General features: G+C 52.7%; 45 protein-coding genes and 1 pseudogene. 30 read left to right on the top strand and 16 right to left on the bottom strand.

Features of this window, described 5'->3' with window-relative positions; translation table 11 throughout:
• Positions 1–95: 95 nt before the first annotated feature.
• Positions 96–1,376, bottom strand: coding sequence for a glutamate-1-semialdehyde 2,1-aminomutase (hemL, locus tag FDX01_RS09715; RefSeq protein ID WP_137399696.1), 1,281 nt, complete (start codon positions 1,374–1,376; stop codon positions 96–98).
• Between the two features lie 168 nt (positions 1,377–1,544).
• On the opposite strand from hemL, the gene clcA reads away from it, so the two are divergent.
• The 3 genes and pseudogenes from clcA (at position 1,545) to erpA (ending at position 3,392) form a co-directional block, all read left to right on the top strand.
• Positions 1,545–2,966, top strand: a complete 1,422-nt coding sequence (clcA, locus tag FDX01_RS09710) for a H(+)/Cl(-) exchange transporter ClcA (RefSeq protein WP_135912566.1) — start codon at positions 1,545–1,547, stop codon at positions 2,964–2,966.
• 23 nt (positions 2,967–2,989) lie between these two features.
• A pseudogene (gene yadW, locus FDX01_RS23185) lies at positions 2,990–3,055 on the top strand (small protein YadW).
• Positions 3,048–3,392 carry an iron-sulfur cluster insertion protein ErpA gene (gene erpA / locus FDX01_RS09705; RefSeq protein WP_003018581.1) on the top strand — a complete coding sequence of 115 codons (345 nt, stop codon included), beginning with the start codon at positions 3,048–3,050 and terminating at the stop codon, positions 3,390–3,392. The pseudogene yadW and the gene erpA overlap by 8 nt, the downstream one beginning before the upstream one ends.
• Before the next feature lie 119 nt (positions 3,393–3,511).
• Here erpA and FDX01_RS09700 read toward each other — a convergent pair whose 3' ends face one another.
• Genes FDX01_RS09700 through mtnN form a run of 3 tightly spaced genes read right to left on the bottom strand, consistent with a single transcriptional unit; the run spans position 3,512 to position 5,665 of the window.
• The gene (locus FDX01_RS09700) at positions 3,512–4,135 is read right to left on the bottom strand and encodes a TRIC cation channel family protein (protein WP_135912565.1); all 624 of its coding nucleotides are present in this window, start codon (positions 4,133–4,135) and stop codon (positions 3,512–3,514) included.
• A 38-nt stretch (positions 4,136–4,173) separates the two neighbouring features.
• Complete coding sequence (btuF, locus tag FDX01_RS09695) at positions 4,174–4,974, bottom strand: vitamin B12 ABC transporter substrate-binding protein BtuF (protein WP_117342287.1); 801 nt, start codon at positions 4,972–4,974, stop codon at positions 4,174–4,176.
• A complete protein-coding gene (gene mtnN / locus FDX01_RS09690) occupies positions 4,967–5,665 on the bottom strand; it encodes a 5'-methylthioadenosine/S-adenosylhomocysteine nucleosidase (RefSeq protein WP_115259412.1) in 699 nt (232 codons plus the stop codon). The genes btuF and mtnN overlap by 8 nt, the downstream gene beginning before the upstream one ends.
• A gap of 83 nt (positions 5,666–5,748) precedes the next feature.
• On the opposite strand from mtnN, the gene dgt reads away from it, so the two are divergent.
• The 3 genes from dgt to cdaR all read left to right on the top strand — a co-directional run bounded on the left by dgt (position 5,749) and on the right by cdaR (position 10,137).
• Complete coding sequence (gene dgt / locus FDX01_RS09685; protein WP_137399695.1) at positions 5,749–7,266, top strand: dGTPase; 1,518 nt, start codon at positions 5,749–5,751, stop codon at positions 7,264–7,266.
• Positions 7,267–7,395: 129 nt separating this feature from the next.
• Positions 7,396–8,829, top strand: coding sequence for a serine endoprotease DegP (gene degP / locus FDX01_RS09680; protein WP_115259410.1), 1,434 nt, complete (start codon positions 7,396–7,398; stop codon positions 8,827–8,829).
• Between the two features lie 150 nt (positions 8,830–8,979).
• A complete protein-coding gene (cdaR, locus tag FDX01_RS09675; RefSeq protein ID WP_137399694.1) occupies positions 8,980–10,137 on the top strand; it encodes a DNA-binding transcriptional regulator CdaR in 1,158 nt (385 codons plus the stop codon).
• Between the two features lie 87 nt (positions 10,138–10,224).
• Here the strand turns inward: cdaR and FDX01_RS09670 are convergent, their stop codons facing one another.
• From FDX01_RS09670 to map, 4 genes are all read right to left on the bottom strand, one after another.
• A complete protein-coding gene (locus tag FDX01_RS09670; RefSeq protein ID WP_096758245.1) occupies positions 10,225–10,611 on the bottom strand; it encodes a DUF3461 family protein in 387 nt (128 codons plus the stop codon).
• A 109-nt stretch (positions 10,612–10,720) separates the two neighbouring features.
• Positions 10,721–11,545, bottom strand: coding sequence for a 2,3,4,5-tetrahydropyridine-2,6-dicarboxylate N-succinyltransferase (gene dapD, locus FDX01_RS09665; RefSeq protein WP_115259408.1), 825 nt, complete (start codon positions 11,543–11,545; stop codon positions 10,721–10,723).
• Positions 11,546–11,576: 31 nt separating this feature from the next.
• Complete coding sequence (gene glnD, locus FDX01_RS09660) at positions 11,577–14,249, bottom strand: bifunctional uridylyltransferase/uridylyl-removing protein GlnD (protein WP_137399693.1); 2,673 nt, start codon at positions 14,247–14,249, stop codon at positions 11,577–11,579.
• Positions 14,250–14,352: 103 nt separating this feature from the next.
• Entirely contained in the window at positions 14,353–15,147 is a 795-nt protein-coding gene (gene map / locus FDX01_RS09655; protein ID WP_096758242.1) for a type I methionyl aminopeptidase, read from the bottom strand.
• 324 nt (positions 15,148–15,471) lie between these two features.
• Between map and rpsB the strand changes: the two genes are divergently transcribed.
• The 20 genes from rpsB (at position 15,472) to tilS (ending at position 38,949) form a co-directional block, all read left to right on the top strand.
• Positions 15,472–16,197 (top strand): 30S ribosomal protein S2, encoded by a 726-nt coding sequence (rpsB, locus tag FDX01_RS09650; RefSeq protein ID WP_016151758.1) that lies wholly within the window; start codon positions 15,472–15,474, stop codon positions 16,195–16,197.
• 134 nt (positions 16,198–16,331) lie between these two features.
• Complete coding sequence (gene tsf / locus FDX01_RS09645) at positions 16,332–17,183, top strand: translation elongation factor Ts (protein WP_096758241.1); 852 nt, start codon at positions 16,332–16,334, stop codon at positions 17,181–17,183.
• A 146-nt stretch (positions 17,184–17,329) separates the two neighbouring features.
• Positions 17,330–18,055, top strand: coding sequence for a UMP kinase (pyrH, locus tag FDX01_RS09640; RefSeq protein ID WP_096758240.1), 726 nt, complete (start codon positions 17,330–17,332; stop codon positions 18,053–18,055).
• A 139-nt stretch (positions 18,056–18,194) separates the two neighbouring features.
• On the top strand, positions 18,195–18,752 hold the full coding sequence (gene frr / locus FDX01_RS09635; RefSeq protein WP_115259405.1) for a ribosome recycling factor: 558 nt from the start codon (positions 18,195–18,197) through the stop codon (positions 18,750–18,752).
• Positions 18,753–18,860: 108 nt separating this feature from the next.
• Positions 18,861–20,057: a 1-deoxy-D-xylulose-5-phosphate reductoisomerase gene (ispC, locus tag FDX01_RS09630; RefSeq protein WP_137399692.1), complete on the top strand. Its 1,197-nt coding sequence runs from the start codon at positions 18,861–18,863 to the stop codon at positions 20,055–20,057.
• A gap of 188 nt (positions 20,058–20,245) precedes the next feature.
• Complete coding sequence (ispU, locus tag FDX01_RS09625; RefSeq protein ID WP_115259402.1) at positions 20,246–21,004, top strand: (2E,6E)-farnesyl-diphosphate-specific ditrans,polycis-undecaprenyl-diphosphate synthase; 759 nt, start codon at positions 20,246–20,248, stop codon at positions 21,002–21,004.
• 12 nt (positions 21,005–21,016) lie between these two features.
• Positions 21,017–21,874 (top strand): phosphatidate cytidylyltransferase, encoded by an 858-nt coding sequence (cdsA, locus tag FDX01_RS09620; RefSeq protein WP_115259400.1) that lies wholly within the window; start codon positions 21,017–21,019, stop codon positions 21,872–21,874.
• An 11-nt stretch (positions 21,875–21,885) separates the two neighbouring features.
• The gene (rseP, locus tag FDX01_RS09615; RefSeq protein ID WP_096758235.1) at positions 21,886–23,238 is read left to right on the top strand and encodes a sigma E protease regulator RseP; all 1,353 of its coding nucleotides are present in this window, start codon (positions 21,886–21,888) and stop codon (positions 23,236–23,238) included.
• Positions 23,239–23,267: 29 nt separating this feature from the next.
• On the top strand, positions 23,268–25,682 hold the full coding sequence (bamA, locus tag FDX01_RS09610; RefSeq protein ID WP_137399691.1) for an outer membrane protein assembly factor BamA: 2,415 nt from the start codon (positions 23,268–23,270) through the stop codon (positions 25,680–25,682).
• Between the two features lie 122 nt (positions 25,683–25,804).
• Positions 25,805–26,290, top strand: coding sequence for a molecular chaperone Skp (gene skp, locus FDX01_RS09605; protein ID WP_115259395.1), 486 nt, complete (start codon positions 25,805–25,807; stop codon positions 26,288–26,290).
• Positions 26,291–26,293: 3 nt separating this feature from the next.
• Positions 26,294–27,319 (top strand): UDP-3-O-(3-hydroxymyristoyl)glucosamine N-acyltransferase, encoded by a 1,026-nt coding sequence (gene lpxD, locus FDX01_RS09600; RefSeq protein WP_115259393.1) that lies wholly within the window; start codon positions 26,294–26,296, stop codon positions 27,317–27,319.
• 103 nt (positions 27,320–27,422) lie between these two features.
• Positions 27,423–27,878: a 3-hydroxyacyl-ACP dehydratase FabZ gene (fabZ, locus tag FDX01_RS09595; protein ID WP_000210739.1), complete on the top strand. Its 456-nt coding sequence runs from the start codon at positions 27,423–27,425 to the stop codon at positions 27,876–27,878.
• A 3-nt stretch (positions 27,879–27,881) separates the two neighbouring features.
• The gene (lpxA, locus tag FDX01_RS09590; RefSeq protein ID WP_096758231.1) at positions 27,882–28,670 is read left to right on the top strand and encodes an acyl-ACP--UDP-N-acetylglucosamine O-acyltransferase; all 789 of its coding nucleotides are present in this window, start codon (positions 27,882–27,884) and stop codon (positions 28,668–28,670) included.
• The gene (lpxB, locus tag FDX01_RS09585) at positions 28,670–29,818 is read left to right on the top strand and encodes a lipid-A-disaccharide synthase (RefSeq protein ID WP_096758230.1); all 1,149 of its coding nucleotides are present in this window, start codon (positions 28,670–28,672) and stop codon (positions 29,816–29,818) included. The genes lpxA and lpxB overlap by 1 nt, the downstream gene beginning before the upstream one ends.
• On the top strand, positions 29,815–30,411 hold the full coding sequence (gene rnhB, locus FDX01_RS09580; protein WP_115259391.1) for a ribonuclease HII: 597 nt from the start codon (positions 29,815–29,817) through the stop codon (positions 30,409–30,411). Before lpxB ends, rnhB begins: the two co-directional genes overlap by 4 nt.
• Before the next feature lie 36 nt (positions 30,412–30,447).
• Positions 30,448–33,930 (top strand): DNA polymerase III subunit alpha, encoded by a 3,483-nt coding sequence (gene dnaE / locus FDX01_RS09575; RefSeq protein ID WP_096758228.1) that lies wholly within the window; start codon positions 30,448–30,450, stop codon positions 33,928–33,930.
• A gap of 12 nt (positions 33,931–33,942) precedes the next feature.
• Positions 33,943–34,902, top strand: coding sequence for an acetyl-CoA carboxylase carboxyl transferase subunit alpha (gene accA / locus FDX01_RS09570; protein ID WP_096758227.1), 960 nt, complete (start codon positions 33,943–33,945; stop codon positions 34,900–34,902).
• A 99-nt stretch (positions 34,903–35,001) separates the two neighbouring features.
• Positions 35,002–37,152 (top strand): lysine decarboxylase LdcC, encoded by a 2,151-nt coding sequence (ldcC, locus tag FDX01_RS09565; protein ID WP_137361973.1) that lies wholly within the window; start codon positions 35,002–35,004, stop codon positions 37,150–37,152.
• Between the two features lie 53 nt (positions 37,153–37,205).
• Complete coding sequence (locus FDX01_RS09560) at positions 37,206–37,595, top strand: VOC family protein (protein WP_137399690.1); 390 nt, start codon at positions 37,206–37,208, stop codon at positions 37,593–37,595.
• Between the two features lie 61 nt (positions 37,596–37,656).
• On the top strand, positions 37,657–38,949 hold the full coding sequence (gene tilS, locus FDX01_RS09555; RefSeq protein WP_137399689.1) for a tRNA lysidine(34) synthetase TilS: 1,293 nt from the start codon (positions 37,657–37,659) through the stop codon (positions 38,947–38,949).
• Between the two features lie 83 nt (positions 38,950–39,032).
• Here tilS and rof read toward each other — a convergent pair whose 3' ends face one another.
• Positions 39,033–39,293, bottom strand: a complete 261-nt coding sequence (gene rof, locus FDX01_RS09545) for a Rho-binding antiterminator (protein ID WP_096758223.1) — start codon at positions 39,291–39,293, stop codon at positions 39,033–39,035.
• Complete coding sequence (locus FDX01_RS09540; protein ID WP_096758222.1) at positions 39,280–39,480, bottom strand: YaeP family protein; 201 nt, start codon at positions 39,478–39,480, stop codon at positions 39,280–39,282. Before FDX01_RS09540 ends, rof begins: the two co-directional genes overlap by 14 nt.
• 188 nt (positions 39,481–39,668) lie before the next feature.
• Between FDX01_RS09540 and FDX01_RS09535 the strand changes: the two genes are divergently transcribed.
• Genes FDX01_RS09535 through nlpE form a run of 3 tightly spaced genes read left to right on the top strand, consistent with a single transcriptional unit; the run spans position 39,669 to position 41,363 of the window.
• Entirely contained in the window at positions 39,669–40,211 is a 543-nt protein-coding gene (locus FDX01_RS09535; RefSeq protein ID WP_137399688.1) for a YaeQ family protein, read from the top strand.
• Positions 40,211–40,633: an alternative ribosome rescue aminoacyl-tRNA hydrolase ArfB gene (gene arfB, locus FDX01_RS09530; RefSeq protein ID WP_096758220.1), complete on the top strand. Its 423-nt coding sequence runs from the start codon at positions 40,211–40,213 to the stop codon at positions 40,631–40,633. The genes FDX01_RS09535 and arfB overlap by 1 nt, the downstream gene beginning before the upstream one ends.
• Positions 40,634–40,664: 31 nt before the next feature.
• Entirely contained in the window at positions 40,665–41,363 is a 699-nt protein-coding gene (gene nlpE, locus FDX01_RS09525) for an envelope stress response activation lipoprotein NlpE (RefSeq protein WP_115259383.1), read from the top strand.
• Positions 41,364–41,404: 41 nt separating this feature from the next.
• Here the strand turns inward: nlpE and proS are convergent, their stop codons facing one another.
• The 6 genes from proS to metN all read right to left on the bottom strand — a co-directional run bounded on the left by proS (position 41,405) and on the right by metN (position 46,997).
• Positions 41,405–43,123: a proline--tRNA ligase gene (proS, locus tag FDX01_RS09520; protein WP_137399687.1), complete on the bottom strand. Its 1,719-nt coding sequence runs from the start codon at positions 43,121–43,123 to the stop codon at positions 41,405–41,407.
• A gap of 110 nt (positions 43,124–43,233) precedes the next feature.
• Positions 43,234–43,941, bottom strand: coding sequence for a tRNA (N6-threonylcarbamoyladenosine(37)-N6)-methyltransferase TrmO (gene tsaA / locus FDX01_RS09515; RefSeq protein WP_137399686.1), 708 nt, complete (start codon positions 43,939–43,941; stop codon positions 43,234–43,236).
• A complete protein-coding gene (rcsF, locus tag FDX01_RS09510; protein WP_096758216.1) occupies positions 43,938–44,342 on the bottom strand; it encodes an Rcs stress response system protein RcsF in 405 nt (134 codons plus the stop codon). The genes tsaA and rcsF overlap by 4 nt, the downstream gene beginning before the upstream one ends.
• Before the next feature lie 116 nt (positions 44,343–44,458).
• The gene (gene metQ, locus FDX01_RS09505; protein WP_096758215.1) at positions 44,459–45,274 is read right to left on the bottom strand and encodes a methionine ABC transporter substrate-binding lipoprotein MetQ; all 816 of its coding nucleotides are present in this window, start codon (positions 45,272–45,274) and stop codon (positions 44,459–44,461) included.
• Between the two features lie 45 nt (positions 45,275–45,319).
• Positions 45,320–45,973 (bottom strand): methionine ABC transporter permease MetI, encoded by a 654-nt coding sequence (locus tag FDX01_RS09500; RefSeq protein ID WP_003018471.1) that lies wholly within the window; start codon positions 45,971–45,973, stop codon positions 45,320–45,322.
• Positions 45,966–46,997 (bottom strand): methionine ABC transporter ATP-binding protein MetN, encoded by a 1,032-nt coding sequence (gene metN, locus FDX01_RS09495; protein ID WP_096758214.1) that lies wholly within the window; start codon positions 46,995–46,997, stop codon positions 45,966–45,968. The genes FDX01_RS09500 and metN overlap by 8 nt, the downstream gene beginning before the upstream one ends.
• Positions 46,998–47,186: 189 nt before the next feature.
• On the opposite strand from metN, the gene gmhB reads away from it, so the two are divergent.
• Positions 47,187–47,753 carry a D-glycero-beta-D-manno-heptose 1,7-bisphosphate 7-phosphatase gene (gene gmhB / locus FDX01_RS09490; protein WP_115259377.1) on the top strand — a complete coding sequence of 189 codons (567 nt, stop codon included), beginning with the start codon at positions 47,187–47,189 and terminating at the stop codon, positions 47,751–47,753.
• Positions 47,754–47,852 lie beyond the last annotated feature (99 nt).

Here is a 47,852-nt window from a genome sequence, read left to right as displayed (position 1 = left end):
GGCCGGATAAGACGCTTTGCGTCGCCATCCGGCAATAAAAAAGCCGGGTGGCGGCTTCGCCTTACCCGGCCTACGTTGTTTCTGGACGTTCTCTTTTACAGCTTCGCAAACACCCGGCGCGCGGCGTCGACAGTGTTATTGATATCTTCCATGCTGTGCGCTACGGACATAAAGCCCGCTTCAAACGCGGACGGTGCCAGATAAACACCTTCATCCAGCATCATGTGGAAGAAGCGCTTGAAGCGCTCAACGTCACATGCCATCACGTCCTGATAGCAGGTCACGGTTTCGGCATTGGTGAAGAAAATCCCGAACATCCCGCCCACATGGTTCACCACCAGCGGAATATTGGCTTCCTGAGCGGCTTCCAGCAGACCTTCTGCCAGACGCGTGGTGAGGTCATCTAAGGTCTCATGAATTCCCGGCTGAGCAACTTCGTTCAGACAGGCGAATCCTGCTGCCATGGCTATCGGGTTACCGGACAGCGTTCCCGCCTGGTAAACCGGGCCGGTAGGTGCCAGTGCGTCCATCACATCACGACGACCGCCGAATGCGCCAACAGGCATGCCACCACCGATGATTTTGCCCAGACAGGTCAGGTCAGGCACTACGCCGTAGTAATCCTGCGCGCCAGCCAGCGCGACGCGGAAACCGGTCATCACTTCGTCGATGATAAACAGCGCACCGAACTCGTCGCACAGTGCGCGCAGGCCAGGCAGGAATTCCGGCAGCGGCGGGATGCAGTTCATGTTGCCCGCGACCGGCTCGACGATGATGCAGGCAATGTCCTGTGGATACTGCTCGAATGCCGCCCGCACCGAGGAGAGATCGTTATAGGTACAGGTCAGGGTGTGCTTGGCAAAATCTGCCGGAACGCCCGGTGAGTTCGGCTGGCCCAGCGTCAGCGCACCGGAACCTGCTTTTACCAGCAAGCAGTCGGCATGACCGTGATAGCAGCCTTCAAATTTGATGATTTTATCGCGCCCGGTGAAGCCACGCGCCAAACGGATGGCGCTCATCGTCGCTTCGGTACCGGAGTTGACCATACGCACCATGTCCATGGTGGGTACAAGCTCGGTAACCAGCGCCGCCATTTTGACTTCCATCTCGGTCGGTGCACCAAAGCTCAGACCGCGCTCGGCGGCTTCGATCACCGCATTGCGGATCGCCGGGTGGTTATGACCCAGCACCATCGGGCCCCAGGATCCGACGTAATCGATGTAGGCTTTACCATCGACGTCATACAGATACGCGCCATCTGCTTTTTCGATAAACAGCGGAGTACCACCCACGCCGGTAAAGGCGCGAACAGGGGAGTTAACGCCGCCGGGGATCAGTTCGCGTGCTGCGCTGTAGAGGTTCTCAGACTTACTCATGGATGGGGTCCTGGTTCGTAGAAAAAGTGAATGCGGGCTATTCTAGTTATTCAGTGAAGGTTATGAAAGTTTTGTGCATTGGAAACAATACGATTTGCAGGGGATTTTCACAAAATGAGCGAGTAGAATGCCGACTCCGTATTTGTATTACCAATTAATGATCATCCGATGAAAACAGACTCTCCCTCTTTTGAAGCACAGCAAATTGTGCGGTTACGGCGCAGGGATCAGATCCGTCGACTCCTTGATCGGGACAAGACACCGCTCGCGATCCTCTTTATGGCGGCCGTGGTTGGCACCGTGACCGGGCTGGTGGGCGTGGCGTTTGAGAAATCTGTCACCTGGGTACAGAACCTGCGCATTGGCGCACTGGTACAGGTTGCCGATCATGCCATTCTGGTATGGCCGCTGGCCTTTATTCTCTCGGCGCTGCTGGCCATGGTGGGCTATTTTCTGGTGCGTAAATTTGCACCCGAGGCCGGTGGTTCGGGGATCCCTGAAATTGAAGGTGCGCTGGAAGAGCTGCGCCCGGTGCGCTGGTGGCGCGTATTGCCGGTAAAATTTATCGGCGGCATGGGGACGTTGGGGGCCGGTATGGTGCTCGGTCGTGAAGGGCCGACGGTGCAAATTGGCGGTAACATCGGGCGCATGGTGCTGGATGTCTTTCGTATGCGCAGCGCTGAAGCGCGGCATACCCTGCTGGCAACCGGTGCGGCTGCCGGTCTTTCGGCGGCGTTTAATGCGCCGCTGGCCGGCATCCTGTTCATTCTGGAAGAGATGCGTCCGCAGTTTCGCTATAACCTTGTGTCGATCAAAGCCGTGTTTACCGGCGTTATCATGTCGAGCATTGTGTTTCGTATTTTCAACGGCGAGGCCCCGATTATTGAAGTTGGGAAGCTCTCCAATGCGCCGGTGAATACCCTGTGGCTGTATCTGATCCTTGGGATTATTTTTGGCTGTGTCGGACCGTTGTTCAATACCCTGGTGTTACGCACTCAGGATATGTTTCAGCGGTTCCACGGTGGTGACATTAAAAAATGGGTGCTGATGGGTGGGGCGATCGGCGGCCTGTGTGGGATCCTGGGCTTAATTAAACCGGAAGCCGCAGGCGGTGGGTTCAACCTGATCCCAATCGCCGCCGCGGGCAATTTCAGCGTCGGTATCCTGCTGTTTATTTTTATTGCCCGGGTTATCACCACGCTGCTGTGCTTCTCATCCGGTGCGCCGGGCGGGATTTTTGCCCCGATGCTGGCGCTGGGGACACTGCTCGGTACCGCGTTCGGCATGGCGGCCGCGGCCTCATTTCCGCAGTATCATCTGGAGGCTGGGACGTTTGCCATTGCCGGAATGGGGGCGTTGTTGGCGGCGTCGGTACGTGCGCCACTCACCGGCATCGTGCTGGTGCTGGAGATGACCGATAACTATCAGCTCATTTTGCCAATGATTATTACCTGTCTTGGCGCAACACTATTAGCCCAATTTATGGGCGGAAAGCCGCTATACTCGACTATCCTTGCCCGTACGCTGGCAAAACAGGAAGCGGAGCAGGCGGCGAAAAGCCAGAGTACAGCCGCTGGCGAGAATACTTGAACGAAATACCAGGGTATTAGATAATGGCCTTAACTATTGGGTTATAATTTGCCCAATTGCCAATGTCGTTTGGAGCAAAATATGAGTGATGATGTAGCGCTGCCACTGCAATTTACTGAAGCAGCAGCCAATAAAGTAAAAAGCCTGATCGCTGACGAAGATAACCCGAATCTGAAATTGCGCGTATATATCACCGGCGGTGGTTGCAGCGGTTTCCAGTATGGTTTCACCTTTGATGATCAGGTGAATGATGGCGATATGACTATTGAGAAACAGGGTGTTGGCCTGGTGGTTGACCCGATGAGCCTGCAGTATCTGGTGGGCGGCGCGGTTGACTATACCGAAGGTCTGGAAGGTTCCCGCTTCGTGGTGACTAACCCTAACGCCAAAAGCACCTGCGGGTGTGGTTCTTCTTTCAGCATCTGATTGCTGTCTGCAATACCGATGGTCTGATGGTGTAGGCCCGGTAAGCGTAGCGCCACCGGGCAATGTGCCGGATGGCGGCGTAAACGCCTTATCCGGCCTACATGTTCTGCATCGTTACATCAACGTCCGTTATCATCCAGCGCAAATGTCGGTAGCTTTAAGTGCCAGCGAATAGCGGCCAGTCGAATAACCAGCGTGACAACCATCCCCATCATACTGGCGTTTTCCAGCGGTATTGCGAAAGTATAAAACGCGGTTGCGTGAACAATGCCGCCGATAATGCAGGCCGTGGCATAAATTTCTGTACGTAATATCATCGGCACTTCACGGGCCAACACGTCGCGTATGATCCCACCGCCGACGCCGGTAATGACCCCCATACAAATCGCCACTAGCGGACCGGTTCCGGCGAGAAACGCCTTATTGACGCCAATGCCGACGAACACCGCCAGACCCACGGCGTCCAGCACCGGAAGGATCCATTTAGGCAAACGTCTGGGCTGGCGTACCAATACGATCGTTAGCATACTGGTGATCATGGCAACCACCAGATCGGTAGGATCTTTAACCCAGAATACCGGCCCATGATCCAGGGCCATATCGCGGATCGTGCCGCCACCGACTGCGGTAACCACCCCGAGGACCAGAACGCCGAACGGATCCATACGTAATTTCCCGGCCAGTAATACGCCAGAGATAGCAAATACCGCGGTACCGACAATATCCAGCCAATAGACGAGCATGCTTAAATCCTCACAACACACCTGGTGGGGGGCCGACGCTAATTTATCTGTGAAAGCGCATTACAGAGTTGTTTTGCGGCGAGGATAATACGCGGGCTCGCGCGTTCAAACCAGTCACTATTAAGGATAATAACCGGGATTTTTAACTGTTCTCCCCAGTATTGCTCAATTTTAAGATTTTCGCCCGAACCACCGGTGGCGACGATTGCCTGGGGGGCTCTTGCCAGTACTTGTTCACGGCTGACCTGTGGCCAGGGAACCCGGCTGCCAGCAAAGATGTTTTCTCCCCCGCATACCTCAAGAACCTGGTGTTGAAGGGAGCCTTTTCCACTGGTAAACAGAGGATTTGCACCAAACTGGAGAAACACCCGTTTTTTCGGTTTATTGGCATACTGAGATTTTAGTAAAGCATACTCATCAAGCAATGTTTGCGCGGCCTGTTTTGCTTGCTCAGGCTTGGGGCTCCACGGTGCCAATTGGCGCAGTGCGTCGGCAACTTGCTCGATGGTGACGGCATCCACCCAGATAACCTTAATCCCCAATGCGGTTAGCTGATTCACCTGCCGCTCGGCATTGCCTCCGCGCCAGGCGATGACCAGATCCGGTTTGAGCGCCACGATGCGTTCCAGATTCATGCCTTGCCAGGTGGAGACCTCTTCAATATTTTCGGCCTCGGGCGGATAATTTGAGTAGCTGCTGACGCCAACGGGCGTAATGCCGGCGGCAAAGGCAAGTTCGGTGTTAGCAGGGGAGAGGGAAACCACACGCGGAGCGGCATAAAGCCACGCCGGAAGCGTAAAAAGCAGGGCGACCAGCGCCCTGGAGATGAATTTAGCCATGCGCCAGTTTCTGTACCAGCGCTTCGACCATCAGGCTTGACTGCTTCGCGGCAACCACCAGGAATTCGTCAAAGCTCAGATGGGACTGCTGATCGGCAACGTCGGAGATGGCACGAACCACCACGAACGGAACGTTAAAGTTATGGCAAACATGTGCAATCGCGGTGGCTTCCATTTCTACGGCAATCGCCTGCGGGAAGTTATGCTGAATTTTTGCCAGGCCAACAGAGCCGTTAATGAAGGCGTCGCCGCTAACGATAAGACCACGAACGGCGTTAAGGTTCAGTTCTGCAATGCAGGATTCCGCCGCGGCGATAAGCGCAGGGTCGGCTTTAAAACCTGCCGGGCAGCCCGGTAACTGACCGAATTCATAGCCAAATGCAGTGACGTCAGCGTCGTGATAACGCGCTTCGTCAGAGACCACGATATCGCCGACTTTCAGCGTAGAAGCCAGGCCGCCCGCAGAACCCGTATTAATGATGGCATCCGGTTTGCAGCGTTCCAGCAGCAGCGTGGCGCCCAGCGCCGCAGCCACTTTACCGATGCCCGATTTCAGTAGCGCAACCTCAGTCCCGTTCAGTTGGCCGGTGTAAATTTCACAACCGCCAAGGGTGATAGTCTGACGGTTTTCGATTTTGTCACGCAGCAGCGTAACTTCTTCTTCCATTGCACCAATGATGCCGATTTTCATAGATTTACTCGCGATAAGCCAGATTTGAGGGCATAGTCTATCATGCGCTTAAGGGGTAGCGCATTTCTCAGGCGGGAGAGGACATGGCACAGATCGATTTTCGAAAAAAAATAAACTGGCATCGTCGTTACCGTTCGCCGCAGGGCGCAAAATCTGAGCATGAGATCCTGCGAATTTTCGAAAGCGATCGTGGACGTATTATCAATTCTCCGGCTATCCGCCGACTGCAGCAAAAAACCCAGGTCTTTCCGCTGGAGCGCAACGCCGCAGTGCGGACACGTCTGACGCACTCGATGGAAGTTCAGCAGGTAGGGCGCTACATCGCCAAAGAGATCCTCAGCCGACTGAAAGAGCTAAAACTGTTAGAGCAGTACGGCCTGGATGAATTAACCGGTCCTTTTGAAAGCGTGGTCGAAATGTCCTGCCTGATGCATGACATCGGCAATCCACCGTTTGGTCACTTTGGTGAAGCGGCGATTAACGACTGGTTTCGCCAGCGCCTTTTCCCCGCCGATGCGGAAAGCCAGCCTCTCAGCGACGATCGCTGCCTGATCGCGGCGCTACGTTTGCGTGAAGGTGAAGAGTCGCTCAATGACATTCGCCGCAAGGTGCGTCAGGATCTGTGCCAATTTGAAGGAAATGCGCAGAGTATTCGTCTTGTGCACACTTTGATGCGAATGAATCTAACGTGGGCGCAGGTCGGCGGTATTTTAAAATATACTCGTCCGGCGTGGTGGCGTGGAGAGACGCCAGCAACGCATAACTATTTAATGAAGAAACCGGGCTATTACCTTTCCGAGGAACCGTATATTGAGCGGTTACGTAAAGAGTTATCATTAGCACCTTACAGTCGTTTTCCATTAACCTGGATTATGGAAGCCGCTGACGATATCTCTTATTGCGTGGCCGATCTTGAAGATGCCGTGGAGAAAAGAATCTTCAGTGTCGAGCAACTGTATCATCATCTGTATGAGGCCTGGGGACAACATGAAAAAGGCTCCCTGTTTAGTCAGGTCGTGGAGAACGCGTGGGAAAAATCGCGCTCAAATACATTAAGTCGTAGTACAGAAGATCAGTTCTTTATGTATTTGCGGGTCAACACGCTAAATAAACTTGTGCCCTACGCCGCGCAGCGTTTTATTGATAATTTACCGCAGATTTTTGAGGGTAGCTTTAATCACGCCCTGTTAGAAGACGCCAGCAGCTTCAGCCAATTGCTGGGAGTCTATAAAAATGTGGCGATGAAACATGTATTTAGCCATCCTGATGTCGAGCAACTGGAATTACAGGGGTATCGGGTGATCAGTGGCCTGCTGGAGATTTATCAGCCGTTATTAAAGATGGCGCTTGCCGATTTTTCTACACTTGTTCAAAACGAAAGATTAAAACAGTTCCCCATTGAGTCACGATTATTTCAAAAGCTCTCTACGCGCCATCGACTTGCTTATGTCGAAGTGGTCAGTAAAATATCACCGATGTCTGCCGAGTACCCGGTACTGGAATATTATTATCGCTGCCGCCTGATCCAGGATTATATCAGCGGGATGACCGATTTGTATGCCTGGGATGAATATCGACGGTTGATGGCGGTAGAACAATAAACATCCATTTGTAAAGACGGACAATAAAATTTTACTTTTTCCTTAAAGTTTATTCTGGAACTTAGCGCGATAAAACGACTCTGACGTATACAGCAATTTTGCGTTATCAGTTAATCGAGAATGAAACACATGAAAAAAACCACATTAGCAATGAGTGCACTGGCTCTGAGTTTAGGTTTGGCGTTGTCCCCTCTGTCTGCAACGGCGGCTGAGACTGCGTCTTCAGCAACCACGGCTCAACAGATGCCAAGTCTGGCCCCGATGCTCGAAAAAGTGATGCCATCGGTGGTGAGTATTAATGTCGAGGGGAGCACGACGGTGAATACGCCGCGTATGCCGCGTAATTTCCAGCAGTTCTTTGGGGATAACTCCCCGTTCTGCCAGGACGGTTCTCCGTTCCAGAGTTCCCCATTCTGTCAGGAAGGCGCACCGGGCGCGGGTAATGGCGGCGGTCAGCAGCAGAAATTTATGGCGCTGGGTTCCGGCGTGATTATCGATGCTGCAAAAGGTTATGTTGTGACTAACAACCACGTGGTGGATAACGCCACAGTGATTAAAGTCCAATTGAGCGACGGGCGTAAATTTGACGCGAAGATGGTCGGCAAAGACCCGCGTTCTGACATTGCGCTGATTCAGATTCAGGATCCGAAGAACCTGACTGCAATCAAGTTGGCAGACTCCGATGCGCTGCGCGTGGGTGATTATACCGTGGCGATTGGTAACCCGTTTGGACTCGGTGAAACGGTGACCTCCGGTATTGTTTCTGCACTGGGTCGTAGCGGCCTGAACGCAGAAAACTATGAAAACTTTATCCAGACCGATGCGGCGATCAACCGTGGTAACTCCGGTGGCGCACTGGTCAACCTGAACGGTGAACTGATCGGTATTAACACCGCGATCCTCGCGCCGGACGGTGGCAATATCGGTATCGGTTTTGCTATCCCAAGCAACATGGTGAAAAACCTGACCTCGCAGATGGTTGAGTTCGGTCAGGTGAAACGCGGTGAGCTGGGAATTATGGGGACAGAGCTGAGCTCTGAGCTGGCGAAAGCGATGAAAGTGGATGCCCAGCGTGGGGCATTCGTCAGCCAGGTGATGCCGAACTCTTCCGCAGCGAAGGCGGGTATTAAAGCCGGTGACGTGATTACCTCGCTGAACGGTAAGCCGATCAGCAGCTTCGCCGCGCTGCGTGCGCAGGTGGGTACGATGCCGGTAGGCAGCAAAATCAGCCTTGGCCTGCTGCGTGACGGTAAACCTGTGACGGTGAATCTGGAACTACAGCAGAGCAGCCAGACTCAGGTTGATTCCAGCTCCATCTTCAAAGGTATTGAAGGGGCGGATATGAGCAACAAAGGCCAGGACAAAGGTGTCGTGGTCAGCGATGTAAAACCAAAAACGCCGGCAGCGATGATTGGCCTGAAGAAAGGGGATGTAATTATCGGAGCTAACCAGCAGCCGGTGAAAAACATTGCCGAACTGCGCAAAATCCTCGACAGCAAACCGGCTGTTCTGGCGCTGAATATTCAGCGTGGTGACAGCTCCATCTATCTGTTGATGCAGTAAGCCTCTCTAAACCCCTTCCCGGCAGCGGGGAGGGGTTTCTTTTTGTGAACCCTCCCACAACTCCATACTTCTCTCCTTCAGTTTGTGCATCTGCACAATGCCGCCGATTATTATCTTCCTTATGCTGAGCATTGCTCACAGGAGGGGTTTATGGCTGGCTGGCATCTTGATACCAAAATGGCGCAGGATATTGTGGCGCGCACGATGCGCATCATCGATACCAATATCAACGTAATGGATGCCCGTGGGCGGATCATTGGTAGCGGCGATCGCGAGCGTATTGGTGAATTGCACGAAGGTGCACTGCTGGTGCTTTCACAGGGCCGGGTGGTAGACATTGACGATGCAGTCGCGAAGCATTTGCACGGTGTACGACAGGGGATAAACCTGCCGCTACGACTCGAAGGTGAAATTGTTGGCGTCATTGGCTTAACCGGCGAGCCGAAGCATCTGCGCAAATACGGCGAGCTGGTGTGTATGACCGCCGAAATGATGCTGGAGCAGTCGCGTCTGATGCACCTGCTGGCGCAGGACAGCCGTCTGCGTGAAGAGCTGGTCATGAACCTGATTCAGGCGGAGGAAAATACGCCCGCGCTGATGGAATGGGCACAGCGTTTAGGCATTGATTTGAACCAGCCGCGCGTGGTAGCGGTGCTGGAAGTCGATAGCGGCCAACTGGGCGTTGACAGCGCGATGGCAGAACTGCAGCAGCTACAGAATGCATTGACCACGCCAGAGCGTAACAACCTGATTGCGATTGTGTCACTGACCGAGATGGTGGTGCTGAAACCCGCTCTTAATCAGTTTGGCCGTTGGGACGCGGAAGATCACCGCAAGCGTGTAGAGCAGCTTATCGCTCGCATGAAAGAGAACGGACAGCTGCGTTTTCGCGTGTCGCTGGGTAATTTCTTTACTGGACCAGGTAGCATTGCCCGTTCTTACCGCACGGCGCGGACGACGATGATGGTCGGTAAGCAGCGTATGCCGGAAAACCGCAGCTATTTCTATCAGGATTTGATGCTGCCGGTGTTACTGGACAGCCTGCGCGGCGGCTGGCAGGCCAACGAGCTGGCGCGTCCGCTGGTACGGCTAAAAGCAATGGATAACAATGGGTTACTGCGTCGGACGTTAGCGGCATGGTTTCGCCATAACGTGCAGCCGCTGGCGACGTCAAAAGCGTTGTTTATCCACCGCAATACGCTGGAATATCGTCTGAATCGTATCTCTGAGCTTACCGGGTTGGATTTGGGAAATTTCGACGACAGGTTATTGCTGTATGTGGCGTTACAGCTGGATGAACAGCATTGATTGATTGCCTGATGGCGCTACGCTTATCAGGCAAAATGCCGGGTGGCGGCTTCGCCTTACCCGGCCTACGAATACATCCACCCACGGTTATTTACGCGTCAGTTTTTCCAGATCGGATTCAATTTCGCTGATCTTGTTGGTGACGACGCTTTCCAGATGTCGTAAGTCATCGAGGATCTTGCGTTTGAGATCGACTTCACTGCGATCGCGCTGGCAGATCTGATCCAGTTCATCAATCACATAGCGCAGGTTCGGGCTGATTTCCTGCACCTCTTTGTAACCCTGGCCGATACCATCGGCAACCACGGTTTTACGCTGACGGGGATACTTAAACTTAACGCTCTTGGCAAAAAACTCGCCTTTATCCTTCTGGAAATAGATTTTCAGGATATCGTTGTTGGCTTCTTGCCGCAGGCTGTAACGATCGATCTCTTCAGGATTGGTAATGCCCAGACTTTTCAGATTGTCATACATAGCGGTACCCTTAAGCTCACTATAACCATTGAATAATTAACGAAAAGCCTTGTTTATGCCACTCGCCGATGTAAAAAAAGCGGGCTAAGCCCGCTTTTTCAAATTGCCGTTAGTCGATGGTACGCAATAGCTCGTTAATTCCGACTTTGCCACGCGTTTTGGCGTCGACTTTCTTGACGATTACCGCGCAGTACAGGCTGTACTTACCGTCTTTCGACGGCAGATTTCCCGATACCACAACCGAACCCGCCGGAACGCGGCCATAGAAAACTTCGCCGGTTTCGCGGTCGTAGATTTTGGTGCTCTGGCCCAGGTATACGCCCATGGAGATAACGGAGCCTTCTTCGACGATCACGCCTTCTACCACTTCAGAACGCGCACCAATGAAGCAGTTGTCTTCGATGATGGTTGGGTTCGCCTGTAACGGTTCCAGCACGCCACCGATACCAACGCCACCGGACAGGTGAACGTTTTTACCGATTTGTGCACATGAGCCGACGGTTGCCCAGGTATCCACCATGGAGCCTTCATCAACGTAAGCACCGATGTTGACGTAAGACGGCATCAGGACGGTGTTACGTGCGATATAGGCACCCTGGCGCACGGCAGCAGGGGGAACTACGCGGAAGCCTTCTTTCTGGAAGCGCGCTTCGTCGTAGTTGGCGAATTTCATCGGGACTTTATCGAAATAGCGGCTTTCTGCGCCATCGATAACCTGGTTGTCGTTAATACGAAAAGAGAGCAGTACCGCTTTCTTCAGCCACTGATGTGTGACCCACTGACCCTCAATCTTTTCTGCAACACGCAGCGCACCGGAATCCAGCAGAGAAATAACCTGATTTACCGCTTCACGGGTTACGGTATCTACATTTGCCGGAGTAATTTCGGCGCGGCGCTCGAAAGCGGACTCAATAACGTTCTGTAACTGCTGCATTGTTAAACTCTTTCCATAATAAATAAACACATCACCCTTTATCGTTTGGATTGAGGGCCTCTGTCAACCGTTGATGTACTTCCTGCTGCAGCGCATTATTAAGGGCGCGCCGGTCGGCCGTTGCGATTATGAATAAATCTTCTACTCGCTCGCCAATGGTTGTAATTCGGGCGCCATGCAGCGAAATTCCCAGATCGGCAAAAATCTGTCCGACCCGCGCCAGCAGGCCGGGCTGGTCGAGCGCGATAAGCTCGAGGAATGATTTTCGGTCGGTATGAGTCGGTAGAAAAGTCACCTCGGTCTCGACGGTAAAGTGACGTAGTTTTGCTGGTTGGCGGCGCGGTTGTGGTGGCTGCCAACTTCGTTGGGTGATCGCCTGCTCCAGCCCTGAACGGATGGCGTCGTGGCGGTCCGACGACAGCGGACTGCCGTCCGGCTCCAGCACGATAAATGTATCCATCGCCATGTTATCGCGAGTGGTGAAAATTTGCGCATCGTGGACGCTAAGATTTCGCCGATCCAGTTCGGCACAAACCGCGGCAAACAGATAGGGACGGTCCGGACTCCAGATGAAAATCTCCGTTCCGCCGCGCGTGGCCTGTGGGCTGAGTAAGATCAGCGGCTTGCTCATGTCGTGCTGCAGTAGATGGCGCGCATGCCAGGCCAGCTGGTTTGGGCTGTGGCGCACGAAATAGTTGGCGCGGCAGCGCGACCAGATATGGTGCAGCGCTTCTTCATCAATGTTGTCCATGCGCAGCAGCGCCAGCGCCTGCAGCTGGTGATGACGCACGCGTTCGCGCATATCCGGCGTGTTTTGCATGCCGCGACGTAGCTGTTTTTCGGTAGCGAAGTACAGCTCGCGCAACAGGCTTTGTTTCCAGCTGTTCCACAGCGTTTCGTTGGTGGCGCAAATGTCCGCCACCGTCAGGCACACCAGGAAGCGCAGGCGGTGTTCCGTTTGCACTTCTTCGGCGAACTGCTTGATGACTTCGGGGTCCTGAATATCGCGGCGCTGGGCGGTAACCGACATCAGCAGATGCTGGCGGACCAGCCAGGCGACCAACTGTGTTTCGCGGGAATTCAGCCCGTGCAGTTCGGCAAACTTGAGGACATCCTGAGCACCGAGAACCGAGTGGTCGCCGCCGCGACCTTTGGCGATATCGTGGAACAGCGCGGCAATCAGAATCAGCTCCGGCTGGCGCAGACGCGGCCAGAGATCGACACACAGCGGGTGATGCTGACGGGTCTCTTCTTTGGCAAAGCTTTCCAGCTTTAGCATCACGCGAATCGTGTGTTCATCCACCGTATAGGCATGAAACAGGTCAAACTGCATTTGGCCGACAATGTGCGACCACTGCGGCATATAGGCCCACAGCACACTGTGACGATGCATAGGCAGCAGGCCACGGCTCACCGCCCCCGGATGGCGTAACATGCTGAGAAACAGTGAACGCGCCTCCGGGATGTAGCACAGCGGTTGTGTCAGATGGCGGCGGGCATGGCGCAAATGGCGCAGCGTAGTGGAGTAAATCCCGGTGATCGCGCTATTGCGCACCATGGTGTAAAACATCCGCAGAATGGCTTCCGGTTCGCGGATAAACAGATCGTCGTTACGCAAATCAATTAACGTGCCGCGTAGCTGAAAGTCGTCATCGATCGGGCGCGGCTTTTCATCTGCGGATAGAGCGAGGATGGCCTCATCAAACAGCTGAAGTAGCATGTGGTTCAGCTCACTGACCCTGCGCGTGACGCGAAAATAGTCTTTCATCATCCGTTCGATAGGCTCGTTGCCTTCACCGCCGTAGTGTAGCCGTTGCGCGACGCTAAGCTGACGGTCAAACAGTAGACGGTTATCGTAACGCGTGACTTCCAGATGCAGTGCGAAGCGAATGCGCCAGAGGATGTGCAGACACTCATTCAGTTCAGCACGTTCTGCCAGCGTCAAGAAGCCGAATCCAACCATCTCATCCAGCGACGTGGCGCCAAAGTGGCGGCGGGCTACCCACTGGAGGGTGTGGATATCGCGCAGGCCGCCGGGGCTACTTTTGATATCCGGTTCCAGATTGTAGCTGGTGCCGTGATAGCGCTGGTGGCGCAGGTTCTGCTCTTCCACTTTGGCGGCGTAAAATTTATCGGAGGGCCAGAAGCCTTCGCTAAAAATATGTTTTTGTAGCTCAAGAAACAGCGCCACGTCGCCAATCAGCAGGCGTGTTTCAATCAGGTTAGTGGCGACGGTTAAATCGGACAGGCCTTCCAGCAGACACTCTTCCAGCGTACGCACGCTGTGCCCCACCTCCAGTCTCACATCCCACAACAGGGTTAGCAGTTCGCCGACTTTCTCGGCCTGCGCATCAGGCAGTTTTTTACGACTCAGAATCAGCAGGTCGATATCGGAAAGCGGGTGCAGTTCGCCACGCCCATAGCCGCCGACGGCGACCAGCGCCAGATCGGCTATTTGACCGAAACCGGCTTCAATCCACAGGCGTTGCAGCAGTTGGTCAATAAACTCGGTGCGCGCTTCGATCAACTGCTCTGCGGAAATACCACTGTCAAAGGCTTCACCTAACCAGTTCTGAAACGAATCGATATGCGTTTTAATGCCGCTACAGTTGAGATCGTGCTGAGGCCAGGTTCCCGGGTTTTGCGGTTGGCCCGGCAGGGTGGGGAGGGCAGTATTTGCGTGTTGTTCAGGAAGAGTATTCATTGTGCGCCACCCATAAAAAAGCCGGATGACGCTTACGCTTATCCGGCCTACGGGAGAGTGCCATTTGTAGGCCTGATAAGCGACAGCGCCATCAGGCAAAACATTATTCGCCGTGTGTGATGACCGCCGGGATAGTGTCATCCTTGCGTAACGTCAGAATTTCACAACCGTTTTCCGTCACCACAATAGTATGCTCGTACTGTGCAGACAAGCTACGGTCTTTGGTTTTTACCGTCCAGCCGTCTTTCATGGTGCGGATACGATAATCACCGGCGTTGAGCATCGGTTCAACGGTGAAGGTCATGCCCGGTTGCAGCACTACGCCGCCATCGTCTGCATCGTAGTGCAGAACCTGAGGTTCTTCATGGAAGCCGCGACCGATGCCGTGGCCGCAGTATTCGCGTACCACAGAGAAGCCTTCGCCTTCCGCGTATTTCTGAATGGCTGCGCCTAGTGTGCGCAGACGAATACCCGGTTTTATCATCCGCAGCGCCAGATACAGGCTTTCCTGCGTGACGCGGCACAGACGCTCGCCCAGAATCGTCGGCTTGCCGACGATAAACATTTTGGAGGTATCACCGTGGAACTCGTCTTTAATCACGGTAACGTCGATGTTGACGATATCGCCGTCTTTCAGGTGCTTGGCGTCGTCCGGGATCCCGTGGCATACCACTTCATTAATGGAGATGCAGACGGATTTCGGATAACCGTGATAACCCAGGCACGCGGAGATCGCCTGCTGCTCGTTCACGATGTAGTCATTGCAGATACGATCCAATTCGCCGGTGCTGACGCCCGGTTTGATAAACGGTTCGATCATTTCCAGCACTTCGGCGGCCAGACGACCAGCGACGCGCATTTTTTCGATTTCTTCAGGGGTCTTGATTGAGATAGCCATAAATTCTGTCCATCAGTGTCGATGATTTCGACAATAATTGTGTAAGTGCTGCTAATGGTATCAGTCAGGGGTGTACCCTGCCAAATTGAGAATCATTAACAGCACAGACCGCCAACTATTATTGGTGTCTATGGCGTATTTGTGGTATAAAGCGCGCCGGACTTCCGATCCATTCGAAGACTACACACGATGGACGGGAGCGACAAATCTCACTTTGTGTAACAACACACACGTATCGACACATATTCCGGGGTGCCCTTTGGGGTCGGTAATATGGGATGCGTGGAGGCTTAACCCCAACTTTTATATATAGAGGTTTTAATCATGGCAACTGTTTCCATGCGCGACATGCTCAAGGCTGGTGTTCACTTCGGTCACCAGACCCGTTACTGGAACCCGAAAATGAAGCCTTTCATCTTCGGTGCGCGTAACAAAGTTCACATCATCAACCTTGAGAAAACTGTACCGATGTTCAACGAAGCTCTGGCTGAACTGAACAAGATCTCTGCTCGTAAAGGTAAAATCCTTTTCGTTGGTACTAAACGCGCTGCAAGCGAAGCGGTGAAAGAAGCTGCTAACAACTGCGACCAGTTCTTCGTGAACCATCGCTGGTTGGGCGGCATGCTGACTAACTGGAAAACCGTTCGTCAGTCCATCAAACGTCTGAAAGATCTGGAAACTCAGTCTCAGGACGGTACTTTCGAAAAGCTGACCAAGAAAGAAGCGCTGATGCGCACCCGTGAGCTTGAGAAACTGGAAAACAGCCTGGGCGGTATCAAAGACATGGGCGGTCTGCCGGACGCTCTGTTCGTAATCGATGCTGACCACGAGCACATTGCTATCAAAGAAGCAAACAACCTGGGTATCCCGGTATTTGCAATCGTTGATACCAACTCTGATCCGGACGGTGTTGACTTCGTTATCCCGGGTAACGACGACGCAATCCGTGCTGTGACCCTGTACCTGGGCGCTGTAGCTACTACCGTTCGTGAAGGCCGTTCTCAGGATCTGGCTTCCCAGGCGGAAGAAAGCTTCGTAGAAGCTGAATAATAAGGCACGCTCGTTAGAGCCCCCTTATAAACCAGGTTGTATCACGTTTGGTTAGGGGCCCTTTAGGCCCCTTTTTCACTTTTAAATCTGTGCGGTTTGACGCCGGGCAGATCAAATCTTCCGAGGATTTTAGAATGGCTGAAATTACCGCATCCCTGGTAAAAGAGCTGCGTGAGCGTACCGGCGCAGGCATGATGGATTGCAAAAAAGCACTGACTGAAGCTAATGGCGACATCGAGCTGGCAATCGAAAACATGCGTAAATCTGGTGCGATCAAAGCGGCGAAAAAAGCAGGCAACGTTGCTGCTGATGGCGTGATCAAAACCAAAATCGACGGCAACTACGGCATCATTCTGGAAGTTAACTGCCAGACTGACTTCGTTGCTAAAGATGGTGGTTTCCAGGCATTTGCAGACAAAGTTCTGGATGCTGCAATCGCGGGCAAAATCACTGACGTTGACGTTCTGAAAGCACAGTTCGAAGAAGAACGTGTTGCGCTGGTTGCTAAAATCGGTGAGAACATCAACATCCGTCGTGTTGCTTCCATCGAAGGCGACGTACTGGGTTCATACCAGCACGGTGCGCGTATCGGTGTTCTGGTTGCGGCTAAAGGCGCAGACGAAGAGCTGGTTAAACAGCTGGCAATGCACATTGCTGCAAGCAAGCCTGAATTCGTTAAGCCAGAAGACGTATCTGCTGAAGTGGTAGAGAAAGAATACCAGGTTCAGCTGGATATCGCGATGCAGTCTGGTAAGCCGAAAGAAATCGCAGAGAAAATGGTTGAAGGCCGCATGAAGAAATTCACCGGCGAAGTTTCTCTGACGGGTCAGCCTTTCGTTATGGATCCGAGCAAATCTGTTGCTCAGCTGCTGAAAGAGCACAACGCTGACGTAACAGGCTTCATCCGCTTTGAAGTGGGTGAAGGCATCGAGAAAGTTGAGACTGACTTTGCAGCAGAAGTTGCTGCGATGTCCAAGCAGTCTTAATTTTTTAAAGGAGCCGCCTGAGGGCGGCTTCTTTTTGTGTCTGGCTTGTAAATTCAGCGAACCGCTATAGTGGCTACGTTGAAAAGCGACATACAATGTCGCTGGTATTAACTCATCTCATTCGTTGACAGTCTCAGGAAAGAAACATGGCTACCAATGCAAAACCCGTCTACAAACGTATTCTGCTTAAGTTAAGTGGCGAAGCGCTGCAAGGTTCAGAAGGCTTCGGTATTGATGCAAGCATACTTGACCGTATGGCTCAGGAAATCAAAGAACTGGTTGAGCTGGGTATTCAGGTTGGCGTAGTGATTGGTGGCGGTAACCTGTTCCGTGGTGCTGGTCTGGCGAAAGCGGGAATGAACCGCGTTGTGGGCGACCACATGGGCATGTTGGCCACCGTAATGAACGGTCTGGCAATGCGCGATGCGCTTCACCGCGCCTATGTGAACGCTCGCCTGATGTCCGCAATTCCTTTGAACGGTGTGTGCGATAACTACAGCTGGGCGGAGGCTATCAGCCTGCTGCGCAACAACCGTGTTGTTATCCTGGCGGCCGGTACCGGCAACCCGTTCTTCACGACAGACTCTGCAGCCTGCCTGCGCGGTATTGAAATTGAAGCTGATGTAGTGCTGAAAGCCACCAAAGTTGACGGCGTATTTACCGCAGATCCAGCGCAAGATCCAACCGCGACCATGTACGAACAACTGACCTATACTGAAGTTCTGGATAAAGAACTGAAAGTGATGGATCTGGCGGCGTTCACGCTGGCTCGTGACCACAAATTGCCTATTCGTGTCTTCAACATGAACAAACCGGGCGCGCTGCGCCGTGTGGTGATGGGTGAAAAAGAAGGGACGTTAATCACGGAATAATTCCCGTTGCGGCTAAATGCAGGTAATATTCTGCTTTAATGTCGCGGGATACGTCCCTCAAAATTAATCAAGACTATACTTGTCGCATCTTGCGTGGTGGAGATGGTCTGACTGAAACAAGCTTTCAAGGATTCGTAACGTGATCAACGAAATCAGAAAAGATGCTGAAGTACGCATGGACAAATGCGTCGAAGCATTCAAAAATCAAATCAGCAAAATTCGCACGGGTCGTGCTTCTCCCAGCCTGCTGGATGGCATTATCGTGGAATATTACGGCACGCCAACTCCGCTGCGTCAGCTGGCAAGCGTAACGGTTGAAGATTCCCGTACTCTGAAAATCAACGTGTTTGACCGTTCTATGGGCCCGGCCGTTGAGAAAGCGATTATGGCTTCTGACCTCGGTTTGAACCCAAGCTCTGCGGGTTCTGACATCCGCGTTCCGCTGCCGCCGCTGACCGAAGAACGTCGTAAAGATCTGACCAAGATCGTGCGTGGCGAAGCAGAAGGCGCGCGTGTTGCCGTGCGTAACGTTCGTCGTGATGCTAACGACAAAGTGAAAGCGCTGTTGAAAGATAAAGAGATCAGCGAAGATGACGATCGCCGTTCTCAGGACGACGTGCAGAAAATGACTGACGCCGCTATCAAGAAAGTGGATGCGGCGCTGGCAGAGAAAGAAGCGGAACTGATGCAGTTCTGATTCGCCTGTACGCTTAAAACGCCGCTCAGAAGGTCTGCAAAGGCTGGATGGCGGCGTTTTGCTTTTTTCTGTCTATCCCCTAAAGGGTAAAATTCTTCAGGATGTCTGATGAAGCAATTAACCATTCTCGGCTCAACCGGCTCTATTGGTTGTAGTACGCTGGATGTCGTACGCCATAATCCGGAATCGTTTCGTGTTACTGCGCTGGTCGCGGGTAAAAATGTTGCCCGTATGGTCGAGCAGTGCCTGGAGTTCTCTCCCCGCTATGCAGTAATGGATGATGAAACAAGCGCTGCGCAGGTGAAAGCGGCTCTGCTGGAGCAGGGAAGTCGTACCGAGGTGATGAGCGGACAACAGGCGGCCTGTGATATGGCTGCGCTGGATGATGTCGATCAGGTGATGGCCGCGATTGTCGGCGCGGCGGGGCTGCTGCCTACGCTGGCGGCAATCCGTGCAGGCAAAAGCATTTTACTGGCGAATAAAGAGTCGCTGGTGACCTGCGGTCGTTTGTTTATGGATGACGTGAAGCGCCACAAAGCGCAGCTTTTGCCGGTAGATAGCGAACATAACGCGATTTTTCAGAGTTTACCCCAACCTATTCAGCACAATCTGGGATACGCTGACCTTGAGCAAAATGGCGTCATGTCCATTCTGCTTACCGGGTCTGGTGGCCCTTTCCGTGAAACGCCATTGCACGATCTGGTGTCAATGACCCCCGATCAAGCATGCCGTCACCCGAACTGGTCGATGGGACGAAAAATCTCCGTCGACTCTGCCACTATGATGAATAAAGGTCTGGAATACATTGAAGCGCGCTGGTTGTTTAATGCCAGTGCAAGCCAGATGGAAGTGCTGATTCATCCACAGTCGGTGATTCATTCGATGGTTCGGTATCAGGATGGTAGCGTTCTGGCACAACTGGGTGAGCCTGATATGCGCACGCCTATTGCCCATACTATGGCATGGCCGGAACGCGTCACATCTGGTGTGAAGCCTGTCGACTTTTGCAAACTGAGCGCGTTGACGTTTTCCGCGCCGGATTACCAACGCTATCCGTGCCTGAAACTGGCGATGGATGCGTTTGAGCAAGGGCAAGCGGCGACTACCGCGCTGAACGCTGCGAATGAAATTACCGTTGCCGCATTTCTGGCGCAACAAATTCGATTTACCGATATTGCCGAGCTCAATTTATCCGTACTGGATAAGATGGATTTGCAGGAACCCCAGAACGTTGATGACGTGTTGAGGGTTGATGCCGTTGCGCGGGACGTCGCCAGAAAACAAGTGATGCGACTCTCAAGCTGATGATAATCCCTCTACAGAGATTCGTGCTATTTGTTAGCGTTGGGCTTCAGTGATATAGTCTGCGCCACCCGATCGCTGGTATTGGCATTTTTTCGGTCGGGTAAGCCGTGGTTTGACACGGCTTTTTTGTGTAGAGGCTTCAGTATTCCTGAGTACCGTAAAATCCTTTCAGGGACTAAAAACGCGTTATGTTGTCTGCAACTCAACCATTAAGCGAAAATTTGCCAGCACATGGCTGTCGCCATGTAGCCATTATTATGGATGGCAATGGCCGCTGGGCGAAAAAGCAAGGGAAGATTCGCGCCTTTGGGCATAAGGCCGGAGCAAAATCCGTCCGCCGGGCTGTCTCTTTTGCTGCCAATAACGGTATTGATGCGTTAACGCTGTATGCCTTTAGCAGTGAGAACTGGAACCGACCTGCGCAGGAAGTGAGCGCGTTAATGGAATTATTCGTGTGGGCACTTGATAGTGAAGTGAAAAACCTGCATCGCCATAACGTTCGTCTGCGTATTATCGGGGATATCAGTCGATTTAACTCACGTTTGCAAGAACGGATTCGCAAGTCGGAAGCGCTTACAGCCCAGAATACGGGGTTAACGCTGAATATTGCTGCGAATTACGGCGGACGTTGGGACATTGTCCAGGGAGTCAGGCAACTGGCGCAACAGGTGCAAGACGGTCTGCTGCGCCCTGAGCAAATTGACGAAGAAATGCTTGGTCAGCAAGTTTGTATGAATGAACTGGCTCCTGTGGATTTAGTGATAAGGACTGGGGGAGAGCATCGCATCAGTAATTTTTTGCTGTGGCAAATTGCCTATGCTGAACTTTACTTTACGGATGTTCTCTGGCCCGATTTCGATGAACAAGACTTTGAAGGTGCGCTGCATGCCTTTGCTAATCGAGAGCGTCGTTTCGGCGGGACCGAACCCGGTGATGAAAAAGCCTGATGGGGGTCGCTTTTGCTGAAGTATCGCCTGATTTCTGCTTTTGTTTTAATACCCGTTGTCATCGCGGCGCTGTTTTTATTGCCGCCGGTGGGGTTCGCCATTGTTACGCTGGTCGTATGTATGTTGGCCGCGTGGGAGTGGGGACAGTTAAGCGGTTTCACCACTCGCACACAGCGAGTCTGGCTGGCGGTTCTGTGCGGGCTTTTGCTGGCACTGATGCTGTTTTTACTGCCTGAATATCATCATAATATTCATCAGCCGTTGGTCGAAGTGTCGCTTTGGGCGTCATTGGGCTGGTGGGGCGTTGCACTATTGCTGGTGTTATTTTACCCAGGTTCGGCGACTGTCTGGCGTAATTCAAAGATATTACGCATCATTTTCGGCATCTTAACCATTATCCCTTTCTTTTGGGGAATGCTGGCGCTACGTGCCTGGCATTATGATGAGAATCATTATAGTGGCGCAGTATGGCTGCTGTATGTCATGATCCTCGTCTGGGGAGCGGATTCCGGTGCGTATATGTTTGGCAAGTTATTTGGTAAACATAAACTGGCGCCGAAGGTTTCTCCGGGTAAAACCTGGCAAGGTTTTATTGGCGGACTCGCCACTGCGGCTGTGATCTCATGGGGTTATGGTATGTGGGCGAATCTTGATGTCGCGCCTGTCACCTTGCTCATTTGCTCTATTGTTGCGGTCCTGGCCTCGGTGCTGGGTGACTTGACTGAGAGTATGTTTAAGCGTGAAGCAGGTATTAAGGACAGTGGTCACTTAATCCCAGGGCACGGCGGCATTCTGGATCGTATTGATAGTCTGACGGCTGCGGTACCGGTCTTTGCTTGCTTGCTGTTACTGGTTTTCAGGACGCTTTAACGGATGGTCTTATGCTGAGTATTCTCTGGAATCTGGCTGCATTCATCGTCGCACTCGGTGTGCTTATCACCGTGCATGAATTTGGTCATTTCTGGGTTGCCCGGCGCTGTGGTGTTCGCGTTGAGCGTTTTTCCATTGGTTTTGGAAAGGCGCTGTGGCGGCGCACTGATAGATTGGGTACCGAATACGTCATCGCCCTGATCCCTCTCGGCGGCTACGTCAAAATGCTGGATGAGCGTGCAGAACCGGTGGTGCCGGAACTGCGCCACCACGCGTTCAACAACAAAACGGTTGGGCAGCGTGCGGCCATTATTGCCGCAGGTCCGATTGCAAACTTCCTTTTCGCTATTTTTGCTTACTGGCTGGTGTTTATCATCGGCGTCCCTGGTGTTCGTCCGGTTGTGGGTGAAATAACACCCAACTCGATTGCCGCACAGGCGCAAATTCAGCCAGGTACGGAACTAAAAGCGGTTGATGGTATCGAAACCCCTGATTGGGATACCGTGAGATTGCAGCTGGTCGCTAAAATTGGCGATGAGCAGACCATTCTTAGCGTGGCGCCGTTTGGCAGCAACCAGCGACAGGACAAAACGCTGGATTTGCGCCAATGGGCATTTGAGCCAGACAAACAGGATCCCGTTACGAGTTTAGGGATTCGTCCACGCGGTCCGCAGATTGAACCGGTGCTGTCAGAAGTACAGGTTAACTCCGCAGCAAGTAAGGCGGGTTTGCAAGCTGGCGACAGGATCGTTAAAGTCAATGGTCAGCCGCTCACGCAATGGATGACGTTCGTGACGCTGGTGCGTGATAATCCGAATAAGCCGTTAGCGCTAGAAATTGAAAGGCAGGGGAGTTCCTTGTCTTTGACGTTAACTCCGGACTCAAAACCGGGTAACGGTCAGGAAGAGGGATTTGCGGGTGTCGTGCCTAAAATTATTCCTCTGCCTGATGAGTATAAGACTGTACGCCAGTATGGACCATTCGGCGCCATCCTCGAAGCCTCGGATAAAACGTGGCAGTTGATGAAGTTGACGGTCAGTATGCTGGGAAAATTGATTACCGGTGATGTGAAACTGAACAACCTCAGTGGGCCGATTTCTATCGCCCAGGGGGCTGGGATGTCAGCGGAGTTCGGGGGGATTTATTACCTGATGTTCCTTGCGCTTATCAGCGTGAACTTAGGGATAATTAACCTGTTTCCGTTGCCCGTTCTTGACGGGGGGCATCTGCTGTTCCTGGCGATTGAAAAGCTGAAGGGCGGTCCGGTATCCGAGCGGGTTCAAGACTTTAGTTATCGCATTGGCTCGATTTTGCTAGTGTTGTTAATGGGGCTTGCACTTTTCAATGATTTCTCTCGGTTGTAAGAGAGTGTTAGGAAGAACGCATAATAACGATGGCGATGAAAAAGTTGCTCATAGCGTCGCTGCTGTTTAGCAGCGCCACCGTATACGGTGCTGAAGGGTTCGTCGTGAAGGACATTCATTTCGAAGGCCTACAGCGAGTCGCCGTTGGTGCGGCTCTCCTCAGTATGCCGGTGCGCACAGGCGACACGGTTAATGATGAAGATATCAGTAATACCATTCGTGCTCTGTTCGCCACCGGTAACTTTGAGGATGTCCGCGTCCTGCGCGATGGTGATACCCTTCTGGTTCAGGTAAAAGAACGCCCGACGATTGCCAGCATCACTTTCTCCGGTAACAAATCGGTTAAAGATGACATGCTGAAGCAAAACCTCGAGGCGTCTGGCGTGCGTGTTGGCGAGTCTCTCGATCGCACCACGCTTGCCGATATCGAAAAAGGCCTGGAAGATTTTTACTATAGCGTCGGTAAGTACAGCGCCAGTGTGAAAGCGGTGGTGACGCCGTTGCCGCGTAACCGCGTTGACCTCAAACTGGTGTTCCAGGAAGGTGTCTCGGCGAAGATCCAACAGATCAATATCGTCGGTAACCATGCCTTTACAACCGACGAATTGATCTCTCACTTCCAACTGCGCGATGAAGTGCCGTGGTGGAACGTGGTGGGCGATCGTAAATACCAGAAACAGAAACTGGCGGGCGACCTTGAAACCCTGCGTAGTTACTATCTGGATCGCGGCTATGCTCGCTTCAATATCGACTCCACGCAGGTCAGCCTGACGCCGGATAAGAAAGGTATCTACATCACCGTCAACATTACTGAAGGCGAGCAGTACAAGCTTTCTGGGGTACAGGTGAGCGGTAACCTGGCTGGACACTCTGCCGAAATTGAGAGCCTGACGAAAATCGAACCGGGTGAACTCTATAACGGCACCAAAGTGACCAAAATGGAAGATGATATCAAGAAGCTTCTGGGTCGCTATGGTTATGCCTACCCGCGCGTACAGTCGCAGCCTGAAATCAACGATGCCGATAAGACGGTTAAATTGCGCGTAAACGTGGATGCGGGTAACCGTTTCTATGTGCGTAAGATCCGCTTTGAAGGTAACGATACCTCTAAAGACTCCGTCCTGCGTCGTGAAATGCGCCAGATGGAAGGTGCCTGGCTGGGTAGCGATCTGGTCGATCAGGGTAAAGAGCGTCTGAATCGTCTGGGCTATTTCGAAACAGTCGACACCGATACTCAGCGTATTCCGGGCAGTCCGGATCAGGTTGATGTGGTCTACAAGGTGAAAGAACGTAACACCGGTAGCTTTAACTTCGGCGTCGGGTACGGTACCGAAAGCGGCGTGAGCTTCCAGGCGGGCGTTCAGCAGGATAACTGGTTAGGTACCGGGTATTCTGTTGGTATTAACGGCACCAAAAACGATTACCAGACCTATACTGAATTGTCTGTGACCAACCCGTACTTCACCGTGGATGGTGTGAGCCTTGGTGGCCGCGTCTTCTATAACGACTTTGAAGCGGATGACGCAGACCTGTCTGACTACACCAACAAAAGTTATGGTACAGACGTCACACTGGGCTTCCCGATCAACGAATACAACACGTTGCGTGCGGGCCTGGGTTACGTGCATAACTCCTTGTCTAACATGGATCCACAGGTTGCAATGCAACGTTATCTGGTTTCCATGGGTGAAGATCCTGATGCGGATAGCTTCAAATCAGACGATTTCACCTTCAACTACGGTTGGACGTATAACAAGCTGGACCGTGGCTATTTCCCAACGGAAGGTACGCGTATTAACCTGAACGGTAAAGTCACCGTTCCGGGTTCTGATAACGAATACTACAAAGCGACGTTGGATACCGCGACCTACGTACCGATTGATGACGACCATAAATGGGTTGTTCTGGGTCGTACTAAGTGGGGTTATGGTGATGGATTAAGCGGCAAAGAAATGCCGTTCTATGAGAACTTCTATGCCGGTGGCTCCAGCACCGTGCGTGGCTTCCAGTCCAACACCATTGGTCCAAAAGCCGTCTATTTACCAGCAAATCGTTATAATGATGATGACGATTATGACAACGAATGTGACACCACCAATACGTCACCGTGTAAATCAGACGATGCAGTGGGCGGTAACGCCATGGCTGTCGCCAGCCTGGAGTTTATTACCCCAACGCCGTTTATTAGCGACAAGTATGCTAACTCGGTCCGTACCTCCTTCTTCTGGGATATGGGTACCGTCTGGGATACCAACTGGGATTCTGCGAAGTATTCTGGCTATCCAGACTACAGCGATCCGAACAATATCCGTATGTCTGCGGGTATCGCGTTACAATGGATGTCCCCATTAGGGCCGTTGGTCTTCTCCTACGCCCAGCCGTTCAAAAAGTACGATGGAGACAAATCAGAACAGTTCCAGTTTAACATTGGTAAAACCTGGTAATTGTTCTGCGCAAAGGAATGTAGTGGTAGTGTAGCGATGACTTTAGGCGATCCTGCATGGGGTCGCCTGGCCACGCAAAGAACTGTACCTTCGGGTGCAAATGGGATGGTAAGGAGTTTATTGTGAAAAAGTGGTTATTAGCTGCAGGTCTCGGTTTAGCGATGGCAACGTCCGCACAGGCTGCTGACAAAATTGCAATCGTCAATATGGGTAGCCTGTTCCAACAGGTTGCACAGAAGACTGGTGTTTCTAATACGCTGGAAAACGAGTTCAAAGGCCGCGCCAGCGAACTGCAGCGCATGGAATCCGATCTGCAATCTAAAATGCAGCGTCTGCAATCCATGAAAGCAGGTAGCGATCGTACTAAGCTGGAAAAAGACGTTATGGCTCAGCGCCAGACTTTCTCTCAGAAAGCGCAAGCTTTTGAGCAGGATCGTGCACGTCGTTCCAACGAAGAACGTGGCAAACTGGTTACGCGTATCCAGACAGCCGTGAAATCTGTCGCTAGCAGCCAGAGCATCGATCTGGTCGTTGACGCAAACACCGTTGCTTACAACAGCAGCGATGTTAAAGACATCACCGCTGACGTACTGAAACAGGTTAAATAAGTAATGCCTTCAATTCGACTGGCTGATTTAGCAGAGCAGTTGGATGCAGAATTACACGGTGATGGCGATATCGTCATCACCGGCGTAGCGTCCATGCAATCTGCGCAAACTGGCAATATTACGTTCATGGTGAATCCTAAGTACCGTGAGCATTTAAGCCTGTGCCAGGCTTCTGCCGTTGTGATGACGCAGGACGATCTTCCTTTTGCTAAGAGTGCTGCGCTAGTAGTGAAGAACCCCTACCTGACCTATGCACGAATGGCGCAAATTTTAGATACCACGCCTCAGCCAGCACAGAACATTGCACCCAGTGCAGTGATTGATGCGACGGCAAAGCTGGGTAGCAATGTCTCTGTTGGCGCAAATGCGGTCATCGAGTCTGGCGTAGAACTGGGCGATAACGTGGTTATCGGTGCAGGCTGTTTCGTCGGAAAAAACACAAAAATCGGCGCAGGTTCACGCTTGTGGGCGAATGTGACGATTTATCACGATATCCAGATCGGTGAACATTGCCTGATCCAGTCCAGCACCGTTGTCGGATCTGACGGCTTTGGCTATGCGAACGATCGTGGTAATTGGGTGAAGATCCCACAGCTCGGTCGCGTAATTATTGGCGATCGTGTCGAGATCGGCGCTTGCACGACCATCGATCGTGGCGCTCTGGACGATACCGTGATCGGCAATGGTGTTATCATTGATAACCAGTGCCAGATTGCGCATAACGTTGTGATTGGCGACAATACGGCGGTAGCCGGTGGCGTCATTATGGCGGGCAGCCTGAAGATTGGCCGTTACTGCATGATTGGCGGCGCCAGTGTGATCAATGGGCATATGGAAATATGCGACAAAGTCACGGTCACTGGTATGGGTATGGTGATGCGTCCTATCACCGAACCAGGCGTCTATTCCTCAGGCATTCCGCTACAGCCCAACAAGGTATGGCGTAAAACAGCTGCACTGGTGATGAATATTGATGATATGAGCAAGCGCCTCAAAGCAATTGAGCGCAAGGTTAATCAACAAGACTAAAGTACCTTTTTTGCACGTCTGACTTTTCGGCCTGTCCCATTCATACGATTGCGACAGGCCGTGTTATTATTGCCTTTTAGTATATTTTGACAGGAAGAGTATTTTGACTACTAACACTCATACTCTGCAAATTGAAGAGATTTTAGAACTTCTGCCGCACCGTTTTCCGTTTTTGCTGGTTGATCGTGTGCTGGATTTTGAAGAAGGTCGTTTTCTGCGCGCAGTGAAAAATGTATCCGTTAACGAGCCTTTCTTCCAGGGCCACTTCCCGGGTAAACCGATTTTCCCTGGCGTGCTGATTCTGGAAGCAATGGCCCAGGCAACGGGTATTCTGGCGTTTAAAAGCGTAGGAAAACTGGAGCCAGGGGAGCTGTATTATTTCGCTGGTATCGATGAAGCACGCTTCAAGCGTCCTGTCGTACCTGGCGATCAGATGATCATGGAAGTCACTTTCGAAAAAACGCGCCGTGGCCTGACCCGTTTTAAAGGGGTTGCACTGGTTGACGGTAAAGTTGTGTGCGAAGCAACGATGATGTGTGCCCGTAGCCGGGAGGCCTAATACGTGATTGATAAATCCGCCTTTATTCACCCGACCGCCATTGTGGAAGAGGGCGCCAGTATTGGTGCCAATGCCCACATTGGACCTTTTTGTATTGTTGGACCCCACGTTGAAATTGGTGAGGGTACCGTACTGAAGTCTCACGTTGTCGTGAATGGCCATACTAAAATTGGTCGCGATAACGAGATCTATCAGTTTGCCTCCATCGGCGAAGTAAACCAGGATCTGAAGTATGCTGGCGAACCGACCCGCGTGGAAATTGGCGATCGCAACCGCATCCGCGAAAGCGTCACCATTCATCGTGGCACAGTGCAAGGCGGTGGGTTGACGAAGGTGGGCAGCGATAACTTACTGATGATCAACGCGCACGTTGCGCATGATTGTACGATTGGTAATCGCTGTATTCTGGCGAATAACGCCACGCTTGCCGGACACGTTTCGTTGGATGATTTCGTTATCATCGGCGGGATGACGGCGGTGCATCAGTTCTGCATCATCGGCGCACATGTGATGGTTGGTGGTTGTTCTGGTGTTGCTCAGGACGTTCCGCCGTACGTTATCGCCCAAGGTAATCATGCCACGCCATTTGGCGTCAACATCGAAGGTCTGAAGCGTCGCGGGTTCACCCGTGAAGCGATTACCGCGATCCGTAACGCCTATAAAGCGTTGTATCGCAGTGGTAAAACTCTGGAAGAAGTGAAGCCGGAAATCGCCGAGCTGGCGAAGCAGTACCCGGATGTTCAGGCTTTCAGTGATTTCTTTGAACGCTCAACGCGTGGCCTGATTCGTTAATGACTGAGCAGCGTCCATTAACGATTGCCCTCGTCGCCGGAGAAACCTCCGGCGATATTCTTGGTGCAGGATTAATTCGCGCACTCAAGGCGCGTGTACCCAATGCCCGTTTTGTTGGCGTGGCAGGTCCGCTGATGCAGGCCGAAGGCTGTGAAGCATGGTACGAAATGGAAGAGTTGGCGGTAATGGGCATTGTTGAAGTGCTCGGACGCCTGCGCCGTTTACTGCATATTCGCGCCGATCTAACTCGTCGTTTTACCGATCTCAAGCCGGACGTTTTCGTTGGCATTGATGCACCTGATTTTAATATTACCCTTGAAGGGAACTTGAAAAAACAGGGCATTAAAACCATTCATTACGTCAGCCCTTCCGTGTGGGCATGGCGACAGAAACGCGTTTTCAAAATAGGCAGATCCACCAATATGGTGCTGGCCTTTCTGCCTTTCGAAAAAGCGTTTTATGACAAATTTAATGTCCCGTGCCGCTTTATCGGCCACACCATGGCGGACGCCATGCCGTTGGATCCGGATAAAAACGCGGCTCGCGACGTGCTGGGTATTCCCCATGATGCGCACTGCCTGGCACTATTGCCAGGAAGCCGGGGCGCTGAAGTGGAGATGCTTAGCGCTGATTTTCTGAAAACAGCACAGTTGCTACGCCAGCAGTATCCCGATCTCGAAGTGGTCGTGCCGCTGGTGAATGCCAAACGACGAGAACAGTTTGAGCGCATTAAAGCTGAGGTAGCACCGGAACTTTCCGTACATCTGCTTGATGGGATGGGACGCGAAGCGATGGTTGCCAGCGATGCAGCGCTGCTGGCTTCAGGCACGGCAGCGCTGGAGTGTATGTTGGCGAAGTGCCCTATGGTTGTCGGCTACCGTATGAAACCCTTCACGTTCTGGCTGGCGAAACGTCTGGTGAAAACCGATTATGTTTCGTTGCCGAACCTGCTGGCGGGAAGAGAATTAGTCAAAGAGCTGTTGCAGGATGAATGCGAACCGCAGGCGTTGGCGAAAGCGCTGCAGCCGTTGCTGGCGAATGGCAAAACCAGCCATGCGATGCACGATACGTTCCGCGACCTGCACCAGCAGATCCGTTGTAATGCTGATGAGCAGGCGGCGGATGCAGTCCTGGAGTTAGCACAATGATTGAATTTGTTTATCCACATACGCATTTAGTGGCGGGTGTGGATGAAGTAGGACGAGGCCCTTTGGTCGGGGCTGTGGTGACAGCTGCTGTTATTCTTGATCCAGCGCGTCCGATAGTCGGTCTGAACGACTCCAAAAAACTCTCTGAAAAGCGTCGTCTGGCGCTTTACGATGAAATCAAAGAAAAAGCGTTAAGCTGGAGCCTGGGACGGGCGGAACCACATGAAATCGACGAGCTGAATATTCTGCATGCCACCATGCTGGCCATGCAGCGCGCGGTGGCCGGTTTGCACATTACGCCTGAATACGTGCTAATTGACGGTAATCGTTGCCCGGTATTGCCGATGCCGTCGATGGCGGTGGTGAAAGGGGACAGTCGCGTGGCGGAAATCAGCGCAGCGTCTATTTTGGCGAAAGTCACCCGCGATGCGGAGATGGCGACGCTGGATACGGTTTTCCCGCAGTACGGCTTTGCGCAGCACAAAGGCTACCCAACAGCTTTTCATCTGGCGGCGCTTATAGAGCATGGCGCGACAGAACACCACCGTCGCAGCTTTGGCCCTGTTAAACGCGCACTGGGACTCACGTCCTGATTCTTGTGGCAAGAATAAGTAAACCGGAATCTGAAGATGTCTGAACCACGTTTCGTCCACCTGCGGGTGCACAGCGACTACTCCATGATTGATGGGTTGGCAAAAACGGGGCCGCTGGTGAAAAAGGCGGCCGCGTTGGGCATGCCTGCACTGGCGATCACCGATTTTACCAACCTGTGTGGTTTGGTGAAGTTTTACGGAGCGGGTCACGGTGCGGGCATTAAACCGATTGTTGGTGCTGATTTTCATGTCCGTAGCGAGCAGTTTGGCGACGAGTTGACGCAACTAACGGTGCTGGCGGCCAATAATACGGGCTATCAGAATCTGACGTTGTTGATATCAAAAGCCTATCAACGTGGCTATGGATCCGAAGGACCGGTCATCGACAGAGACTGGTTGCTTGATTTAAAAGAAGGCTTAATTTTACTTTCCGGTGGTCGCATGGGCGACGTCGGACGGAGCTTGCTACGCGGTAACAGCGCGCTGGTTGATGAGTGCGTCACGTTTTATGAAGAACATTTCCCCGATTGTTATTTTCTGGAACTGATCCGTACCGGCAGGCAGGACGAAGAGAATTATTTGCATGCCGCAGTGGCGCTGGCCGAAACGCGGGGTCTGCCGGTGGTGGCGACCAACGATGTTCGCTTCCTTGAAACCGGAGATTTTGACGCGCATGAGATCCGCGTGGCGATCCATGATGGTTTCACACTCGATGATCCGAAACGTCCGCGCAACTATTCGCCGCAGCAGTATATGCGCAGCGAAGAAGAGATGTGCGAGCTGTTTTCCGACATTCCGGAAGCGCTGCAAAATACCGTCGAGATAGCCAAGCGCTGTAACGTGACGGTGCGTCTGGGTGAATACTTCCTGCCGCAGTTCCCGACCGGAGATATGACCACCGAAGACTATCTGGTTAAAAAATCGAAAGAAGGTCTGGAAGAGCGTCTGGCGTTTTTGTTCCCGGATGAAGCCGAACGCAAAGAGAAGCGCCCACCTTACGACGAACGCCTGGACATTGAACTTCAGGTTATCAACCAGATGGGGTTCCCGGGCTACTTCCTGATCGTCATGGAGTTTATCCAGTGGTCGAAAGACAACGGCGTGCCGGTCGGACCTGGCCGTGGTTCCGGTGCCGGCTCACTGGTGGCCTATGCGCTAAAAATTACCGATCTCGATCCGCTGGAATTTGACCTGCTGTTCGAACGTTTCCTTAACCCGGAACGTGTCTCGATGCCTGACTTCGACGTTGACTTCTGTATGGAGAAACGCGACCAGGTGATTGAACACGTGGCGGAAATGTATGGTCGTGACGCGGTATCACAGATTATTACCTTCGGTACGATGGCCGCAAAAGCGGTTATCCGCGACGTGGGCCGCGTACTGGGGCATCCGTACGGGTTTGTCGACAGGATTTCTAAACTGGTGCCACCCGATCCGGGGATGACGCTGGCAAAAGCCTTTGAGGCAGAGCCGCAGTTGCCAGAAATCTACGAGGCGGACGAAGAGGTCAGGGCGCTGATCGACATGGCGCGTAAGCTGGAAGGCGTCACGCGTAATGCCGGTAAGCATGCGGGCGGCGTGGTTATTGCGCCCACTAAAATTACCGACTTTGCTCCGCTCTATTGTGATGAAGAAGGTCTTCATCCGGTCACTCAGTTTGATAAAAACGACGTGGAATACGCCGGGTTGGTTAAGTTTGACTTCCTGGGTCTGCGTACGCTGACGATCATTGACTGGGCGCTGAAAATGATCAACCCACGTCGGGCAAAGCAGGGACTGGAGCCGATTGACATCGCCGCCATCCCGCTCGACGATAAAAAATGTTTTGATATGCTGCAGCGCTCGGAGACAACCGCCGTCTTCCAGCTTGAATCTCGCGGCATGAAGGATCTGATCAAACGCCTGCAGCCTGACTGCTTCGAAGATATGATAGCCCTGGTGGCGTTGTTCCGCCCTGGCCCACTGCAGTCGGGAATGGTAGATAACTTTATCGACCGCAAGCACGGGCGAGAAGAGATATCCTACCCGGATGTACAATGGCAGCATGAGTGCCTGAAACCTGTTCTGGAGCCGACGTACGGCATTATCCTGTATCAGGAACAGGTCATGCAGATTGCCCAGGAACTGTCTGGTTATACTCTTGGCGGCGCGGATATGCTGCGCCGTGCGATGGGTAAGAAAAAGCCGGAAGAAATGGCCAAGCAGCGCGGCACCTTTGAAGAAGGGGCGAGAAAGCGCGGCGTAGACGGTGAGCTGGCGATCAAAATCTTTGACCTGGTGGAGAAATTCGCCGGGTACGGGTTTAACAAATCGCACTCCGCAGCCTATGCGTTGGTGTCTTACCAGACGCTATGGTTGAAAACGCATTACCCCGCCGAGTTTATGGCCGCGGTAATGACCGCCGATATGGATAACACTGAGAAAGTGGTCGGGCTGGTGGATGAATGCTGGCGTATGGGGCTGAAAATCCTGCCGCCGGATATCAACTCCGGGCTGTATCATTTCCACGTAAATGATGATGGCGAGATTGTGTATGGCATCGGCGCGATAAAAGGCGTGGGTGAAGGCCCCATTGAAGCTATTATTGAAGCGCGTAACAAAGGTGGCTATTTCCGCGAGCTGTTCGATCTCTGTGCCCGTACGGATATCAAAAAGCTAAACCGCCGGGTGCTGGAAAAACTGATCATGTCCGGGGCGTTTGACCGCCTTGGCCCGCATCGCGCCGCACTGATGAATTCGCTGAACGACGCGCTTAAAGCCGCCGATCAGCACGCAAAAGCCGAAGCCATCGGTCAGGCCGATATGTTTGGCGTTCTGGCCGAAGAGCCGGAACAGATTGAACAATCCTATGCCAACTGCACGCCGTGGCCGGAGCAGGTGGTATTAGATGGTGAGCGTGAAACGTTAGGGCTTTACCTGACGGGACACCCCATCAACCAGTATTTAAAAGAAATTGAGCGCTATGTCGGAGGCCACAGGCTGAAAGACATGCATCCGACAGAACGTGGTAAAGTTACCACGGCTGCGGGGCTCGTCATTGCTGCGCGGGTAATGGTCACCAAGCGCGGCAATCGTATCGGCATCTGCACGCTGGATGACCGTTCCGGGCGTCTGGAAGTGATGTTATTTACCGATGCCCTGGATAAATACCAGCATTTGCTGGAAAAAGACCGCATACTTATCGTCAGCGGACAGGTCAGCTTTGATGACTTCAGCGGTGGGCTTAAAATGATGGCCCGTGAAGTCATGGATATTGACGAAGCCCGGGAAAAATACGCTCGCGGGCTTGCTATCTCGCTGACGGACAGGCAAATTGATGACCAGCTTTTAAACCGACTCCGTCAGTCTCTGGAACCCCACCGCTCGGGGACAATTCCAGTACATCTCTACTATCAGAGGGCGGATGCACGTGCGCGGTTGCGTTTTGGCGCAACGTGGCGTGTCTCTCCGAGCGATCGTTTACTGAACGATCTCCGTGGCCTTATTGGTTCGGAGCAGGTGGAACTGGAGTTTGACTAATACAGGAATACTATGAGTCTGAATTTCCTTGATTTTGAACAGCCGATTGCAGAGCTGGAAGCAAAAATCGATTCTCTGACTGCGGTGAGCCGTCAGGATGAGAAACTGGATATTAACATCGATGAAGAAGTGCATCGCCTGCGTGAAAAAAGCGTAGAACTGACGCGCAAAATCTTTGCCGATCTTGGCGCATGGCAGGTAGCCCAGCTGGCTCGCCATCCACAGCGTCCGTACACCCTGGATTACGTCCGCCTGGCGTTTGATGAATTTGATGAGCTGGCGGGCGATCGTGCCTACGCGGATGATAAAGCTATCGTCGGCGGCATCGCGCGTCTTGATGGTCGTCCAGTGATGATCATTGGTCATCAGAAAGGCCGCGAGACCAAAGAAAAAATTCGTCGTAACTTCGGCATGCCAGCACCGGAAGGCTATCGCAAAGCGCTGCGCCTGATGGAAATGGCCGAACGTTTCAAGATGCCGATCATTACCTTCATTGACACCCCTGGGGCTTATCCGGGCGTGGGTGCGGAAGAACGCGGTCAGTCTGAAGCGATTGCGCGTAACCTGCGTGAAATGTCACGTCTGAGCGTACCAGTTATCTGCACCGTTATCGGCGAAGGTGGCTCCGGTGGCGCGTTGGCGATCGGCGTGGGCGATAAAGTGAATATGCTGCAATACAGCACCTATTCTGTTATCTCCCCGGAAGGCTGTGCATCCATTCTGTGGAAAAGCGCAGACAAAGCGCCGTTGGCGGCAGAAGCGATGGGCATTATTGCCCCGCGTCTGAAAGAGCTGAAGCTGATCGATTCTATCGTACCGGAACCGCTGGGCGGGGCGCATCGTAATCCAGAAGTCATGGCTGCGTCGCTGAAAGCACAGCTGCTGGCCGATCTGGCCGATCTCGATGTGTTAAGTACGGAAGAGCTGAAAAATCGCCGTTACCAGCGACTGATGAGCTACGGTTACGCGTAAACTGCATATATTCTGAAAAGGGCCACAACGCTGTGGCCCTTTTTTTTACCTGCGGTTTGACCAGGCTATGATTAACTAAGGTTTTTCCAGGAGGAACGCATGAATATCATTGCCATCATGGGACCGCATGGCGTCTTTTATAAAGATGAGCCCATCAAGGAACTTGAACGTGCACTACTGCAGCAGGGATTTCAGATTATCTGGCCGCAGAATAGCGTCGACCTGCTGAAATTTATTGAGCATAACCCGCGAATTTGCGGCGTCATTTTTGACTGGGATGAGTACAGCCTGGAGCTGTGTAGCGATATCAACCAGCTTAACGAATACCTGCCACTTTACGCCTTTATCAATACCCATTCGACGATGGATGTCAGCGCACACGACCTGCGCATGGCGCTGTGGTTTTTCGAGTATGCTCTAGGCCAGTCTGACGATATTGCCACCCGTATTCGCCAGTACACCAATGAATACCTCGATAACATCACTCCGCCGTTTACCAAGGCGTTGTTCACCTACGTGAAAGAAGGGAAGTATACCTTCTGTACGCCGGGGCACATGGCGGGGACGGCATACCAAAAGAGTCCAGTGGGCTGCCTGTTCTATGACTTTTTTGGCGGCAATACGCTCAAGGCCGACGTCTCCATTTCCGTGACCGAACTGGGGTCGCTGCTGGACCATACTGGCCCGCACCTGGAGGCCGAAGAGTATATCGCCCGCACCTTTGGGGCAGAGCAGAGCTATATGGTGACGAATGGCACCTCGACGTCGAATAAAATTGTCGGTATGTATGCAGCCCCGACTGGAAGTACGCTACTGATCGATCGTAACTGTCATAAATCACTGGCGCATTTGCTGATGATGAGCGACGTGGTACCCATCTGGCTGAAGCCCACGCGTAATGCGCTGGGTATTCTTGGCGGCATACCTAAACGTGAATTTACCCGTGAGAGTATTGAGCGCAAAGTCGGAGAGACCGCCCAGGCCCAGTGGCCAGTACATGCGGTGATCACCAACTCTACCTACGACGGTCTGCTGTATAACACCAACTGGATCAAACAGACGTTGGACGTGCCGTCTATTCACTTTGACTCGGCCTGGGTGCCCTACACCCATTTTCACCCGATCTATCAGGGGAAAAGCGGCATGAGCGGCGAACGAGTACCTGGTAAGGTTATCTTTGAAACCCAGTCGACCCACAAGATGCTGGCGGCGCTGTCGCAGGCCTCTCTGATCCACATTAAAGGTGACTACGATGAAGAGACCTTTAATGAAGCCTTTATGATGCATACCTCGACGTCGCCGAGCTACCCGATTGTCGCGTCAATAGAAACGGCGGCGGCAATGCTGCGCGGCAACTCAGGCAAGCGCTTAATCAATCGCTCCGTTGAGCGTGCGCTGCATTTTCGCAAAGAAGTACAGCGACTGCGGGAAGAATCGGACGGCTGGTTCTTTGATATCTGGCAGCCGGAAAAGGTGGATGAAGCGGAATGCTGGCCCGTAGCGCCGGGTGAAGACTGGCATGGGTTTACCGATGCCGACGCCGACCACATGTTCCTCGATCCGGTGAAAGTGACTATTCTGACACCGGGGATGGATGAACAGGGAAACATGAGTGACGAAGGGATCCCGGCGGCGCTGGTGGCGAAATTCCTCGACGAACGCGGTGTCGTGGTGGAGAAAACGGGTCCGTATAATCTGTTATTTTTGTTCAGCATTGGCATTGATAAAACCCGGGCGATGGGGTTGCTGCGCGGGCTGACAGAGTTCAAACGATCGTACGATCTGAATTTGCGTGTGAAGAATATGCTGCCAGATTTGTATGCTGAAGATCCGGATTTCTATCGCAATATGCGTATTCAGGATCTGGCACAGGGGATCCATAATCTGATCCGCCAACACGATCTCTCCGGGCTAATGCTACGGGCATTTGACACCCTACCGGAAATGAAAATGACGCCACATCAGGCCTGGCAGCGGCAGATCAAAGGCGAGGTGGAGACGGTGACGCTTGACCAACTGGTGGGGCGCATTTCTGCAAATATGATCCTGCCTTATCCTCCCGGCGTACCGTTGCTGATGCCGGGGGAAATGATCACCGAAGACAGCCGGGCGGTGCTCGATTTCCTGTTGATGCTGTGTTCTGTCGGCCATCATTATCCCGGATTCGACACGGATATTCATGGCGCTAAACTGGGTGAGGACGGCGTGTACCGTGTGAGAGTCCTAAAAATGGCATCGCAGCTTGCCTGAACCGACCGCGGACGAGTAACGTGCGAAAAGAAAACTAAAGAGGCTAAGACGCTATGCTGGGATTAAAACAGGTTCACCATATTGCCATTATTGCGACGGACTACGCGGTGAGTAAGGCATTTTACTGCGACGTGCTGGGCTTTACGCTGATGAGCGAGTTCTACCGGGAAGAGCGTGACTCCTGGAAAGGCGATCTGGCGCTGAACGGGCAGTACGTGATTGAGCTTTTTTCTTTTCCATTTCCACCTTGCCGTCCCAGTCGACCGGAAGCCTGCGGGTTACGCCATCTGGCGTTCAGCGTGGATGATGTGGAAAAGGCGATAGCCCATCTGGAAAATCATAATGTGAAATGTGAGGCAGTACGTGTCGACCCCTTTACCGGCAAACGTTTTACTTTTTTCAACGATCCGGATGGATTACCGCTTGAATTATACGAGCAGTAAGGCTTGTCATTGTAACGGTAGCCCGGTAACGTGCCGGGCAATACCCTAGTAAGTACTCATCATGACGACACTCACACTAAACACTTCACTTCTGACATCTCCCCATATCCTGGTGGCCTTTAGCGGTGGCCTCGACTCGACCGTGCTGTTGCACCAACTGGTGCTGTGGCGAAAACAACACCCCGACGTCGTGCTACGCGCTATCCACATCCACCATGGATTGAGTCCGCACGCAGACGAATGGGTGACGCACTGCGAATCGGTTTGTGCACAATGGCAGGTGCCGCTGGTGGTTGAACGGGTGCATCTTCAGGATGACGGGCTGGGGATAGAGGCGCAGGCCCGGCGGGCGCGCTATCAGGCTTTTGCCCGGACGCTGCTGCCGGGTGAAGTGCTGATGGCCGCCCAGCATCTTGATGACCAGTGTGAAACCTTTTTGCTGGCGCTCAAACGCGGCAGCGGCCCGGCCGGGCTTTCTGCAATGGGGGAAAGTTCACCGTTTGCTGGGACCCAGCTTATTCGCCCGCTATTGGCGCAAACGCGTGACGCGCTTGAACGCTGGGCGTTGGAGCATGGACTACGCTGGATTGAAGATGAAAGCAATCAGGATGATGCCTACGATCGCAATTTTCTGCGGCTACGTATAATCCCGCAACTGCAACAGCGCTGGCCGCACTTTGCTGACGCGGCGGCCCGCAGTGCGGTGCTGTGTGCCGAGCAGGAACGTTTGTTGGATGAGTTACTTGCCAATGATTTAGCGGAGTGTGTCACCGAGCAGGACACCCTTTTAGTTGAGCCATTAATGACGATGAGCGATGTACGACGTGCTGCGCTGCTTCGTCGCTGGCTGGCAGGGCTGAATGCACCGATGCCATCCCGGGATGCGCTGGCACGAATCTGGCAGGAAGTGGTGCTGGCGCGGGAAGATGCTGCGCCGTGCTTGTGCGTAGGCGAATATGAAATTCGCCGCTATCAGTCACAGCTGTGGTGGGTGAAATCTGTTACCGGGCAAAGTGAAACTGTCATCCCGTGGTCATGCTGGCAAACACCGCTGACGCTGCCTGCCGGGCTGGGAGACGTACAGTTACTCCCAACGGGAAAATTACGTATGCCGCACGTGGGTGAACCGGTCAGTATTCGCTTTAAAGCGCCCGGGTTATTACACATTGTCGGGCGTAACGGTGGGCGTAAGCTCAAAAAAATATGGCAGGAGCAGGGAATTCCGCCCTGGCGACGCGATACCACGCCGTTACTGTTTTACGGCGAAACGCTGATTGCGGCAGCCGGTGTCTTTGTTACGCGGGAAGGACTGGCGGAAGGGGAAGAAGGCGTGAATCTGGTATGGCATGCCTGATGGCGCTGCGCTTATCAGGCCTACGTATCGCATGGAAAGTAGGCAGGATAAGGTGCTTGCACCGCCATCCGGCAACAAAATAATCAGGATTCGCTAACCACCACGGTACCGATTTCCGGGTGGCTGAAGCTGGCAATCTTGTCGAGACGAAGCTCACGTGATTCTCCAGAGACGTCTGCAACCAGATATTCCACATTTTTGCGTGAAACCAGGTCATTGGCTTTCGCCTGCAGCACTTCGCCATCTTTCAGCGCCAGCGTCAGTAATAAATGGTGCTGGCAGGCGAGCTCAAGATTGTCGTAATCATCACAGTTAATGGGTTGATACGTTTCATTCATTGACATAATCGCTCACCAGTAAGTTCGCGGCAGCATAGGCCGCTTTTTCTCTGACCGACTCTGAAAGGGCGCTGTCTTCCGCCACTTCATTCAGCACTTTCAATACGCAACCCAGCGCATCCGGGACATACCCTAAGTCTCCGCTGGCGATTTCCGCGTACCGCTTGCGTATTAACTCACAATATTTTTCCACATGCCCTCCTGTCAGTACTCTGACTTAACCGTGGATGCAAGTCTAAGCCTACGAAGATAAACTCTGTTTAGCAAGGTGACTATACCATACTCATTCAAGCAATATCAGCGCCTTGATAGAAGAGCTGTTAGCAGCCTTTTGGCGTAGTTTTCGCTACAATGTGCGCCTGATTCGAAAGGAGTTCTCTCATGGCGCTTAAAGCGACAATTTATAAAGCCGTTGTCAACGTGGCGGATCTTGACCGCAACCAGTTTCTTGACGCGGCATTGACGCTGGCGCGTCACCCTTCTGAAACCCAGGAACGCATGATGCTGCGCCTGTTGGCATGGATTAAATATGCCAATGAGCGGTTACAGTTTACGCGGGGCTTGAGCGCAGAAGATGAGCCAGAAGCATGGCTGCGTAACGATCATCTGGGCATTGATTTATGGATTGAACTCGGCCTGCCGGATGAGCGTCGGGTTAAGAAGGCCTGTACTCAGTCTGGGGAAGTTGCTCTGTTTACCTATAACAGTCGGGCGGCGCAAATCTGGTGGCAGCAAAACCAGAATAAGTGCGCACAGTTTAAAAATTTGACTGTCTGGTATCTGGATGACGAACAGCTGGCGCAGCTGAGCGACTTTGCCGGGCGTACTATGACGTTGCAGGCGACCATCCAAGATGGGGCTATCTGGTTGTCAGACTCTCAGAACAATCTGGAAATTCATCTGACCGCGTGGCAGCAGCGTTGATGATCGTTCTCTCCCGAAACGTCTCTATCCCTGATAATGAGCTGGAAATCACGGCTATCCGGGCACAGGGTGCGGGTGGGCAGCACGTTAATAAGACCTCGACGGCCATCCATTTGCGCTTTGACATTCGGGCCTCTGGCCTGCCAGAGTATTACAAGGAACGCTTGCTGGCGGCCAGTCATCATCTGATCACTGCCGACGGTGTCATCATCATTAAGGCGCAGGAATATCGCAGTCAGGAACTCAACCGGGAAGCGGCTCTGGCCAGGCTGGTGGCGTTGATTAAAGAATTAACCGCAGTGCAAAAAAGCCGCCAGGCAACGCGTCCTACGCGCGCCTCGAAAGAGCGCCGGTTGTCATCGAAGGCGCAAAAATCCACCGTGAAGGCGCTGCGCGGGAAAGTTCGTCGTTCGCAGGACTGACGAACAGGAATAAAAAAATCATAAGGATTTTATAGTGAAAACAGCAATATTGTCAGTGGTCGCTGTATGCACGCTCTTTTCCTTGATCGGCTGTAATAATCGTACTGACGTCGAAGCATTGCAGTCGACGCGGGCGGCAGAATTAAAACCGATGCAGCAAAGTTGGCGTGGCATCTTGCCCTGCGCCGACTGCGAAGGGATTGAAACCTCGCTGTTCCTGGAAAAAGACGGGACCTGGGTGATGAACGAACGGTATCAGGGCGTACGGGATGAACCGTCTTCCTTTGCCTCCTATGGCACCTGGGCACGTACGGCGGATAAGCTGGTGTTGACCGACAGCAAAGGTGAGAAGTCTTACTACCGGGCAAAAGGTGAGGCGCTGGAAATGCTCGATCGTGAAGGTAATCCGATCGAATCGCAGTTCAACTATACCCTTGAGCCGGTGTCAGCCAGTTTGCCCGTCACGCCAATGCCGATGCGTGGGATGTATTTCTACATGGCGGATGCGGCTGTCTTTACCGACTGTGCGACGGGCAAGCGTATGCCGGTAGCAAATAATGCCCAGCTTGAACGCGGCTATTTAGCTGCTCGCACGGAAACTGGCCAATCGGTCTTGTTGACCCTTGAAGGGCATTTCACGCAGGAGGCGAACCCGGATACGGGCGAGAAGGTGAAAACGCTGATGGCGGATAAAGACGCGAAGTTTATACCCGGTAAAGGGTGTAATTAATCTCTGAAAAAAGGCCCTGATGATCAGGGCCTTTTGCTGTATCAGCCTTTAATGGCTTTAATCAGATAGTCGACGATGTCGCCGGTTTTAATCAGCTGTTTCTCGCCGTGACGACGGTATTTGTATTCGATATCATCGTTATCGAGGTTACGGTCGCCCAGCACGATGGTGTGCGGAATACCGATCAGTTCCATATCGGCAAACATCACGCCTGGACGCTCTTTACGATCGTCCATCAGCACTTCGATACCCTGCGCACGCAGCTCTGCGTAAAGCTTCTCAGCCAGTTCCTGCACGCGGTAGGATTTGTGCATGTTCATCGGCAGAATCGCCACCTGGAACGGTGCGATGGCGTCCGGCCATACAATGCCGCGATCGTCAAAGTTCTGTTCAATAGCGGCAGCAACAACGCGAGTCACCCCGATACCGTAGCAGCCCATGGTCAGAATCTGGTTACGACCATCTTCGCCCTGAACGGAAGCTTTCATTGCTTCAGAGTACTTGGTACCCAACTGGAAGATGTGACCCACTTCGATACCGCGTTTAATCAGTAGTGTGCCTTTGCCGTCCGGGCTCGGGTCGCCAGCAACGACGTTACGGATGTCAGCCACTTCTGGCGTGGCGACATCACGATCCCAGTTAATACCGAAATAGTGTTTACCGTCGATGTTAGCACCTGCTGCGAAGTCGCTCATGACCGCAACGGTACGATCGATAACTACCGGGATTGGCATGTTCACTGGACCGAGCGAGCCAGGACCTGCTTTGACTACGGCACGAATTTCTTCTTCGGTGGCGAAGGTCAGTGGGCTGGCAACCTGCGGCAGTTTTTCTGCTTTGACTTCGTTCAGTTCGTGATCGCCACGAACCAGCAGCGCAACCAGCGGGTAGCTGCTGCCTTCGACCGCTTTAACTAGCAGCGTTTTAACGGTTTTTTCGATCGGTAGATTGAACTGCTCAACCAGCTCAGCGATGGTTTTCGCGTTTGGCGTATCGACCAGCGTCATTTCCTGCGTGGCGGCGCCGCGCGGTTCTTTTGGTGCTACGGCTTCTGCAAATTCGATGTTGGCAGCAAAGTCGGAGCTGTCAGAGAACACCACGTCATCTTCGCCGCTCTGCGCCAGAACCTGGAATTCGTGAGAAGCGCTACCGCCGATAGAACCGGTGTCAGCCTGTACCGCACGGAAATCCAGACCCATACGGCTGAAGATCTTGCTGTACGCGGCATACATTGCGTCGTAGGTTTCTTGCAAAGATTCCTGAGTCGTATGGAAAGAGTACGCATCTTTCATCAGGAATTCACGGGAGCGCATGACGCCGAAACGCGGACGCACTTCGTCACGGAATTTAGTCTGGATCTGGTAGAAGTTCAGCGGCAGCTGTTTGTAGGAGCTGAGCTCGTTACGGATCAGGTCGGTGATCACTTCTTCATGCGTTGGGCCGAGTACGAATGGACGATCGCCGCGGTCAGCAATACGCAGCAGTTCCGGGCCGTACTGTTCCCAACGGCCGCTCTCTTCCCACAGTTCAGAAGGCTGAACTACCGGCATTAACACCTCGATAGCACCGGCGTTGTTCATCTCTTCACGCACGATGTTTTCGACTTTTTTCAGGACGCGCACGCCGGTCGGCAGCCAGGTGTATAACCCGGAGGCCAGCTTGCGAATCATCCCGGCGCGCAGCATCAGCTGGTGGCTGATAACCTCGGCGTCGGCAGGTGTCTCCTTCAGAGTGGAGAGCAGATATTGGCTAGTACGCATGTTGTTACGGTTCCAGTTGAACGATCGAACAGGCTCAACGCGAGCCTGACACAAAAAAAGTGGTTTAGTTTACCAGCGAGAAAGGGATGTCAAAAGAGAAGGGCGCGAAATTACCGGGGTTCGAGCGCAAAGACTTCGAAACCCTCTGCCGTCACGCGCCAGCGCACGTTGAAATCGTGTAGCCAGACGGCGTACGTTTTGCCTGTCTCTTCACCCTTACGATACGCAGGACGCGGGTCCTGTGCCAGCACTTCACCAATAAATGTTTTTAGCAGCGGATAACGTTTTTCCAGCATCAGAAATTGTTGCTCAACCTCAGGGGTGAAACCGACCGCCATTTCCGCGACTGGCGCATGCTGTGCATAGCTGGCGGTGGCATCGGGTAGTGCTTCAGCAAATGGCAGGTAGGGCTTGATATCGACCACCGGAGTTCCGTCGACCAGATCCAGACTGCCCAGTTGTAGGACAACGTTATCTTTCTGGCAGACAATGCCTTTTAGTTCGACCAGCGACATGCCGACAGGGTTAGGGCGAAAGGTCGAACGTGTGGCAAAGACGCCCATTCTGGCGTTGCCGCCAAGTCGAGGAGGGCGCACGGTTGGCCGCCATCCACCTTCCATTGTCTGGTGAAAAACAAATATCACCCACAAATGGCTAAATGCTTCCAGGCCGCGAACGGTATCGGCCTGGTTATACGGTGCGAGCAAATGCAGTTCGCCGTTGGCACTTTTCACCAGACCAGGCTGGCGTGGAACGGCGAATTTTTCTTTATAGGGAGAGCGTATAACGCCTATTTGCTCGAACTGAAAGTGGCTCATTTCGTCGAAATATTCAGTGCAGAACCAATGCAAACCGCCTGACGGTAGCAACCCGGTGTTCCGCTGGTCACTTCGCAGCTGTGCAGCAATACCGCATTCGCTTTCATTTTAGAGGCATTTATCTGCATGCGTTTGCGTGCGGTTGGAATGCTTGGAGGAGAATCCTGGTTTGATGCCTGGCAGGATTCACCGCTGACTTCACCCAGATCGCGGAATGGTTTACCGACCAGATCTTCAGCGTTGGTGATAATTCTTACCGGTGTGGCACGCGGTGCTTTTGGTTTTTCTGGCTCCACTTTCGGCGGGGTCGTAGTGCTTTGAACGGGTTCAACAGGGGATCTGCTTAACATAGAACAGCCGCTCAACATGAGTGCTACTAAACAGATCGGTAAAGCACGCATAATATTTCCTCAATGAATGATCTAAACGTCAGATATTGAATCAGGTGCTTGCATAAATGACAAGACGGGCAAGCGCCCGTCCTGATGATATTACAGATTCTGGAAACAGCCTAAAATTACCAGCCCTTAACAGCGCCGCCATTGAAGACTTTGTTTGCCGCTTCGTAAACTTCGTCAGACTGATAAGCCTCAACGAATTTCTTCACATTCTCAGCATCTTTATTGTCTTCGCGAGTTACGATCAGGTTTACGTACGGGGAGTCTTTATCTTCAACAAAGATACCGTCTTTTGCCGGGGTCAGGCCGATCTGGCTGGCGTAGGTGGTATTGATAACCGCCAGCGCGATCTGTGCGTCGTCCAGTGAACGCGGCAGCTGTGGTGCTTCCAGCTCTACCAGCTTCAGGTTTTTCGGGTTTTCAACCACATCCAGCGCGGTTGGCAGCAGGCCAACGCCGTCTTTCAGTTTGATCAGGCCCACTTTCTGCAGCAGCAGCAGGGAACGGCCGAGGTTAGTCGGGTCGTTTGGAATCGCTACCTGAGAACCGTCCTGCAGTTCATCCAGTGATTTGATTTTTTTGGAATAGCCAGCAATGGGGTAGACGAACGTATTGCCTGCAGCAACCAGTTTGTAACCGCGATCTTTGATCTGCTGATCCAGGTATGGTTTGTGCTGGAAGGCATTGGCATCGATATCGCCTTTGCTCAGCGCTTCGTTAGGCAGGACGTAATCGTTGAACGTGACCAGTTCAACGTCCAGACCGTATTTTTCTTTCGCCACTTTCTGTGCGACTTCGGCAACCTGCTGCTCTGCGCCAACAATAACGCCCACTTTGATGTGGTTTGGATCTTTTTCATCCTGACCGCAACCCACAAGTGCCAGAGAACCGATCAGGGCTCCAACTGCCGCAAAGGTTTTGAATTTGAACGCCATGCTTATTTCCTTTTCTTAATGAGTTTTTCTGTGTTGTGTGTAACGTTACTTGTGCGTGACCGCCCGGACGATGCGATCGCCGGATAACTGAATTAAATAAACCAGAACGACAAGTAATACCAGTACTGTATTCATCACGGTAGCGTTGTATCCAATGTAACCGTATTGATAGCCAATCTGCCCAAGACCGCCCGCACCGACGGCCCCGCCCATTGCTGAGTAACCGACCAGGGTAATCAGCGTGATCGTTGCCGCATTCACCAGGCCTGGCAACGCTTCTGGTAGTAACACTTTACGCACGATCTGTAACGGCGTAGCGCCCATCGCTCTTGAGGCTTCAATCAGCCCGGTCGGGATTTCCAGCAGCGCGTTTTCTACCATTCGGGCAATAAACGGTGCGGCACCCACGGTCAGCGGGACGATAGCGGCCTGTAAACCGATCGAGGTGCCGACAATCATGCGGGTAAATGGAATCATCCATACCAGCAGTATAATGAATGGGATGGAGCGGAAAATATTGACCAGCGCTGACAGCGTACGATAGAGCTTCGCGTTCTCGATGATTTGCCCCGGGCGCGTGACGTACAGTAGTACGCCGACGGGCAGGCCAATCACAAAGCCAAAAAAACCGGACACAAAGGTCATTGCCAGCGTTTCCCATACGCCGCGAACTAGCAGCCACATCATTGGCTCAGACATAACCCAGTACCTCTACTTTTACATGGTGTTCCTGCAGCCAGTTGATGGCCGCTTGTGTATCTTCTTGTGCGCCGTGCATTTCAGTCAGCATGATGCCGAACTTGACGCCACCGGCGTAATCCATCTGCGCACTGATAATGTTGTTGTTCACATTAAAGCGGCGAGCAATTTCGGAAAGCAGTGGGGCATCGACAGAGTGGCCGGTAAACTCCATACGCAGCATCGGGACGCTATCGGCTTCTGGTTCTGCTTTTAAGCGTTCCTGATAATCTTCTGGAATATCCAGATGCAGCGTGGATTGAATGAATTTCTGCGCCAGCGGCGTTTTCGGATGTGAAAACACTTCGCTCACCGTGTCCTGCTCGATCAGTTCACCGTTACTGATAACCGCCACGCAGTCGCAAATACGTTTTACGACGTCCATCTCATGGGTAATCAGCAGGATGGTTAACCCAAGACGGCGGTTAATGTCTTTCAGTAATTCCAGAATCGAACGGGTCGTTGCCGGATCGAGTGCGCTGGTGGCCTCATCGCACAGCAATACCTTCGGTTGGCTTGCCAGAGCTCGGGCAATGGCGACACGCTGTTTCTGGCCGCCTGAAAGGTTGGCGGCATAGCTGTCGTGCTTATCGCCAAGGCCCACTAAATCCAGCAGCTCGGTAACGCGACGTTTGATCTCTTCTTTTGGGGTGTTGTCCAGCTCCAGTGGAAGCGCGACGTTACCAAATACCGTGCGGGAAGACAGCAGGTTAAAGTGCTGGAAAATCATGCCGATTTGACGGCGAGCTTTGGTCAGCTCGGATTCAGAAAGCGTAGTGAGCTCCTGACCGCCGACCTGTACACTGCCCTCCGTTGGGCGTTCAAGTAAGTTAACGCAGCGGATGAGCGTACTTTTACCGGCACCTGAGGCGCCAATAACGCCATAAATCTGTCCGGCAGGAACATGCAGGCTGACATTGTTCAGTGCCTGAATGGTGCGCGTCCCCTGCTGGAACACTTTGGTGATATTCGAAAGTTTAATCATGGGTTATTTATTATCGTAATTAAGTTAGCCGTGGCATTTTCGTCTGTCTGGTACGGTCGACGTCGTTAATAAGATGGATGTTAAGGCATCCAGACGTCTAAATCAATCTGGCTTTGCACGATGAGCACTTTCTTGCCTGCCGAAACATGCGATACTAGAGCAACATGCCTTATTCAGGAGCTATAAAAGGTGGCAAAGTCTGTACCTGCAATTTTTCTCGACCGTGACGGTACCATTAATGTGGACCACGGTTACGTACATGAGATCGACGAGTTCGAGTTTATCGACGGCGTTATTGATGCCATGCGTGAACTTAAACAGATGGGCTATGCACTTATCGTCGTGACTAACCAGTCGGGTATTGCCCGCGGTAAATTTACTGAAGCGCAGTTTGAAACGCTGACGGAGTGGATGGACTGGTCGCTGGCCGATCGTGATGTTGATCTGGATGGCATCTACTATTGTCCTCACCACCCGCAGGGAACGGTAGAAGAGTACCGCCAAGTTTGCGACTGTCGTAAACCGCATCCAGGAATGCTTCTCTCTGCGCAAGAGTTCCTGCACATAGATATGGCGGCTTCCTATATGGTGGGCGACAAAATAGAAGATATGCAGGCAGCAGCCGCTGCTAACGTTGGGACCAAAGTATTGGTGCGCACGGGTAAGCCTGTCACGCCAGAAGCAGAAAATGCGGCTGATTTAGTGATAAATAGCTTGGCTGACCTGCCATTGGCGATAAAAAAGCAGCAAAAGTAAGCGTTATGGATAAAAGGTGAGCGGTTGAAACAAAAATGCATTTTTCCGCTTGTCTTCCTGAGTCGACTCCCTATAATGCGCCTCCATCGACACGGCGGA

It is taken from the genome of Citrobacter sp. wls613 (genome assembly GCF_005281195.1).
Classification (GTDB): domain Bacteria; phylum Pseudomonadota; class Gammaproteobacteria; order Enterobacterales; family Enterobacteriaceae; genus Citrobacter; species Citrobacter gillenii.
Note: the sequence above shows the minus strand (reverse complement) of the source record. Positions and strands in the feature narration are given on the sequence as shown.

Bases quoted from the DNA above. Each gene is read 5' to 3' on its own strand.
- ldcC (WP_137361973.1), top strand. From the start codon at position 35,002: ATGAATATCATTGCCATCATGGGACCGCATGGCGTCTTTTATAAAGAT.
- rseP (WP_096758235.1), top strand. From the start codon at position 21,886: ATGCTGAGTATTCTCTGGAATCTGGCTGCATTCATCGTCGCACTCGGT.
- rcsF (WP_096758216.1), bottom strand. From the start codon at position 44,342: ATGCGTGCTTTACCGATCTGTTTAGTAGCACTCATGTTGAGCGGCTGT.
- rof (WP_096758223.1), bottom strand. From the start codon at position 39,293: ATGTCAATGAATGAAACGTATCAACCCATTAACTGTGATGATTACGAC.
- tsf (WP_096758241.1), top strand. From the start codon at position 16,332: ATGGCTGAAATTACCGCATCCCTGGTAAAAGAGCTGCGTGAGCGTACC.
- FDX01_RS09670 (WP_096758245.1), bottom strand. From the start codon at position 10,611: ATGTATGACAATCTGAAAAGTCTGGGCATTACCAATCCTGAAGAGATC.
- degP (WP_115259410.1), top strand. From the start codon at position 7,396: ATGAAAAAAACCACATTAGCAATGAGTGCACTGGCTCTGAGTTTAGGT.
- glnD (WP_137399693.1), bottom strand. From the start codon at position 14,249: ATGAATACTCTTCCTGAACAACACGCAAATACTGCCCTCCCCACCCTG.
- lpxB (WP_096758230.1), top strand. From the start codon at position 28,670: ATGACTGAGCAGCGTCCATTAACGATTGCCCTCGTCGCCGGAGAAACC.
- lpxD (WP_115259393.1), top strand. From the start codon at position 26,294: ATGCCTTCAATTCGACTGGCTGATTTAGCAGAGCAGTTGGATGCAGAA.
- pyrH (WP_096758240.1), top strand. From the start codon at position 17,330: ATGGCTACCAATGCAAAACCCGTCTACAAACGTATTCTGCTTAAGTTA.
- accA (WP_096758227.1), top strand. From the start codon at position 33,943: ATGAGTCTGAATTTCCTTGATTTTGAACAGCCGATTGCAGAGCTGGAA.
- clcA (WP_135912566.1), top strand. From the start codon at position 1,545: ATGAAAACAGACTCTCCCTCTTTTGAAGCACAGCAAATTGTGCGGTTA.
- rpsB (WP_016151758.1), top strand. From the start codon at position 15,472: ATGGCAACTGTTTCCATGCGCGACATGCTCAAGGCTGGTGTTCACTTC.
- metN (WP_096758214.1), bottom strand. From the start codon at position 46,997: ATGATTAAACTTTCGAATATCACCAAAGTGTTCCAGCAGGGGACGCGC.
- dapD (WP_115259408.1), bottom strand. From the start codon at position 11,545: ATGCAGCAGTTACAGAACGTTATTGAGTCCGCTTTCGAGCGCCGCGCC.
- ispC (WP_137399692.1), top strand. From the start codon at position 18,861: ATGAAGCAATTAACCATTCTCGGCTCAACCGGCTCTATTGGTTGTAGT.
- FDX01_RS09500 (WP_003018471.1), bottom strand. From the start codon at position 45,973: ATGTCTGAGCCAATGATGTGGCTGCTAGTTCGCGGCGTATGGGAAACG.
- tsaA (WP_137399686.1), bottom strand. From the start codon at position 43,941: ATGAGCCACTTTCAGTTCGAGCAAATAGGCGTTATACGCTCTCCCTAT.
- FDX01_RS09560 (WP_137399690.1), top strand. From the start codon at position 37,206: ATGCTGGGATTAAAACAGGTTCACCATATTGCCATTATTGCGACGGAC.
- metQ (WP_096758215.1), bottom strand. From the start codon at position 45,274: ATGGCGTTCAAATTCAAAACCTTTGCGGCAGTTGGAGCCCTGATCGGT.
- tilS (WP_137399689.1), top strand. From the start codon at position 37,657: ATGACGACACTCACACTAAACACTTCACTTCTGACATCTCCCCATATC.
- arfB (WP_096758220.1), top strand. From the start codon at position 40,211: ATGATCGTTCTCTCCCGAAACGTCTCTATCCCTGATAATGAGCTGGAA.
- proS (WP_137399687.1), bottom strand. From the start codon at position 43,123: ATGCGTACTAGCCAATATCTGCTCTCCACTCTGAAGGAGACACCTGCC.
- FDX01_RS09535 (WP_137399688.1), top strand. From the start codon at position 39,669: ATGGCGCTTAAAGCGACAATTTATAAAGCCGTTGTCAACGTGGCGGAT.
- erpA (WP_003018581.1), top strand. From the start codon at position 3,048: ATGAGTGATGATGTAGCGCTGCCACTGCAATTTACTGAAGCAGCAGCC.
- mtnN (WP_115259412.1), bottom strand. From the start codon at position 5,665: ATGAAAATCGGCATCATTGGTGCAATGGAAGAAGAAGTTACGCTGCTG.
- FDX01_RS09700 (WP_135912565.1), bottom strand. From the start codon at position 4,135: ATGCTCGTCTATTGGCTGGATATTGTCGGTACCGCGGTATTTGCTATC.
- btuF (WP_117342287.1), bottom strand. From the start codon at position 4,974: ATGGCTAAATTCATCTCCAGGGCGCTGGTCGCCCTGCTTTTTACGCTT.
- hemL (WP_137399696.1), bottom strand. From the start codon at position 1,376: ATGAGTAAGTCTGAGAACCTCTACAGCGCAGCACGCGAACTGATCCCC.
- map (WP_096758242.1), bottom strand. From the start codon at position 15,147: ATGGCTATCTCAATCAAGACCCCTGAAGAAATCGAAAAAATGCGCGTC.
- ispU (WP_115259402.1), top strand. From the start codon at position 20,246: ATGTTGTCTGCAACTCAACCATTAAGCGAAAATTTGCCAGCACATGGC.
- cdaR (WP_137399694.1), top strand. From the start codon at position 8,980: ATGGCTGGCTGGCATCTTGATACCAAAATGGCGCAGGATATTGTGGCG.
- dnaE (WP_096758228.1), top strand. From the start codon at position 30,448: ATGTCTGAACCACGTTTCGTCCACCTGCGGGTGCACAGCGACTACTCC.
- rnhB (WP_115259391.1), top strand. From the start codon at position 29,815: ATGATTGAATTTGTTTATCCACATACGCATTTAGTGGCGGGTGTGGAT.
- dgt (WP_137399695.1), top strand. From the start codon at position 5,749: ATGGCACAGATCGATTTTCGAAAAAAAATAAACTGGCATCGTCGTTAC.
- bamA (WP_137399691.1), top strand. From the start codon at position 23,268: ATGGCGATGAAAAAGTTGCTCATAGCGTCGCTGCTGTTTAGCAGCGCC.